The sequence below is a fragment of the Paraburkholderia sp. J11-2 genome, from assembly GCF_905220185.1.
Lineage (GTDB): Bacteria > Pseudomonadota > Gammaproteobacteria > Burkholderiales > Burkholderiaceae > Paraburkholderia.
The window spans coordinates 115,344-165,632 of record NZ_CAJMYY010000014.1 but is presented as its reverse complement, the minus strand read 5'-3'; the positions used below and the strand labels follow the sequence as shown (position 1 = coordinate 165,632).

At 58.0% G+C, this 50,289-nt stretch carries 83 protein-coding genes, 1 tRNA gene and 1 pseudogene (2 of these 85 running past the window's edge); 34 read left to right on the top strand and 51 right to left on the bottom strand.

Going from position 1 to position 50,289, the window contains the following annotated elements:
* The 48 genes from U5A57_RS41700 to U5A57_RS20730 all read right to left on the bottom strand — a co-directional run.
* A protein-coding gene (locus U5A57_RS41700) for a phage baseplate plug protein (RefSeq protein WP_415774649.1) crosses the window boundary here: on the bottom strand, positions 1–180 show its 5' portion. The gene continues 99 nt to the left of window position 1, outside the view; only the first 180 of its 279 coding nucleotides appear in the window; its start codon is at positions 178–180; the stop codon falls past the left edge of the window.
* Complete coding sequence (locus U5A57_RS20960; protein ID WP_321913584.1) at positions 177–917, bottom strand: hypothetical protein; 741 nt, start codon at positions 915–917, stop codon at positions 177–179. Before U5A57_RS20960 ends, U5A57_RS41700 begins: the two co-directional genes overlap by 4 nt.
* Position 918: 1 nt before the next feature.
* Positions 919–2,514, bottom strand: a complete 1,596-nt coding sequence (locus tag U5A57_RS20955) for a lytic transglycosylase domain-containing protein (protein ID WP_321913583.1) — start codon at positions 2,512–2,514, stop codon at positions 919–921.
* A gap of 106 nt (positions 2,515–2,620) precedes the next feature.
* Entirely contained in the window at positions 2,621–3,283 is a 663-nt protein-coding gene (locus U5A57_RS20950) for a hypothetical protein (protein WP_321913582.1), read from the bottom strand.
* 90 nt (positions 3,284–3,373) lie between these two features.
* The gene (locus U5A57_RS20945; RefSeq protein WP_321913581.1) at positions 3,374–3,817 is read right to left on the bottom strand and encodes a hypothetical protein; all 444 of its coding nucleotides are present in this window, start codon (positions 3,815–3,817) and stop codon (positions 3,374–3,376) included.
* Between the two features lie 13 nt (positions 3,818–3,830).
* A complete protein-coding gene (locus U5A57_RS20940) occupies positions 3,831–5,156 on the bottom strand; it encodes a hypothetical protein (protein ID WP_321913580.1) in 1,326 nt (441 codons plus the stop codon).
* A gap of 68 nt (positions 5,157–5,224) precedes the next feature.
* Positions 5,225–5,596 (bottom strand): hypothetical protein, encoded by a 372-nt coding sequence (locus U5A57_RS20935; RefSeq protein ID WP_321913579.1) that lies wholly within the window; start codon positions 5,594–5,596, stop codon positions 5,225–5,227.
* Between the two features lie 66 nt (positions 5,597–5,662).
* Positions 5,663–6,610: a hypothetical protein gene (locus U5A57_RS20930; RefSeq protein WP_321913578.1), complete on the bottom strand. Its 948-nt coding sequence runs from the start codon at positions 6,608–6,610 to the stop codon at positions 5,663–5,665.
* 1 nt (position 6,611) lies between these two features.
* Positions 6,612–7,202 (bottom strand): hypothetical protein, encoded by a 591-nt coding sequence (locus tag U5A57_RS20925; RefSeq protein WP_321913577.1) that lies wholly within the window; start codon positions 7,200–7,202, stop codon positions 6,612–6,614.
* Positions 7,203–7,210: 8 nt separating this feature from the next.
* On the bottom strand, positions 7,211–7,702 hold the full coding sequence (locus tag U5A57_RS20920; protein WP_321913576.1) for a hypothetical protein: 492 nt from the start codon (positions 7,700–7,702) through the stop codon (positions 7,211–7,213).
* Positions 7,699–8,208 carry a hypothetical protein gene (locus U5A57_RS20915; protein ID WP_321913575.1) on the bottom strand — a complete coding sequence of 170 codons (510 nt, stop codon included), beginning with the start codon at positions 8,206–8,208 and terminating at the stop codon, positions 7,699–7,701. Before U5A57_RS20915 ends, U5A57_RS20920 begins: the two co-directional genes overlap by 4 nt.
* A gap of 95 nt (positions 8,209–8,303) precedes the next feature.
* Positions 8,304–9,323, bottom strand: coding sequence for a DUF2184 domain-containing protein (locus U5A57_RS20910; RefSeq protein ID WP_321913574.1), 1,020 nt, complete (start codon positions 9,321–9,323; stop codon positions 8,304–8,306).
* 9 nt (positions 9,324–9,332) lie between these two features.
* Positions 9,333–10,214 (bottom strand): hypothetical protein, encoded by an 882-nt coding sequence (locus U5A57_RS20905; RefSeq protein WP_321913573.1) that lies wholly within the window; start codon positions 10,212–10,214, stop codon positions 9,333–9,335.
* 64 nt (positions 10,215–10,278) lie between these two features.
* Positions 10,279–12,174, bottom strand: a complete 1,896-nt coding sequence (locus U5A57_RS20900) for an NUDIX domain-containing protein (protein ID WP_321913572.1) — start codon at positions 12,172–12,174, stop codon at positions 10,279–10,281.
* A 1-nt stretch (position 12,175) separates the two neighbouring features.
* Positions 12,176–13,009 carry a hypothetical protein gene (locus U5A57_RS20895; protein ID WP_321913571.1) on the bottom strand — a complete coding sequence of 278 codons (834 nt, stop codon included), beginning with the start codon at positions 13,007–13,009 and terminating at the stop codon, positions 12,176–12,178.
* The gene (locus U5A57_RS20890; protein WP_321913570.1) at positions 13,009–14,415 is read right to left on the bottom strand and encodes an anti-CBASS protein Acb1 family protein; all 1,407 of its coding nucleotides are present in this window, start codon (positions 14,413–14,415) and stop codon (positions 13,009–13,011) included. Before U5A57_RS20890 ends, U5A57_RS20895 begins: the two co-directional genes overlap by 1 nt.
* 12 nt (positions 14,416–14,427) lie before the next feature.
* A complete protein-coding gene (locus U5A57_RS20885; RefSeq protein WP_321913569.1) occupies positions 14,428–15,972 on the bottom strand; it encodes a terminase large subunit domain-containing protein in 1,545 nt (514 codons plus the stop codon).
* Positions 15,908–16,405, bottom strand: coding sequence for a DUF2280 domain-containing protein (locus tag U5A57_RS20880; RefSeq protein WP_321913568.1), 498 nt, complete (start codon positions 16,403–16,405; stop codon positions 15,908–15,910). Before U5A57_RS20880 ends, U5A57_RS20885 begins: the two co-directional genes overlap by 65 nt.
* 31 nt (positions 16,406–16,436) lie before the next feature.
* On the bottom strand, positions 16,437–17,081 hold the full coding sequence (locus U5A57_RS20875; RefSeq protein ID WP_321913567.1) for a putative metallopeptidase: 645 nt from the start codon (positions 17,079–17,081) through the stop codon (positions 16,437–16,439).
* Between the two features lie 425 nt (positions 17,082–17,506).
* Positions 17,507–17,578, bottom strand: a tRNA-Tyr gene (locus tag U5A57_RS20870).
* 628 nt (positions 17,579–18,206) lie between these two features.
* Complete coding sequence (locus tag U5A57_RS20865) at positions 18,207–18,506, bottom strand: hypothetical protein (protein WP_321913566.1); 300 nt, start codon at positions 18,504–18,506, stop codon at positions 18,207–18,209.
* Complete coding sequence (locus U5A57_RS20860) at positions 18,503–19,192, bottom strand: GIY-YIG nuclease family protein (RefSeq protein ID WP_321913660.1); 690 nt, start codon at positions 19,190–19,192, stop codon at positions 18,503–18,505. The genes U5A57_RS20865 and U5A57_RS20860 overlap by 4 nt, the downstream gene beginning before the upstream one ends.
* A 40-nt stretch (positions 19,193–19,232) precedes the next feature.
* Complete coding sequence (locus tag U5A57_RS20855) at positions 19,233–20,420, bottom strand: hypothetical protein (RefSeq protein WP_321913565.1); 1,188 nt, start codon at positions 20,418–20,420, stop codon at positions 19,233–19,235.
* Between the two features lie 228 nt (positions 20,421–20,648).
* The gene (locus U5A57_RS20850) at positions 20,649–20,774 is read right to left on the bottom strand and encodes a hypothetical protein (RefSeq protein WP_321913564.1); all 126 of its coding nucleotides are present in this window, start codon (positions 20,772–20,774) and stop codon (positions 20,649–20,651) included.
* Positions 20,775–20,777: 3 nt separating this feature from the next.
* The gene (locus U5A57_RS20845) at positions 20,778–20,999 is read right to left on the bottom strand and encodes a hypothetical protein (protein WP_321913563.1); all 222 of its coding nucleotides are present in this window, start codon (positions 20,997–20,999) and stop codon (positions 20,778–20,780) included.
* A 200-nt stretch (positions 21,000–21,199) separates the two neighbouring features.
* On the bottom strand, positions 21,200–21,382 hold the full coding sequence (locus tag U5A57_RS20840) for a hypothetical protein (protein WP_321913562.1): 183 nt from the start codon (positions 21,380–21,382) through the stop codon (positions 21,200–21,202).
* The gene (locus U5A57_RS20835) at positions 21,379–21,792 is read right to left on the bottom strand and encodes an HNH endonuclease signature motif containing protein (RefSeq protein WP_321913561.1); all 414 of its coding nucleotides are present in this window, start codon (positions 21,790–21,792) and stop codon (positions 21,379–21,381) included. The genes U5A57_RS20840 and U5A57_RS20835 overlap by 4 nt, the downstream gene beginning before the upstream one ends.
* Entirely contained in the window at positions 21,789–22,193 is a 405-nt protein-coding gene (locus U5A57_RS20830; protein WP_321913560.1) for a hypothetical protein, read from the bottom strand. Before U5A57_RS20830 ends, U5A57_RS20835 begins: the two co-directional genes overlap by 4 nt.
* A gap of 88 nt (positions 22,194–22,281) precedes the next feature.
* On the bottom strand, positions 22,282–22,554 hold the full coding sequence (locus tag U5A57_RS20825) for a hypothetical protein (protein WP_321913559.1): 273 nt from the start codon (positions 22,552–22,554) through the stop codon (positions 22,282–22,284).
* Complete coding sequence (locus U5A57_RS20820; protein WP_321913558.1) at positions 22,551–23,009, bottom strand: hypothetical protein; 459 nt, start codon at positions 23,007–23,009, stop codon at positions 22,551–22,553. Before U5A57_RS20820 ends, U5A57_RS20825 begins: the two co-directional genes overlap by 4 nt.
* Positions 23,010–23,100: 91 nt before the next feature.
* A complete protein-coding gene (locus tag U5A57_RS20815; RefSeq protein WP_321913557.1) occupies positions 23,101–23,286 on the bottom strand; it encodes a hypothetical protein in 186 nt (61 codons plus the stop codon).
* Positions 23,283–23,714: a hypothetical protein gene (locus U5A57_RS20810; RefSeq protein WP_321913659.1), complete on the bottom strand. Its 432-nt coding sequence runs from the start codon at positions 23,712–23,714 to the stop codon at positions 23,283–23,285. Before U5A57_RS20810 ends, U5A57_RS20815 begins: the two co-directional genes overlap by 4 nt.
* A gap of 398 nt (positions 23,715–24,112) precedes the next feature.
* Positions 24,113–24,544 carry a recombination protein NinB gene (locus U5A57_RS20805; RefSeq protein ID WP_321913556.1) on the bottom strand — a complete coding sequence of 144 codons (432 nt, stop codon included), beginning with the start codon at positions 24,542–24,544 and terminating at the stop codon, positions 24,113–24,115.
* Entirely contained in the window at positions 24,541–24,735 is a 195-nt protein-coding gene (locus tag U5A57_RS20800) for a hypothetical protein (protein ID WP_321913555.1), read from the bottom strand. Before U5A57_RS20800 ends, U5A57_RS20805 begins: the two co-directional genes overlap by 4 nt.
* Complete coding sequence (locus U5A57_RS20795; RefSeq protein ID WP_321913554.1) at positions 24,732–24,920, bottom strand: hypothetical protein; 189 nt, start codon at positions 24,918–24,920, stop codon at positions 24,732–24,734. Before U5A57_RS20795 ends, U5A57_RS20800 begins: the two co-directional genes overlap by 4 nt.
* Positions 24,921–25,087: 167 nt before the next feature.
* On the bottom strand, positions 25,088–25,327 hold the full coding sequence (locus U5A57_RS20790) for a hypothetical protein (RefSeq protein ID WP_321913553.1): 240 nt from the start codon (positions 25,325–25,327) through the stop codon (positions 25,088–25,090).
* On the bottom strand, positions 25,324–25,614 hold the full coding sequence (locus tag U5A57_RS20785) for a hypothetical protein (protein WP_321913552.1): 291 nt from the start codon (positions 25,612–25,614) through the stop codon (positions 25,324–25,326). The genes U5A57_RS20790 and U5A57_RS20785 overlap by 4 nt, the downstream gene beginning before the upstream one ends.
* The gene (locus U5A57_RS20780) at positions 25,611–25,859 is read right to left on the bottom strand and encodes a hypothetical protein (protein ID WP_321913551.1); all 249 of its coding nucleotides are present in this window, start codon (positions 25,857–25,859) and stop codon (positions 25,611–25,613) included. Before U5A57_RS20780 ends, U5A57_RS20785 begins: the two co-directional genes overlap by 4 nt.
* Entirely contained in the window at positions 25,856–26,155 is a 300-nt protein-coding gene (locus U5A57_RS20775; RefSeq protein WP_321913550.1) for a winged helix-turn-helix domain-containing protein, read from the bottom strand. The genes U5A57_RS20780 and U5A57_RS20775 overlap by 4 nt, the downstream gene beginning before the upstream one ends.
* The gene (locus U5A57_RS20770) at positions 26,152–26,757 is read right to left on the bottom strand and encodes a hypothetical protein (RefSeq protein WP_321913549.1); all 606 of its coding nucleotides are present in this window, start codon (positions 26,755–26,757) and stop codon (positions 26,152–26,154) included. The genes U5A57_RS20775 and U5A57_RS20770 overlap by 4 nt, the downstream gene beginning before the upstream one ends.
* Positions 26,758–27,228, bottom strand: a complete 471-nt coding sequence (locus tag U5A57_RS20765; protein ID WP_321913548.1) for a hypothetical protein — start codon at positions 27,226–27,228, stop codon at positions 26,758–26,760.
* A gap of 283 nt (positions 27,229–27,511) precedes the next feature.
* The gene (locus U5A57_RS20760) at positions 27,512–28,231 is read right to left on the bottom strand and encodes a DNA-methyltransferase (protein WP_321913547.1); all 720 of its coding nucleotides are present in this window, start codon (positions 28,229–28,231) and stop codon (positions 27,512–27,514) included.
* A 15-nt stretch (positions 28,232–28,246) separates the two neighbouring features.
* On the bottom strand, positions 28,247–29,656 hold the full coding sequence (dnaB, locus tag U5A57_RS20755; RefSeq protein ID WP_321913546.1) for a replicative DNA helicase: 1,410 nt from the start codon (positions 29,654–29,656) through the stop codon (positions 28,247–28,249).
* A complete protein-coding gene (locus U5A57_RS20750; RefSeq protein ID WP_321913545.1) occupies positions 29,653–30,525 on the bottom strand; it encodes a hypothetical protein in 873 nt (290 codons plus the stop codon). The genes dnaB and U5A57_RS20750 overlap by 4 nt, the downstream gene beginning before the upstream one ends.
* 14 nt (positions 30,526–30,539) lie before the next feature.
* Complete coding sequence (locus U5A57_RS20745; protein ID WP_321913544.1) at positions 30,540–30,911, bottom strand: GIY-YIG nuclease family protein; 372 nt, start codon at positions 30,909–30,911, stop codon at positions 30,540–30,542.
* The gene (locus U5A57_RS20740; protein WP_321913543.1) at positions 30,912–31,085 is read right to left on the bottom strand and encodes a hypothetical protein; all 174 of its coding nucleotides are present in this window, start codon (positions 31,083–31,085) and stop codon (positions 30,912–30,914) included.
* On the bottom strand, positions 31,082–31,441 hold the full coding sequence (locus U5A57_RS20735) for an XRE family transcriptional regulator (RefSeq protein ID WP_321913542.1): 360 nt from the start codon (positions 31,439–31,441) through the stop codon (positions 31,082–31,084). Before U5A57_RS20735 ends, U5A57_RS20740 begins: the two co-directional genes overlap by 4 nt.
* Before the next feature lie 108 nt (positions 31,442–31,549).
* On the bottom strand, positions 31,550–31,882 hold the full coding sequence (locus U5A57_RS20730; protein ID WP_321913541.1) for a transcriptional regulator: 333 nt from the start codon (positions 31,880–31,882) through the stop codon (positions 31,550–31,552).
* Between the two features lie 107 nt (positions 31,883–31,989).
* Here U5A57_RS20730 and U5A57_RS20725 point away from each other — a divergent pair, with 107 nt between their 5' ends.
* The 34 genes and pseudogenes from U5A57_RS20725 to U5A57_RS20560 form a co-directional block, all read left to right on the top strand.
* Positions 31,990–32,916: a S24 family peptidase gene (locus U5A57_RS20725; protein ID WP_321913540.1), complete on the top strand. Its 927-nt coding sequence runs from the start codon at positions 31,990–31,992 to the stop codon at positions 32,914–32,916.
* A 72-nt stretch (positions 32,917–32,988) separates the two neighbouring features.
* Entirely contained in the window at positions 32,989–33,183 is a 195-nt protein-coding gene (locus tag U5A57_RS20720; protein WP_321913539.1) for a hypothetical protein, read from the top strand.
* Between the two features lie 14 nt (positions 33,184–33,197).
* Complete coding sequence (locus U5A57_RS20715; RefSeq protein WP_321913538.1) at positions 33,198–33,617, top strand: hypothetical protein; 420 nt, start codon at positions 33,198–33,200, stop codon at positions 33,615–33,617.
* Between the two features lie 223 nt (positions 33,618–33,840).
* The gene (locus U5A57_RS20710; RefSeq protein ID WP_321913537.1) at positions 33,841–34,239 is read left to right on the top strand and encodes a hypothetical protein; all 399 of its coding nucleotides are present in this window, start codon (positions 33,841–33,843) and stop codon (positions 34,237–34,239) included.
* 818 nt (positions 34,240–35,057) lie between these two features.
* The gene (locus U5A57_RS20705) at positions 35,058–35,213 is read left to right on the top strand and encodes a hypothetical protein (RefSeq protein WP_321913536.1); all 156 of its coding nucleotides are present in this window, start codon (positions 35,058–35,060) and stop codon (positions 35,211–35,213) included.
* A 35-nt stretch (positions 35,214–35,248) separates the two neighbouring features.
* Positions 35,249–35,452 (top strand): crAss001_48 related protein, encoded by a 204-nt coding sequence (locus tag U5A57_RS20700; RefSeq protein WP_321913535.1) that lies wholly within the window; start codon positions 35,249–35,251, stop codon positions 35,450–35,452.
* A gap of 38 nt (positions 35,453–35,490) precedes the next feature.
* Positions 35,491–35,676, top strand: coding sequence for a hypothetical protein (locus U5A57_RS20695; RefSeq protein ID WP_321913534.1), 186 nt, complete (start codon positions 35,491–35,493; stop codon positions 35,674–35,676).
* A gap of 147 nt (positions 35,677–35,823) precedes the next feature.
* A complete protein-coding gene (locus U5A57_RS20690) occupies positions 35,824–36,027 on the top strand; it encodes a hypothetical protein (protein ID WP_321913533.1) in 204 nt (67 codons plus the stop codon).
* A 191-nt stretch (positions 36,028–36,218) separates the two neighbouring features.
* Positions 36,219–36,560: a hypothetical protein gene (locus U5A57_RS20685; protein ID WP_321913532.1), complete on the top strand. Its 342-nt coding sequence runs from the start codon at positions 36,219–36,221 to the stop codon at positions 36,558–36,560.
* A gap of 4 nt (positions 36,561–36,564) precedes the next feature.
* Positions 36,565–36,726: a hypothetical protein gene (locus U5A57_RS20680; RefSeq protein ID WP_321913531.1), complete on the top strand. Its 162-nt coding sequence runs from the start codon at positions 36,565–36,567 to the stop codon at positions 36,724–36,726.
* Positions 36,723–37,034, top strand: coding sequence for a hypothetical protein (locus tag U5A57_RS20675; protein ID WP_321913530.1), 312 nt, complete (start codon positions 36,723–36,725; stop codon positions 37,032–37,034). The genes U5A57_RS20680 and U5A57_RS20675 overlap by 4 nt, the downstream gene beginning before the upstream one ends.
* Positions 37,027–37,323: a hypothetical protein gene (locus U5A57_RS20670; RefSeq protein WP_321913529.1), complete on the top strand. Its 297-nt coding sequence runs from the start codon at positions 37,027–37,029 to the stop codon at positions 37,321–37,323. The genes U5A57_RS20675 and U5A57_RS20670 overlap by 8 nt, the downstream gene beginning before the upstream one ends.
* Positions 37,324–37,881: 558 nt before the next feature.
* On the top strand, positions 37,882–38,127 hold the full coding sequence (locus tag U5A57_RS20665) for a hypothetical protein (protein WP_321913528.1): 246 nt from the start codon (positions 37,882–37,884) through the stop codon (positions 38,125–38,127).
* 493 nt (positions 38,128–38,620) lie between these two features.
* Positions 38,621–38,863: a hypothetical protein gene (locus U5A57_RS20660; protein ID WP_321913527.1), complete on the top strand. Its 243-nt coding sequence runs from the start codon at positions 38,621–38,623 to the stop codon at positions 38,861–38,863.
* Positions 38,860–39,039, top strand: a complete 180-nt coding sequence (locus tag U5A57_RS20655) for a hypothetical protein (RefSeq protein WP_321913526.1) — start codon at positions 38,860–38,862, stop codon at positions 39,037–39,039. The genes U5A57_RS20660 and U5A57_RS20655 overlap by 4 nt, the downstream gene beginning before the upstream one ends.
* 1 nt (position 39,040) lies before the next feature.
* Complete coding sequence (locus U5A57_RS20650; RefSeq protein WP_321913525.1) at positions 39,041–39,226, top strand: hypothetical protein; 186 nt, start codon at positions 39,041–39,043, stop codon at positions 39,224–39,226.
* Positions 39,223–39,546: a hypothetical protein gene (locus U5A57_RS20645; RefSeq protein WP_321913524.1), complete on the top strand. Its 324-nt coding sequence runs from the start codon at positions 39,223–39,225 to the stop codon at positions 39,544–39,546. Before U5A57_RS20650 ends, U5A57_RS20645 begins: the two co-directional genes overlap by 4 nt.
* 158 nt (positions 39,547–39,704) lie before the next feature.
* Positions 39,705–40,115, top strand: a complete 411-nt coding sequence (locus U5A57_RS20640) for a hypothetical protein (RefSeq protein WP_321913523.1) — start codon at positions 39,705–39,707, stop codon at positions 40,113–40,115.
* Between the two features lie 159 nt (positions 40,116–40,274).
* On the top strand, positions 40,275–41,207 hold the full coding sequence (locus U5A57_RS20635; protein ID WP_321913522.1) for an ATP-binding protein: 933 nt from the start codon (positions 40,275–40,277) through the stop codon (positions 41,205–41,207).
* A 7-nt stretch (positions 41,208–41,214) separates the two neighbouring features.
* Positions 41,215–41,730 (top strand): siphovirus Gp157 family protein, encoded by a 516-nt coding sequence (locus tag U5A57_RS20630; RefSeq protein ID WP_321913521.1) that lies wholly within the window; start codon positions 41,215–41,217, stop codon positions 41,728–41,730.
* An 85-nt stretch (positions 41,731–41,815) separates the two neighbouring features.
* Complete coding sequence (locus U5A57_RS20625) at positions 41,816–42,139, top strand: hypothetical protein (protein ID WP_321913520.1); 324 nt, start codon at positions 41,816–41,818, stop codon at positions 42,137–42,139.
* A gap of 2 nt (positions 42,140–42,141) precedes the next feature.
* Positions 42,142–42,675, top strand: coding sequence for a hypothetical protein (locus U5A57_RS20620; protein WP_321913519.1), 534 nt, complete (start codon positions 42,142–42,144; stop codon positions 42,673–42,675).
* Positions 42,676–42,779: 104 nt separating this feature from the next.
* Positions 42,780–43,403 (top strand): hypothetical protein, encoded by a 624-nt coding sequence (locus tag U5A57_RS20615; protein ID WP_321913518.1) that lies wholly within the window; start codon positions 42,780–42,782, stop codon positions 43,401–43,403.
* Positions 43,404–43,414: 11 nt separating this feature from the next.
* Complete coding sequence (locus U5A57_RS20610; protein ID WP_321913517.1) at positions 43,415–44,008, top strand: hypothetical protein; 594 nt, start codon at positions 43,415–43,417, stop codon at positions 44,006–44,008.
* Entirely contained in the window at positions 44,005–44,244 is a 240-nt protein-coding gene (locus U5A57_RS20605; protein ID WP_321913516.1) for a hypothetical protein, read from the top strand. Before U5A57_RS20610 ends, U5A57_RS20605 begins: the two co-directional genes overlap by 4 nt.
* Positions 44,241–44,534 (top strand): hypothetical protein, encoded by a 294-nt coding sequence (locus U5A57_RS20600; RefSeq protein ID WP_321913515.1) that lies wholly within the window; start codon positions 44,241–44,243, stop codon positions 44,532–44,534. The genes U5A57_RS20605 and U5A57_RS20600 overlap by 4 nt, the downstream gene beginning before the upstream one ends.
* Positions 44,534–44,689: a hypothetical protein gene (locus U5A57_RS20595; RefSeq protein WP_321913514.1), complete on the top strand. Its 156-nt coding sequence runs from the start codon at positions 44,534–44,536 to the stop codon at positions 44,687–44,689. Before U5A57_RS20600 ends, U5A57_RS20595 begins: the two co-directional genes overlap by 1 nt.
* Positions 44,686–44,925 (top strand): hypothetical protein, encoded by a 240-nt coding sequence (locus U5A57_RS20590; RefSeq protein WP_321913513.1) that lies wholly within the window; start codon positions 44,686–44,688, stop codon positions 44,923–44,925. Before U5A57_RS20595 ends, U5A57_RS20590 begins: the two co-directional genes overlap by 4 nt.
* Entirely contained in the window at positions 44,922–45,068 is a 147-nt protein-coding gene (locus U5A57_RS20585; protein ID WP_321913512.1) for a hypothetical protein, read from the top strand. Before U5A57_RS20590 ends, U5A57_RS20585 begins: the two co-directional genes overlap by 4 nt.
* A gap of 109 nt (positions 45,069–45,177) precedes the next feature.
* Positions 45,178–45,681 carry a DUF1643 domain-containing protein gene (locus U5A57_RS20580; RefSeq protein WP_321913511.1) on the top strand — a complete coding sequence of 168 codons (504 nt, stop codon included), beginning with the start codon at positions 45,178–45,180 and terminating at the stop codon, positions 45,679–45,681.
* Between the two features lie 40 nt (positions 45,682–45,721).
* A complete protein-coding gene (locus U5A57_RS20575) occupies positions 45,722–46,030 on the top strand; it encodes a hypothetical protein (protein WP_321913510.1) in 309 nt (102 codons plus the stop codon).
* Positions 46,027–46,266, top strand: coding sequence for a DUF4224 domain-containing protein (locus U5A57_RS20570; protein ID WP_321913509.1), 240 nt, complete (start codon positions 46,027–46,029; stop codon positions 46,264–46,266). Before U5A57_RS20575 ends, U5A57_RS20570 begins: the two co-directional genes overlap by 4 nt.
* Position 46,267: 1 nt before the next feature.
* Positions 46,268–47,338, top strand: coding sequence for a tyrosine-type recombinase/integrase (locus U5A57_RS20565; RefSeq protein WP_321913508.1), 1,071 nt, complete (start codon positions 46,268–46,270; stop codon positions 47,336–47,338).
* 117 nt (positions 47,339–47,455) lie between these two features.
* Positions 47,456–47,617: pseudogene (locus U5A57_RS20560) on the top strand (alkene reductase); the annotation flags it as partial.
* A 79-nt stretch (positions 47,618–47,696) separates the two neighbouring features.
* On the opposite strand, the gene U5A57_RS20555 reads toward U5A57_RS20560, so the two are convergent.
* The 3 genes in view from U5A57_RS20555 to U5A57_RS20545 are tightly spaced (at most 9 nt apart) and all read right to left on the bottom strand, a layout consistent with a single transcriptional unit that may run on beyond the window.
* A complete protein-coding gene (locus U5A57_RS20555; protein ID WP_321913507.1) occupies positions 47,697–48,860 on the bottom strand; it encodes an aromatic ring-hydroxylating dioxygenase subunit alpha in 1,164 nt (387 codons plus the stop codon).
* A 9-nt stretch (positions 48,861–48,869) separates the two neighbouring features.
* A complete protein-coding gene (locus U5A57_RS20550; protein ID WP_321913506.1) occupies positions 48,870–49,643 on the bottom strand; it encodes a siderophore ferric iron reductase in 774 nt (257 codons plus the stop codon).
* Positions 49,644–49,645: 2 nt separating this feature from the next.
* A protein-coding gene (locus U5A57_RS20545; RefSeq protein WP_415774648.1) for an IucA/IucC family protein crosses the window boundary here: on the bottom strand, positions 49,646–50,289 show its 3' portion. The gene runs 1,249 nt beyond the window's last position; 644 of the gene's 1,893 nt are visible here — the last part of the coding sequence; the start codon falls outside the window, past its right edge — the gene reads right to left on this strand; the stop codon is at positions 49,646–49,648.

The following is a 50,289-nucleotide window of genomic DNA, read 5'->3' as shown; positions in this document are numbered from 1 at the left end:
TCCGATCAACGCACCCATCCAGACCGTGTTCCCCGACTGATCTTGCAGCGATGCGTACCATCGTTGCCCCGACAGGTTCCATGTCGCGATTAGTTGATAGCTCGTGGAGTCTAGAGTGACCGAGACGGAGAAGGGAGGCGAGGCGCTATTGTTCGGCTGAAATGCGATGAGGGTAGTCATAGAGCTGGCGCCGAGAGATACTGATTCACTACGCCGCTAAGCTGGCCGATACCTTGGACCGCATTCTGGGCGGCCGATCCAACAGCGACTTGCGCGTTCGACCAAATCGAAGTACCTGCGGTGGTCGGCTCAGTTACCTGTGCGCCACTTGTTAGCTTGCTCATCAGCGATGAATATGCCGCCGATGCCTGCTGTTGGGTTATCAGAGGCTGCGTGAACGACCACTGATATTCGATCTGTTGCTGCTTCGTTCCACCCCCAGTTACATCCGTGATGTCAAGCAGCAGACAGTTGGTATAGATATATGCGGGAGTGGCGATGGTGTACGTGCCACCGGCGGCGTTGTGCGCCACCAGAGAACTCTGCAACGAAGTGAAGATCGCGGTCTTCGTCAAATACCCGGCTGTATCCTTAACCGGCGCGATCATCCTCAGCGAAATCGCCAGAGGATTCTGGATAGTCGCATTTGCAGCAACGGTCTGGTTTGCGAAGGGGTACTGAGCGACTTGCTGGCTTACCAGCGTAGAACCGGGGACTGGCACGAATCTGGCGAAGAAATCGTCTGTGCTAAGGGAGCCACTAGATGCCGCACCCTGCACAAACGATGCAATCTGCCCGGTCAACGCGATGATGGGCAGCATCCCACCGAGAGTGTTCGATGCGATGCCGCCCACCAAGATGATAGGCGACACTTGGAACGCCAAGTCATACGCGGTGGCGGCTGCAGGTGTCGTCATATCAATAAGGCGAGGCGTTCATGGAGACCGCTACGCGGCTCGGAGTCGAGTTGGTGATGTTGATATTGACGTTCTGACCTTTCTTCGCCATAAGCTGCAACGCCTTGGCGATATAGTCCTGCGTCTCTCGCGGCGCGTACTGCTCCCACTGATCGCCATGCTTCGAGATGTCTTTATCAAGATTACCCATGCCCCAGTTGTAGGCGGCAAGAGCCTTCCGGACGTCTCCGCTATATCTACGCAACAGGAAAGTGTCGTACCGTTGCGCGGCACCCATGGAATCCTGGAGATTGTTCACATCTCCGTGACCCCATTCCTTCCAGGTATCGGGCATGAACTGCATCGGGCCCATGGCGCCCTTAGGCGAAAGAAGCTTCTTTCCGCGCGAAGACTCGATTGAATATTGCGCATCGAGAATCGAGGAAAGCGAGTCAGTCGGCGTATTCAGATGCGAGTTAGTGAGCGCCGCCCACTTGTCGCGCATCCAGTATCCGGCGGTCGCCAGTCCACCGACAACACCACCTTGTTTCGCTTGATCTCGTGATACAGGCGACCCCTCGATGGCATCAAGAACTTTCTTCGCCTCGGGCCCGGCGACCTTCAGGAGATTAATCGCGGCCGCGGCGGCTGCGTCGCCCATGGTCTTAAGTTCAGGGGCGGCCGTTGCGAGCTGACTATTGAACTCATTGAGAACTTTCGCCCAGTCGGACTGAAGAGCCGCCTTTACGTCCGAAGCCTGGTCGGCTACGCCTTGGTTGATCTCGTTTGCCTTGGCATCTGCAAGTGTCTTGGCTTGGGCTGAGACGAACTTGGAATCCTCGTAACTCGCGCCAGTACGAAGTTGTTGTTGCGAGAGAATGTCAGTGAAGCCATATGCTTGCGCCATCGTGGCGGCTGGCAAACCCGCCTTCTGCCACTCTCGATACTTCCCACTAGCAGCCCGAGCGAAGTCGTAGGTCAGTTGCTCGGCGTCTTCATTTTGAATCTGCTGAGGCGTGAGCCCCGCGGCCATGAAGGCTCGCCATTTACTGACATCTGATTGCGCGTTCGCGACGTTGCTGAGATCCGAAGTGCCAAGACCGAAGCGCTCGAAATTAGCGTTGAATGCCTGAGTCTGCCCGATACGAAGGCCAAGGCCACGGGCCTGAAGATTCTGATTCGCGACAGCGTTAGTCGATGCGAGAATTGCGCCGGGGATCGCCATCGCGGTGCCGCCCAGCGCACCGACTTTCAACAGGATGCTGCTCATTTTGGAGAAGTCTTTGTGCATCTCCTTCGAAAACTTGGCCATGCGACCCATCTGGATCGCGCCATCCTTCGTTTTCGTGTTCAGCTTATCCTGAGCACCGATCGCATCCCGAATAGCCTTGGAAATCATCCCGGCCTGTGCCGCAGCGACGGCTAGATGCTTCTGGGATTCATCCGTATGCTTGGCAAAAATCCCCAGCGGATCAGCAGCATCTTCGATCTTTCCGGTCACCTTATCCCAACCGGCAGGCATCTCTTCGAGTTTCTTTTGGTACTTGTTGAACAGATCAAGAAATTCTCTGAACTGTCCGTCTTGTACCTCGACCTGGACAATGCTCTTGGCAGTCATCGCTTAAGGGCTTCGAGAAGATATCGTTGGCGATACTGATGCGCCGTGCGATAGGGTGAATCAAATCGCTCAAAGACCGCGCCGAATCCTTCTCCAGCGACGTAGCTTAGGACGGAATCAAGGATCGTGGGTTTGGTGTAGGTTGTGCTGGTGTCGAGCTCGGCAAGGAAGCGGCGAACTCCGTAGCGCTCAAGGATGAAATCGATGCATCCAGCAGGAAAGCGTAAGCTTGAGCCGTCACTTCCCGATCCGCCTTGCGGGCCATCACATAGTGACAGGAGAAAAAAGTTATGGAAGAGGCCACCTCCTCCCAATCTTCTGCATCCATCTTCCCGGTCGAGATAGCCATATCGACGGGAAGCAAGTCCCAGCCATTCGCGCCAGGCGCCAGAATCATCGTAAGACGCTTCATTTCAGCTAGAAGCGCTGGAGTATCATCGTCGCGCACATTGCCTTGTGCGTCGATCGATCCTCGAGACAGGGCATCCTTCTTTCCCTCGTCCTTCAGCGTCAGATATGCAACGCGCGGGGCTGTTGCCCTCAGATAATGGGCGCCCTTGCTGGACAGTGCTGACTTAGTGGACGCCAGAACCCGGAAATGTGAATCGAAAACTTCTTTGGAGATTGGCGTGTGATAGGCCCAAACCTTGACGACATCTTCTGTAGCCGTCTCGGTAACATCCTTGCCGTCGACCTTTTTCGTGACGCTCTTCGTGACTGTCTCCGTCACGATAGGTAGCACGAGTGCGCGTTGTTCGTTGATTTGCATGCTGACTCCTTAAGTCAGATCCTTGGAAGGAGCCGCGGCAGCCGGTAAGGGGCCGGCGTTCGGTTGCAAGCCTAGCCGCGGCATAAGGGATTACGTCGGATTCCAGAGGCTCGAGTTCACATTGAACGTCCCGCGGAGAGTCAGGCCCACAACCGGATCAGTCCCATCGTAGGCGCCGGGGTTCATCATCCGGACGGCAGTGTCATTGAGCGTGATCGCCGGGAACGACGATGTGTCGCTATAGATGGTCACGTCACCAAGAATGGTGCCGCTTTGAACCTGTGATAGCCACGAAGACGCGAGGGCCTGAGAGCGCAACAGCCCCACCGTAATCGTCGCCATCACATACGGCTCTGGCGAGTTGACAACGCCCGTTGCCGTCTCGATCTGAGTAGTGAAATCGCCCTCAAACTCGATGCGACAAAAGCTCTTGCCCATGTATTGCGGCGTAATGTTGAGCGCTGTAAAAGCTGCGATGACGACATGGCACCGTACACGGTTCAACGGGCCAGCTACGAGATAAGGATTAGACATGTTTTAATTCTCCTTATCCCACAAACTGGGTAGCGTCGAGCTGGAATGTGAGCGTCAGGAAGGCGTTTTGACCAACCACCGTCGCCGAGAACCCGTTGTAAATCCCGTTGTTGTAGTCGCTCGGGTTTTGGGTCGTGTATGTAGAAAACGGGACCGCAGTCACGACTGCACTGAGAGCGCAACCGAACTTCACTGCGTTATTGGCGACGTTTTGCGCTACCGCCAGTAGGGTATTGATGCCCTGCTGGTTATATAGCAGCGGCGGATTGCTGTTCGACCCATTGATAACTGCATTCGCCAATGCCTGCTTGACCTGAATACGGAACCAGTCGATGCCGTACCACCAAGCAGACTGTTCGCCGTCCATCGTGGTGCCCTTGAACAGGCTCGCGGTGGAGACGCCACCCTCAGCACCCGTCAGAATCAGGTTGCCGTAGTCCGTCAGAACGGTATTGATATTCGTCTGGTTACCAATCTGCGACCAGGGCGTGACGCCAAATCCGTACCGATACGACATCGGCGCCAGAGGATTCGCCGAACCGGGGTTATTCACAAGCCATTGATAGAACGGCTGCGATGCCTGATGCTCCGTGCTTGCCGCAGTCGGGCTGGGCACCGTCGCAAATACGGCCTTATTGGTCTCGTACGTCGGCAGATTCGATACCGTCGTCGTGACGAAGAAGTACGTCTGGCCGCTCGGGCTTTCGTAATTCGCCGTCATCGTATTGAGCGCGGCGGACGAGGAGAAATCCCACGAACCCGGCAGCAGATACGCGTAGAAAATCTGCGGGCTGCTGTTCCCGGTGATCCACGTCTGCAGGGCAGTAATCGCAGCAGCAGCGGTCGTCTGAGCGCCAAGCTCAAGCACGTAACAACCTACCGAATTGCCCTGCGCGAAGAACGTCGTAGCGGCATTGCTCAGGAAGCCGGAATTCGCCGGCATGTAGGTGCCGGGCGTGGTTTCCGTGCCGGGATTCGTCGTGAGCGCAAATGTGAAGGTGTTCGCGCCAGTAACGGTCGCGACATACGTGCCGTTATAGCCCGCGGGAACTGCACCGGCGATCGTCGTCGTGAATGTCTGACCGGTCGAAACGCCAATCGCGGCCGTGGTCGTCGCCGTAGCTGTACCGCTGGCCCAGGTGATGCCCGTCAGTGTTGCGGGATTGACCAGAATCGACGTAACCTGCGCCAGCGTGCCGCAATACTGGTACGTGCCCGTCGCAAGCGTGGTTCCGCCCGTCGAGACGATGGCGCCGCTCTGCTGTAGCTGTGAGACGGTCGGCGCCCGCGTTACGGTCGTATTTACCGTAACGATGGTTGGCGTAATTGTGGTAGCCACAGAGAGCGTGCTCCAGAAATGACAAAGCCCCGCTCAGTGGCGGGGCTGGAAAGGGAAGGCGCGTCTACTTAATCGAACGAAACAGCCACAACGTTCGTGCCCGCCTGCACCACGATGCCGGCAAGACAAGGGAAATCGAGGGGAAGGATCGAGCCGGCCGCCATCTGAGCGGACGTAAATGTCGCCACAATGTTTGCCGTTGCAACGCCGCCAGTCGTGGCGACGTCATTGACGGTCAAAGCCGCGGCAGTGCCGCTGACTGCGATGATCTTGCAGATGCGGCCCGGCGAACCCTTGACGAGGAAGGTACCGGTTTGATTGAGCTTGTTATTCGAGCCATTGCCGATAAGCAGATTGCCTGCCGCATCCATCTGAAGCGGGGCACTCTTGAGCGTTGACTGATTGACTGCGACATTGGCTTGAAGCGGGGCTTGGGGCATTTATGGGCTCCAGAAATGAAAAACCCCGCCGGAGCGGGGTGGAAGTCGGTAGCTGGGAATGCCCCGCTACGTGGTGACAGAAGAGAAACCTGCTTCGAGAATCAGGCGCCGGGCGATCGCGTCTGCGGTCGACTGGAAATACCAGGCATCGATTTCGATCGTCTTTTTCATCGCGATGACGCCGAGTTCGGTCTGCGTGCGCTTCTCGTCTCGGATCGCTGGGGAATTTCCAAATCCGAAGTTGTCGGTATTGAGCGAATACTCGATGAGCGCATGGAAGTACTGGATTGCCTGTTGACTGGTGAATCCATACAGCGTGAGTCGCACGCGATCTTTTGCCAGCTGAGTGCTCGGCATCGGCTGCAAAGCTGTCAACGGGCTGGGGTTGCCGGGCCACACATCGATTGGAAACGATGGCACTTCGGTGAGTGATGGCTCAATATGGACCGCCACATAGGGCGGAACAACATTAGCCGGCACGAGGTATGAGGCATACACCGGAACCGTGGTGGTTTCGAATGTCGTTTGTGCCAGCCAGATCGGTAGGCTATTCGAGACAATGGGCCCGGCAGGCAGATCAGAAGGGCTGTCGACCAGCTGTGACGCTAAAGCCGGATAGACCGCGTTGCCGACGTAGTGGTAGAGATTTGCCTGTTTGTAGAACGAACCGCGCGCACTGAATGAGAATTGCAGTCCGTCAAACGTGCCGATGAACAAATCTCCTGGCGCCGCCTCGTTGAATACGTCGATCTGCTCGAGTGCCGTGAAGATGACGCGGTCAATGTCGATCGTCTCGTCTTCATTCTGGTGACGATCAGTCGCGTAGTGCAGAGAGCCCTGGATCGTCGTTGTGGCACCAGTATTCACATAGAACACATACCCATCAGTGGGAATCGTGTTCTGACTGTACTGCGTGAAGGTGATCTGTTGATCTAGCGAAAGCGTCTTGACGCCCGCTGCCAGCGTATCTGCCAATTGTGACTGGCTATTTAGGGATTCCGCGATGCTCGGCATTTCACTTCACCCATGCCACAAAATGGGACTGGTACATGCCCGTGTCTATGAACGATGGTCGCCGCGGGTTTCCTTTCGCATATGGATGTTTCAGGCGGTGATTCACCCCATCTAGTGCAGCCAGGGTCGGCACGCTCTCAATTCCCATGTGCTCGATTGCCGCAGTCGACAGGAACTGCTTGAACATCGCCGTGATCGCCGACTCGGCCTTCTGGAACGGATTAGAAGCGAGCGGCGCACCCATCAGCATATTTTCAAGCTCGCCCGCTAGCGCGTCTTCCAGTTCATGGGCGACATCAGGCTCATGAGCAAACATGAACGCATCCATCACGCCATATTTTTCCTCGAGGATTTCGGCAACGTCGCCAGTGGTCTTCGTGCCAGAGTCGGACTTGGGCTTGATCGGCTTGTTGGCTTTCCCTTTCTTCGCCTGAGGAACCTTCTCCGTATTCTCATGGTTCGAGTAAGAGACATCGAACACACCCAGGCAGAGCGTCAGACTCTTGCTGGGCGCGAGAGTGGGGCCGCGAGGGATTGTTTCATAACTGCCGCCGGCATCCGCCGTTGGCATGTCAATGTCACGTGCAGCCACGATTTACCTCAGGAAATGCCCCAGATTGGGCCTAGGTCTTGACACATGGCCAAAAATTGTCGCCCGTAGGGATCCTTGAGAGCTTGTAGCTGCCCTAAAGTGAGGCCCTTTATGAAGTCAGGGGCAAGCAGGGATTCTGACGTGCTCTCATCGGCTGACGACTGCACGGTGCCACCGACGAAGCCGGTCAAATTCCACTGACTACGCAACGTGGCGAAAAACGTCTGTCCGGGCTGATCTGGGCACCAGTTGATCAGAAACGACGTCGCCAACAGGTAGACCGCGAAACAGTAATAGTCCTGGCCGATCGCGTACAACACCAGCAACGTCTTTTCCTCGGCGTAGCTCAGTGCCCAAGGGATGTATGGGCTATTTGAAGGAAGCGCAGACGACGGGATCTGCGCGATCGTAGACAGAAACGTGTAGAAATCCGTCGTGTTGGGCGTCGTCTGCGTCTGCCATGGGGCGAGACCGCCAGCGTTCGGAAGATAGGGCGTCATGATTTGCGCGGACGGCCGCGGCGACGAGGCTGCTGATTCTCATCGCCAACCGTAATCACTTCGTGAATCTGCGGTTCGACGCCTTTTTGCTCAACTTCCTCGAGTTCGACCTCGAAGCTGCCGATCTTGGTGTCGGTCTCTTGAGCCGTACGCTTCATCGTATCGTCCATTGCGATCGCGGCCTCCTTTCGGCGCTCCAGAGATTCTTCAACTAGCGCGTCTTCATTGCGCTCGTCCATCGAATGGAGGCGATCAAGCGGTACCGGCGTATCGAACTGATAAACGTGACGGATATAACCCTTCGTCCGATCGAGTTCGGCGAGCGGAATCAGGCCATACATCTTGTGCTGATCCACGATGCTCTCGTGATCGAGTCGACTGCCTTGCGGATAGATGCTTGCTTGGCTGAAAGGCTGAATCTTGGTGAAGACCGGCTTCCGGCTGTTCGGAACCCAGTAATGCATTTCCCAGATCTGCTTGGTCAAATTTGCGACGTAGAGTGCCATGACTTTCCCTGTTGATTTATCCCTGTACTGGAGTCCGTGGAAACACGACAGGGGGCGTGCTTGTCAGTTGCGCAACCTATCCACGGACTTGACCGTTAGAAACCGGCCGAGATCAGCGTCAAACTTTCCGGACGCGGCGACCAGCCCGAGGTCGAACGCAGTTCCGACACGACGTCGACAGCGCCCGCAGGAAGCGGTGCCGTAATTTCGGTCGGAGCAGCGCGGTCGACAAGCTGGAGCGAGCAGGCGGTAAGGCCCGGGGTGAGCTCGGCGAATGCGTTCGTATTGATACGACCTGCATTCGGCTTCTTCACTTCCGGCATGGAGATGATGATCATGTCCGTGCCGCCCGCACCCTTGCCAAGGAGCGTATCGTCAGCGCCCCACGTGATCTCGTCATCATTCCAGTCGAGAACGTCGTCCACGAGACCGCGCGTCGACTTCGAACCGGCGCCTTCGCGCTGGAATTGCGTGAGCTGCACGATGCCCTGATAGCTGATCGTCTCAAGGATTCGCTGGGTCGTCACGATCGAGAAACGCGCCGGCATGCCGATTTGCATCGTGCGAACCTTGATCTGTCCGAGTTGCTGGAGCAGGAAGAAGGCCAGCGCGCCGTTGTCGTACGTGCTGATGGTCGAATTGCCGTTCGGATCGGCCGGCAGATTCAGCGACGTTGCGCCGTTCTGGTTGATCAGGCCTTCGCCGTTCGCCGGGTTTGCGCCGTACAGAAGCAGGTTCCGTTGTTGCTGGAACGTGCCTTGACGCATGGCCAAGCGGTGCGCTTCGACGGTCGAAGCGCCAACGCGGCCGAGAGCGGCTGTGTCGTGGTGATCGTACTCGGCACGCGAGCGGATCATGTACGTCGGCGTGCTGATTTCGTTGTAGACGACCGTGCAGCTCGGCACGGCGTTGGCAACGAATTGGCCCGTCTGAACCTGCGTGCGGACGTCGAGACGTTTGATGTAGACAGCCAGATCGCCGTCGCCGAGGCGAACGAGCGGGTCGCCCGTCGCGATGGTTTCGAAGGCGCCAGACGCCTGTTGATACTGCAGAAGCAATTCGGGCACGACGTAAGCCGGATTCACCCGAATCTGTGCGGGAACGAGATTCGCCATTGTTTAACCTCAGATCTGGATGAGAGCCACGTAACCCGAACGATTCCAGGTAGCCGCGCCAGTGGTTGCGTTGTATTGGACCGTCATGCCGTTACCGGCGCTGATGTCAAGGATCTTCACCGGCAGGGCGCCCGTGCCGTAGTTCAGGACGATCGTGCCCGACAGCGCGCCCGTCGCGATCGCGCCAGAAGCCGCGGTGATCTGGATGCTGAAGTGCTGGTTGTCGGTGAACGACGTAACGGTCTGCGTACCATTCACAAGCGCAGCGCCCGTGCTGGTCACGCCGCTGATGTTGATGACATCGCCTACCGCAGCGACCGGCGAAGCCGCTGCCATCACGATGGCGATCGTGTACACGCCACTCGCATAGCTCGAGGTAGCCGACGTGACAGAGTACGTAGCGGTCGATGCGTCATACGGCTGAAGCACCTGGTCGTTGAAATCCCAGGACACTTGCTGCGTGATCAGGCCGCCATCCAACGAAACGAGCGACGGATCCATCGCGACAGGAATCGCAATACCCGAGCCCATACGGAAGAACGGGATCGTCATGCCAGTAGCGCCGGCGGTCGGCACCGGGCTTTGCGGCGAGCTGGGCCACGCATAGGCGTTGTTGAAAACGGAGAAGCCGGTCAGGTTCGTGAGCGCCGTTGCGGCCGCGATCGTGCCGCCTTGCGTGCGGTCATAACCAGATGCAGGAGCGACGCTTTCCGAGATCGCCATGCCGCCCCAGATCGGAGCGGTGGCACTGGCCGACAGGGTGCCCGTCGCAAGGGAATAGCGGAGCGCAGGAGCGTCTTGATAGACGCCTTGCACATAACCTGCGCTTTGTACCGAGAACGAGCCAGCAGCATTCGTCGTCTGGTACGGATAGAAGGGGGTATTAATCATGTTTCCTTATCCAGAAATGGAAAAGGCCCGCGCTTGGCGGGCCTTCATTCGATGACGACGAGCGTTAGTGGCTCTTGGGCTGGAGGATCTTGCTCTTCAGGCGCGGCGTGCGGTGTGCATCCATCCAGGACGGACGGCTATCGAAGAATTCCGTCACCATGTGGCCGCTATCGAGACGGCGCGTGCGCGAACGCTCACCTTGCTCACCAGCAGCCGGCGAGTTGGCGGCCATAGCAGCGTCTGCGTAGATCGATTCTTCTGCAATCGCGAAAACGTCGGCTTCGAGCTTGCTGAGATCGGCGTTCTTCCATGCCGAACTATGCGACTTCATCGGAGCAGCGAGGCGCTTCTTGTAGGCGAGCACATCCTCACCATTCAGGGCGCGCGGGGCTTGCTTACCGAATGCCGAATAGACGCTGTCGGCCTTGGCTTGCGCATCAGCGAATGCGGCGTGATCAGCATCCGTGAGGGGCTTCGGCGTGAGCGATGCGGTCTGTACGAGCAGATTTTCGAGTTGTGAAACGCGCGCGAGCAGGGCGGACTTCTCTGCGTCGGCCTTGGCTTCCTCTTCCTTCGCTTCGGCCTTGAGTTTGGCAGCTTCGGCTTCCTTCTCCTTGGCGTCCTTGTCTTCTGCCGAATCTGCCTTCTTGTCACCAACGGGCATTTCATCCGCAGGCATGGCATCAGCCTTCTTGGCTTCGCACATCGAATCGACACGCTTCGAGAGCGAATCGACTGCGGACATCAGCTTGTCCCACTTCTCCGAATCGGCTTTCGCCTTTTCTTCTTCAGCGTCAGCCTTGGCTTTCGCTTCCGCGTCGGCTTTGGCTCGCGCTTCGAGTTCTTCCTTCGCCTCGGCGTCCGCCTTGGCCTTCACGTCTTCATTCATGTCAGATTCCTGAACGTTAATGGTGGATACGCCAGATGGCGGGCCGCCCTTATCCCACACGCCGACTTCGCAAATCGCGATGTGGTCGAGCAGGCACGGTTTTCCCTCGATAAGCAATGCTTGGCCACTGTCGAGGGTCGCAGTGGTGTTTTCGATGTCGGGGTTGCGGAATACGACAGAGGGTGACGTGGACAGTTGTTCCTGCGACATGAGCGTCGCAGTTGCCTCGTCATAGATTCGAGCGATGGCCCAGACTTCGTCGCCCTTGATGTAGGGCAGCATGACCGTGCCCACGATGCGCTTTTTGAACTCTTGCGAGTCGAGCGTCGCTTTCTCTGGATGATCGACAATGACCGGAAGGCCGTTACACCGCGCCAGGAACTCGTCGCTGAGATAGTTCTCAGGAGGGCGGTAGACGTATTCTTCGTCTTTCGATCGGTAGGACGTCGCCGTTCCGGTGATCCGGATATCGAACAGCCACATGTTCCGGAAGAACTGCGGCGACGAATACTCGCCAGCAACCATCGCCCGCGCGAGTTCCGTCTCGTTCATCCGCGCCTTGCGGATCGCCTTGAATGCCTCTGACTCAAGCACAAACCGGCAGCCGGGATGCAACGGTTCCGGCCACGATCCAATCGGCGACCAAAGGTATTCCGTGCTTTCGTCGCTCAGTGCGACATCGAACGGCCTGCACTCGTGGAAGAACGTCGTGAATTCGACTGTGCCATCGTCGGACTGGCCGATCTCGATCAGCTTGTGAGGTTCGTAGCCCGCCTCTTCGAATGTTTCGCGCCGCGCGGCATCTTCGGGCGTCTCGCCATCTTCGATGCCGCCGCCAGGAAACGCCCACTCTCCCGGATGATCGCCACCGTTTCCGCGGCGCAAAAACAGAACATTGCCGTCCGCGATGATCAGCGAGCCCGCTGCACGTACTTTCTCGGCATCTGCTTTGCTCTCGCCGGCCACGCTATATGCGATTGCTGCGGCCTGTTTCGGGTCTTTCCCTGCGCGAATTTCCGTTGCTATGTTCGCGCTGATTGCTTCTCGACTTGATCCTTCTTCTAATGGCATCTCATGCTCTCATGGCAGCAATTTTGGCTTTTGCATCAGCCAATGCCTCGCGCCCCCTAACGGTCAGCATGTCTTCGGGAAGATCTCTCAGGTTGTAGATCCACGTCGCATAGCAGGAGCAGTAAACCTCTTCGGCGACTTTGGTGATGTCGTCGTAGTAGCCGGCCGATCCTGGCTTGACTAGCCCCTTCTCCTTCGCCCAGCTTGATCGAAGCAGATAGATGTTTCCGGCTCGCTCTTTGTGCTCAACCCGATTGTGATAGCCGGGCGACAGGCGAATATTCCAGCGCATCGCAATCGCGCCGCCATCCGTGGCTATGATGTCGTTTAACGAAGCGACAAATTTGTGCGATTGATCGATGACACATCGCCTTTCCTCGAAAGGTAGCGACGTCAGCGCCTTGCGGATGTTGTCCTTCGTGTCCTTGACGTCGACCGCATTAGAGCCACCAGCCGGAATGCTTGAAGCCCACCCAGCCATGCGCTGCACGGCCTTGTCGACAGCCTGCTTTCGATTCAGCTTGATCAGATTGCGCGAGACCATCAGACGCCGGTCAAGCTCCGTGCGAAGCTGAGGCTTCAGACGATTGATCGTGAAGCGCTCGATCCCTTTGTGGGTTTTGAGGATCTGCCCGTCATCAATCAGCCGCTTGTAGATGCCACTAAGCGCCCTCGTTAGTTCGTCGTTGAGAACATTCTCGGGCGTTAGCGTCTCGGCCGCAGCGCGACGGATGCGATCAGTCCACATCTGCAACTCTTCGGCGCTCTGAAACCCATGCTCCTCAAAGTAGCGAACCGCCTCGGTCACTACTTGGTAGAAGGATTGGGATGCCATCAGAGTGCGTGAGTCGGCGCTTCGGGTTCGTCAGGTGGCTCGGGAGGGCGGTAGCTCTTCAGATCGTCATAGTCGAGAATGAGCGGGTTCGGGAACAGTTTCTTCGACTCGCTGACGTTATCTGCCGCCCACTGGATCAGGACCGCTTTGTTATTCGGGTCCAGTTGAGGGAGAAGCGTTTCGACGAGTCCGATCATCGCTTCGTGTTTGACCTTCTCGACCTCGACGAGCTTCGATTCCGGCTCCTCCATGAGGGAAGGCCATGTCGCTTCGAACGCGTTTTTCCATCGGTAGAACGCTTCGGTGTATTCGACGTCCTTGTATTCAGGAAGATCGGCCTGAATCGTGGCGTAGAACTCTTCCGTCCATGCCAGTCGCATGACGATGTTATCGAAGAACTGATAGAGCGGCTGGACCGTCTCCCGCTCGTGCTTGATATAGCGGATCAGGTCTTTCGCGTCTTCCGAGCCTTCGCCAAAGCCTTCGGCATACGATTCGGAATTGAGCAACTTCGCTGGCTGGGGAACTGCTGCGGCGATGTCTTCGAGAATGTTCTTACGCGCCGTCGTCAACGCCCCATCCGCATTCAGCAGATTCAGAGTTTCAATCGCTTCCTCTGGCGTGACGTTGATGACGTTGTTGGTCTGTGCTTCCTTGACAACATTGCGCTTGATGCCTTGCAGGACGGCCATCGCGCGGTCGGCGATCGACCCAGCGGGCTTCATCTTCGCGACAATCACGCCAACCTTGCGGCTGACCATGTCGTTCGCGATCATCGTCTGCACGAACGACTTCAGCGGATACAGTGCGCGCTGATAGACTGATCGGCCCGTGTAACCGAATGCCGAATTGGTGTATTCGATGTACAGCGGCGCCTCATTGAAGAACACGAGGCAACGTGACGGGTGATACGTCTGGCCCGCCGCGGTAACGACGGTCGGCTTTTGAAAGTCAGGCGCGTTCGGGTCCTGATTAAGAACAAGCGAGCCAGCCGTGTTCAGCGGATCCAGCGAATTGAAATAAAGCTCGAGCTTCGCCAGATTTTCCGGCTTGATGGGTGCGTTCGTGTCGACATCTTCTGCGCCGTAGACGATCGCAGACGCGCCATAGATCTTCGCCAGCCGCCACGTATTGGCAATGAAGATGTCAGCGCTGATCTCAGCCCACTTACGCTCGAATGCCTCGCGCACCCGTTCTTCCGGGCTGTTAGGGATCGAGATGAGCCGCTTCTGCGACATCGCGATCTTGATCGGCTGATCTACGATCTTCCCGCCCAAGGGATGGAACGCATATACCGTCTTGCATAGCTGATAGCTAGGCTCGGCGCCCGGCATGATGTCATCCGCCATCAGCAGATCGGTCAGCGCGGACGACAGGCTCGAGCCGCCGATTGTGATTTCTGCCATGAGGGATGAGATTCAAAGGCCGTCGGAATCACCGAGACCGATTGCTATACCGTAGACGCCCGTGTCATACAGGTCATCTGCTTGATTTGGAACGCCGAGCCGATAGCCGAAGAATTGGCTGAGAAAGTGGTTTTGCAGCCGCTCTTTGTACTGAACGCGCTTGTTGTATGCGGCTTCGCAGATCTTCACCATGCCGCTTTCGACGTAATCGGATACGCCAGTACCGCGGGCGTCTTTGCTCATCGAGGTGAGCTTGTTGTCAATTGCTTCAGCGGGCCATCCACTTCGAACGGCGCGCTGGAGTAGGGTGATGCCAGATCCCTTGTCCTCGACAAATGAGCCCGCGCTACCGAATCGGGCGCCCGTGATCCGGGCCAATTCGCTCAACCGATCCATCACGGTCGGGAACCATTCCGTGAGCAAGTCGCTTTCAATCTGAGTAATGTCCCAATCGAGAATCACTAGTGGATGGCCGACGTGCTTGTTGCGCGCGAAATAGGCGACAGCAGTGCCGTCGTTCTTATCTCCTGCCTTTAACGCGCTGTCCAGGATAGCGAACACGTAATCGCACTGGCGCGGCATGGCCACGGGGTTGCCGTCGACCAGCATCGATGCGACCTTGAACAGCGTGCCGTCGAGAGGCCGCGGCAACTGCTGATAAAGCGAAGTCCAGGTGCGGACGTTCTTTTGGAATTGCGACCAGTGCTTTTCTGTGAACCACTCGGGCCACAGATAATCGCCAATCTTCCGGCCAAGCGGGTCATTCTGAACCTCGCACTTGGCCTGCAGACAGACGACTTCCCAGACATTTCCATCGCGGCAAAGGATCGGCCCGGACTCGCCTTTCCAGTCTTCGGGAAGGATGCGCCCAGCCAGATCCTCTTCGTGCCAGCGCGTCTGAATGATGACGACCCAGCCACCAGGAATCAGGCGGGTTTTCAGATCGTCGTTATATGCGTCCCACGTCTTGTCGCGGATCGTCGGCGAATCGGCTTGCTCGCGACCCTTCACCGGGTCATCAATAATGATTCCGTTCGCGCGATTACCAGTGACGCCGCCGAGAATACCGGTCGCGATGTATTCGCTGCCATTGGTCAGCGAGAACTCTTGCGCCGCCGACGATTCGGTCGTCAGCTCACAGTCGAAAATTCCCTTGAATCGCTTCTGCTTGATGATCGACCGCGTGCGGCGGCCCATCTTGCGAGCAAGATCATCGCCGTAGCTGGCGAGAATGACCTTGCGGTTCTTCTCTGCACCAAGGTAGCGCGACGGAAAAACGACTGACGCATAGGTCGACTTCGCCGAGCCAGGCGGCATGAAGAACATCGCCCGCCCATGCGGCGTCTTGCTGACCCGCTCCATAGTCTCGAGAATGAGGCGGTGGTGCTGCGCCATCGTCGATTCGATGGGCTCGAAGAATTCCGTATCGGGATCTTCGCCGGCTGGCTTGCCGGGAATCTCAATGGCTTGCGCGTACGCAAGCACATCTTCTCTAGCCCTGCGGCGGATCCACAGCTCTTGCGCCGCTTGCTGCAATGTAGGCGGCGAGTTCGTCATCCGTCATTTCCTGGGCGCTCTTGGTCGGAATCAGGGGGGCGCCATCTCTGCCTGTCATCTCTCGACGGTTGGTGAACGAGCCACCCGATTCCTTGGCTGCCTGCTCGAGCAATTGGGCGGCGAGGGCGGCATTTCCACGACTTGCGGCGTTCTGATAGAGACGGTCAAGCGCTCGCAGCCGGAAGTTCTGATTGGCGATCGGAATCGAAGCCTGATCCTTGAGAAACGCCTCCCGCGTCGCGTCGAAAATCTCGCGCCACTTCTTCGAAAGACTGCGGCCGGAGAACTTGGTTGGGTCGTATGCCGCGACCTGCATGCGTTCAATCGCGATGCCGTATTCCTCTTTTACTGCGTTCGCCACCTGAGTCGGAGTGTCGAAACACGCCAACGCCTGTACGACAAACGCTTTCACGTCGTCGGTGAGCGTTGCCATGATCTAAATCTTTGTAATGGTTCTGTATTGGTTATGCCGCTCGCAGCAGGCAAGTTCCGCACGCCTGCGCGATGTTGAGTTGCCCGACTTCGGGAGCGCGCCGCGAGGCCTCAATTAGCTTGGCTGTCTCGCCCGCGCCGATGCCATACCGGCGGACGATACCGACGAACTCTTCGACGTCGTGACCGCGGATGCCAAGTTTCGGTGCCCCGTCTTTCGTGAAGGCCGGAGCGCCGAACGGATCGGTTTGCTGCGCTATGTGGTAAAGCTCATGCTCAATCAGCGCGCACCACTCGACGTCTGAGCACTCATTGGCATAGAAGGCATCGAGCGTGATGAGATAGGTCGGGACGCGCCCGAACCATTCGTGCATCTGCTGCTCTTGCCGACCCTTCTGCCATGCTCCAGAGCGGAAAGTGACTTCCTCGCACTGGCCGACTACGCGGCGCATCTGCTTGGTGTTCTCTTGTGCCGCCCACAGAAACTCTACGTCGGCGTCCTTCAGGTGGAAGTGATCCGAGTTGTAGAGGGGCGAATGCTCGCTGAGAATCGCCTGATGCACCCATTCGGCAACGCCATCGGCCGGGATGAATCGGCGAAACCAATTCTCTGCAGCAAACAGTGATTCGGGCGGGCGAGGGCGCCGCGCGAAAGCTTCCTGATTCTTCTTAGCCATTGCGGGCGAATATCACTTTGGCGCGTACTAGCGCCCGAGACTTCGTTCTCAGTTGATGCGCCAAACCGGAATAGCCGCCCCGGCGTTGTTCTGCCCGTTCGGATACGTCTTTGCCTCAGCCGGCAGGCTAGTAGCGTTCCATACGGGGATTGCGCCGCCGTTTTGCCCCTGATCACTGGGGAATGGCCCGTTACCAGTCGGAGCGCTTACGACTCGCACCGGGATTGCTCCCGCCGCCTTAGCCTGGTCATTCGGCCACGGCCCAGAACCGGGCTGCGCCACGAATACAACCGGTATCGCGCCGTTAGCTTTGCTCTGAATGTTCGGCCATGGTCCTGACGTCGGCTGGCTGACGATATAGACCGGAATTGCGCCCGCGGCGGCGTTCTGTGCGTTGGGGTAGGTCATGCCAGCCTTTGAGTTAGCGAGAGCGGCAGGATTCGAACCTGCGATACACGGCTATGCCGTAGTCCATACCGACTCGACTTATCGCTCTCTGGAGAATGGGTGAAGGCGCCACGCTCGGCCCGGCTTACCCTTGGGCGTCTATCGACGTGCGCGACCGACTCTGCTTTGCCTTCAACGGAGGGGACTGGCATGCAGGTGCGCGCCACCCTATATCCAATCCCGTACTGCGCGCTCCGTTGAAAGCCGTCCGTTGTGCCGCAGGGGTGGACGAAGCCCGTATGCTTTCGGCGTAGGCTCGTTTCGTGAGCTATACGGCGGTCCCGCGTCCGGGCGCACCTAAGTTGAGCGAGCCGATTGTACTGAGCCGGCTGGCCGCTCCCTCGCTCTCGTGGGTGGAGACTTGCGACCAGTAGGCCATCCCTTAGGACCAACCGCTGCCATCGACTTATTAATCTCCACGCATGAAAGCCCCGCAGGCAAACGCGCCGAGTACCACTCAGTCACGCGCGCCATCGGGGTTAGTAACCTATGCTTTTGGAAGCTTGTCACCCATCCGCGTATTCCATCCCGCCAGGTCGTCGATCCAGCGCACCCAGACGTAGCCTGCGCGAGCGTAGGCGTTCAATAGGTTGCCGAGCAAACAGTACGCGTTCATCTGAGCACCTTTCTGCGCATCTCGAACTTTCGGGGAATGTTTGCGCACGTTAATGCGCGGATTTAGCAGGTGATAATGATGCCGTCAGCCTGCTGTCCATGAGAATGCGTCCAATATTGCTTCAGGATCTCTTCCATGCTCTTGCCGGCGATCGGGTCGGGGGCTCCCGGAACCGGTCCGGTTTGCCACTTGCGAGGATCGAGCGTGATCTTCTGCTCAACATCCACAGCCGGCGTCACCTTCTTGAACACGAGGTCAAGGTGTTCCTTGATCGACTTCCATTGTGCCGGGTTTGGCGTTTGGCCTTGCGTCAGTTCGACGAAACCGTTTAGCCAGTAGCAAAAGTCGCGTTCGTTCATCATGAGGCCAGCAGGTCTTTCCTGCGTCCTTTGTGATTGCCAGCCGTCAGCGCCTCTTCAAGAGGCATGCCGGAGCGCTTTAGGCGATTCCTTAGAGTCCCGGTATTGATGCCGTACTCTTTGGCCCAATCGTTGATGTGCTGCGTCTTGCCAAATGCAGTGAGCGGAAGTGTGCCGTTTCGACGAGTCTGCGCGTCGCGTAGGCGGGCGCTCCATTCCGCGGTGCGCGGCAACCCTTTTATTTTTGAGACGCGCTTAGCGATCGTCTCAGCCGATTGAACCTTGCCCGTCAATGTTTCGGAAATGCGCCGCCGCTGCTCATCAGTTTTCGGCCTGCCTTTGTGAGCTGCGCTTATCTTGAGCTTGGACGCCTCGCTGTACTTAACGCCGAGGTTGCTTCCAGCCGCCGGGGATTTGTTGTATCCGAGCCGGAAGTCTGCGGATTGGTGGGCGTCTATGTGCCGCTGCTCTTCTGAAACAAGCGATTCCGGGGCAACATCATTCGCCAGAATTTCAAAGATGAAATTGGCTTCTCCGTGCAGCAGCCAAGCACGCTGAAGATGTTCGTTCGTGTGCCGATTAGAGCGAAGTTCCCACAGGTGACGAGATTTACGCTTTTCGAAATTGACGGCTTGGCCGATATAGACTTTGCCGTCTACCAGATTCCGAATTCTGTAAATCGTTCCCATTTTCAAGGCGTCGAATCGTTTCGAATGCCTAATTATACGCCTATGCCGCCCACTTAACCCATGCCGACTCGGCCTTCTTCACCGGGTCATCGACATTTACCGGCATACTGAAGGTCAAGCCCTGAACCGGATGCGTGATCCACAGTGCTTGGCGTGGCCGCTCGAATCCGTAGCTATTCGTGTACGCGTATTCGCAGTAGCCTTTCAGCGAGCCATTCACAATGACGCGCTCCAACTGGATCAGTTGGTGGTAGTGGCCGCAAATGAGCGTGTCGTAAGGCTGACCGATCTGGCTTTGACGCCCACGGCGGCGATGATCGCCACGGATGATCGGGCCCAGCGCGCCGATAATGCCATCGCCACCATTCCCGAGCTTATCGCCGTGCGTGAGCAGGTAGCGATGGCCATAGACCGAATAGACCGTATCCGGGCCGTTCGGGATCTGGAATGTGACCCGCTTGTCGTTTTCGAACCGCTTCGCCAGCAGGCAATACACCAGCCAGTCGAAATTCGTGAAGTTGCGGCCCTTGTGACGCGTCTTGTGCGTGATGCGCCCGTGATTGCCAGAGCAGCACGGCACGAACACGCGGCCAAATTCGTTCGCCAGCGTCTCGATACACCAGCAGAGCACGCCAAACAGTTCAATGACTGTCGGCATGATCTCAATTTCGTTCGTGGCGGTCAGTTCTTCGTGCAGATCGCCACTCACCATGTCGCCAGCCAGGGCGAACACGATGCCCGGATAGCTCGCGTTGACCATGTGATTCTTCAGCAGGTCAACCGCTACCTCGATCATGCGCCGCGCACGCTTGCGGGCGATCTGGAGGTTGTATTCATTCAGGCCGCCTACCTGGCTAGGGTCAACCACCTCTCCAAAATGCCAATCACTGGCAAGCAGGGTGGGGACACCGGGCGACGACTTCGATACGCGGTCAGCCAGCAGCCATTTCGGGGCCGTGGGTTCCGACTGCGCCAGCTTGAAGATCCGCTGCTTGACGAATTGCTCGTCCAGCGTTTCCTTCTTCGAAGCGGCCAACTGGGCCCGAAGCGCCTTCACTTCGGTTTCCAGCTCTGCGGCGCGATATTCAGGCGATAGCGACTCATTCGCGGCTTTGACGCCCTTCAAGCGGCCCCGGAGGGTGCTTTCAGGGATGCCGAGCGCACGCGCGGCAGGCTTAATGCCACCATGCTTCCGCACGGCTTTTAGCAAGTCGTCGGATTCAGTCATGGATGCCCTTTAAGAGTTGAGCGGCGGGGCAAATTCCCCGCAAAAGTCCGTAGGCGCGATCTCAGGCCATTGCACAGCGCTTGCGCCAGATTGGTAGTCGAACACGAATACAGGCGGGTAGCGATGGCAATACAACCCTTCGCCGCGCTTCATGTAGACGTGTTTGCACTCTTTGCAAATATGCTCAGGCTCGCCCGTTACGACCTTGATCGTTTTCCGGGTAGCCATTCAGATCACCATCCGCCGCAGTGCATCGAGCCTCGCGATCAGCGAAGCCAGCAACGCCGGATCCAAGCCGCGCATGCACTGAATGTCGCTTTCGATGCTGTCTATCAGTTGGTGCGCTTCGGACATGGCTTACTCGGAATTCTTTCCGGCATCGCCGGTAAGACCCACATTGCGCGGGATGCCCTGACCGGACGCCAGAACAGGCTCAGGGGCGAAGTTGAATAGGGCTTCTATAGCCTTCCGCGCAGCCCAGCCCTTGCGGACAGTCAGAATCCGGCGTCTCGGCGCAATCGCCTCGGATTCTTCGGCTCGCTTCTTTGCGTTGGCTTCGCGGGCTTGGCGTTGCTCCATGACGCTCTCTGGGTTCCCATATGCGTAGGACTCTAGAGCTTCAGGGAATTTCATGGCAGCCAAAAAGAAAAAGCCCGCAAGGCTTTCACCTGGCGGGCTATGGATTCTGTGGGCGCATTTCGGGCTCCACAAGTCAAGAGGCTACACGAGATATCTTGGGTTTACAAGGGGTCGCAGAAAATATTTTTAGGCGCGGCGCTCTAACCTTCATTCGGGACATCGATGCCGAATCGCTTTGCCTCACGCATCACCCAAGGCTCCCGCCAACCTTGGGCTACCTTGCGGGCGATCTCGTCGCGCTGCTCAGCTTCGGATTGCCAGCCATAACCCTTCCTGGGATATTCGCCTTGGGCGCGAAGTGCATCGTAATAGCAATCAGTCATGCCGCCTCCTGTTGTGCCGCAACACGTTCAAAGTAAAAGACAATGGCCGCGCCCGTTTCCTCGATAAGCCCGAAGCGCTTTGCATGTCGATAGGTCGGATAATTGTTCACCAACACCTCGACTGATCGAGCGAGTTTTTGCCTCCAGGACTCAAGCGACATCATGCTTTTGTCGATATTGCATGGCGGACACGAGGGCATCATATTTTCCAGCGTGTCGCGTTCGGGGAAATGTGGATCGCCGCTGACAAGCTTATATCGACCATTCGGCATTTCCTTGGGGATTACAGCGCGGACAACTGCCTCTCGATGGTCAGCGTGCCAACGGTTCGGAAGCGGTTCTCCGCAGTACGCGCACCGGCCGCCAAACATCTGCCGCAATTGCTCGCGCTGCGCTTTCGTTAGCTTCACACCGCCTCCACAACAATCTTGATCAACCCGCGCGCAACGAACTTGGGTAGAAGCGCGTCCTTTGCCGACTCATAGAGATAGTGCGCTTCAGCCGGTGCAAATCTCGGGCTGCGGAATATGTCTGCACCCAAACGCTTATTCCGCAGAACGGTTTGCAATACGGCTCGCTCTTTCCAGTGCAGCGCATCAACGCAGACCTCGACCTGCTCCGAGTTTCGCTTCCAAATCTTGACGTCGGTGATTTCGGCTCGCTCGCGTGCATCGAGGCTCGCGGTCGGGATTTCATACTCGCGGCATGTCGGAGAGCAGCGCGGCATTCCGAGCTGGGGCGAGAAGCAATCCTGATACCGATGCCAGGCGATCAGTAGATCTTCCATCTGCTGCAATTCGTCTTGCGTCATCTCAGCCCCACATATTTAGGACGCCATAATTATACCAATGATTTCAACATCTTGCAGGCGACTCCCTTCGCGCTACAACATGTTGCGTTCACTCCTCGCCAGTCACTCCCATGAATCGGTATTGCACGCCGCGATCCTCCTGCTTCGGCTCACCATTGCCGTACAGATCCCAAAGATTCTCGTTCAACACCTTCTCGAACTCTGGGCCTAGCGGTTGCATCGGCTTACCCGTCTTCCGCTTCCTCCCCGCCATAGTCGGCGCTGGCGCACGGCGTTTCGCTGCAAGCGCGATCACCTCAAGAAAGATCCATAGCGCCATGACGCCGAGGACAAAGCCGATGAGTAGGGATGGGAGGCTCATGACGCTTTCCTTTGGATCTCTTCGGCCAATTCCGCATAGCCATTCAGTTCATACCCGATCTTCATCGGCATAACGGAAAGGTCGATTGGCTTGTACCAACCGTCCATCTGGATCGTGCAGGCTCGACGCCCTAGCGGCTTGGCTTCGACTTCGATCAGCTTCGCGCCTAGTCCGTCAGCGATGTACTGCATCACCTCGCGGTAGTTGCGCTTCAAGGCATCCTCCGACCACGGCGCGGCGATCAGGTCAAGGTCACGCTCTTGCGAGCCATGCACGCCGATTGCATAGCCGATTTCCTTCGCAAGCTCGCGGATGCGGTCAATCGGCGGTATCTCGGGGTATTCCCAATGCGCGGACGGGATGATCGTCGCGGCTCCGCACTTCCAGCATGCATCGCCCTTGCGCTGCGAATTGCACCGCGGGCAATGGCGCCTATTTTCCAAATCAATCTGCATTCGTCACTCCCCAAATTAGGACGCCCAGCACGATAAATAGCGCAAGGCAGGGTAGCCAGTGCGGACCTAGAAATTCGGCTGGGGACATGGTTTATTCTTCCTCGTAACGCCGCCAAAACGTGACGGTCAGCGAGTCATACCCATAGTCGCGCTTCAGCGTGTCCTCGATAAAATCGACTCGCGCCGAACTATGGATTGCTTCTGTAGTGCTGAAATCGCACCGCCCAGTAATGTCCTGCGCTCCCTTGCTTGCCCGGTAGCTGATGAAGTACTTCACGCTGCCTCCAATTCCGTTAGGCCCATCTTTCTCGCGCGGCGCGGCTCCCAACGCGAAAGCGCGTCTGCGAATGTCGAGTACTTCACTTCGTACGATGCCTTCCCTTGGTCTAACCATCGGTGGCAGTCGAAACACCCCGGCACGGAGAACCGGTGCTGCGCTTTCATCGCTCCGGCCTTCCCATGCTCCGCAAAGTTGCTATGGCACGGCACCACAGTCGGATCAGCCCAATCCGTCCAAGGGCAGCAGGCGTTCAGGTAGCACGGCTCCCCGCGGCACGCCGCCAGATACTTCGCCCCATCTGCCACAGTCGCCTTCTTTACTGACCGGCGAATTGCGGTCTTGCGATCTGCGAGAGGTGAGGACTTACGGGAGAAGCCGCTAGACTTCAGCGGCGTCCGTCTCGGTCTGAAACCTGAGCGCTTCACGGAAGCCATCCCATCTTGCTTGCGATGGCAAGCAGGATAAAAATGGCCCACGCTGCATGGACGAAATACTTTGGGGCGTACCGAACCCAGCAGATCATCGCCAAAATACCGAAATACATTCCGTTGCTCACTCACCCCTCCATTGCGCGATATACATGCAGGTCAGCGTGATAATCGCCACGCCAACCGCCCAGGTAGTCGACATGCGCGGGCCAACGATGCACATGGTCAAGATCGAAAAGTATTGGCTCCATTTCATCGAAGCACCCACCCAGCAACGAACGCGACAACCGGCATTAACGCAGCCGCAACTAGAGCAGCGCCACGCGTGCGCTTTTCGAGCCATGCAGGCCACGCGAAGAGTAGGGCGATAAGGATGATGGTGACGATTGCGGTTTTCATGCCGCACCTCTGATTTCGTCGTAACCTTGCGGCCCCGGATCGGACCATTCGACCTCGTTCTCCGCACCCCAAGCCAGCATGTATTCGATCAGGCTGTTCATCCGCTTGATGGACATACGCGCCGACGATTCGCGGATATTGACGAACTCGCCTTCGAGCCCCGCGAGGATTTCGCCGCCTTCCTTGGTGGCGATCGAATGCGCCGAGATGAAAATCACCTTCCACTGTTCAGCCGTGCGCCTCTTGCCGTGAAACGTGCATTGCGCCGCGACATCGGAAAACATTGCGTGCAACTTGGCGTTTTGGTCCAGTGAGCGGGTTGCCGGCTTGATCTCGACAACGAAGCCATCCGGGGCGCGTGCGACGGTGCTAATCGCGTTACGGCGCGCGGACTCGTGAACCAGCTTGAATACTCGGCGGTCGCTCATACCAGACTCCAGTTAGCCCAATCGTTCCATGCCTGGCGCGGCGTTTTACCGAAGCCCGGATAGCCGCCACCGTTCGAGCACACCCAGCAAGGGACAATGCCGCCGGTCGAGTAGTAGATTCGCGGCTTAACGACCGTGCGCTTGACCGGGAACAAGCCGAGGATCTTTGCGGTGTAGGTGAATGTGCTCACCGTGCTGCCCCCTTACTCGAAGCCCAGTATTCAGCCGTAGCGCTCTCGATCAGCGTGCCGACAATGGTCTCAAGCTCGTACACCAGCATCAGCGAGGCGTCAGTCTTGAACCCCTTGGCGGATGCCTCCTGAATGCGCGATTGGAGGCGCCCGATTGTCGTTACCAGTTCAGCCGTTGTTTGCATTCAGTCCTCGCCAAGTTACCTGTTGATCCCACAGCGCCCATGCACCGGGCCCGTCTCGCCAAAGCCTTCCATCCCACCAAAGCCGCCACTCGTAAGCCCATCCGCAATCGAACCACTGGGTCTCGTACCAGCCGATGTGAACCGGCTTGATGTGCGGCGGGAAGAGGTCAGTCATTTCCACTTGGCACCTCTTGCGTCAGATACAGCCCTAGGTCTTCTGCGTTCTCGGTCATACGGTCGAGTGCCGATTGGCTATCGCGGTATTGCAAGGCGCGGCGCTGCGCATCCTGCAGAATCCGCGTGAACTTGTCGTGCCCGCAGAAGATGTCGTTCGAGCGCATGATCTCGAGCATTTCCTTGTGGCTCATCCCCATGACTAGCTGGGTGGGTTCGGGTAGCGTTTTCATGCCAGCTCCTTTAGGTCTTCGGTTACCTCTTCGTCGATGGGTAGGCCGGAAACGGGTTTGAGCCATACGTCGGGTATGACGACGGCGAACACTGGATCACCATATCGAACACTAATAGGCGTACCTTTGGCCTCGCAGAGCCACGCTGGCCCGGAACCTGTGCACCACGTATAGCCATTGAATTCCGGTGATTCGCCGAGGAATTTGACAACCTCGACAATCTTTCCGAGGTTGCGCCCCGTCTCGGAATGCACGATTACTGCAAGGTCATTGAGTTCGCAGTTCATTTCGGCTCCTTGGCAAGTCCGCGCCACTTGGTGAGTGCGGGCAAATCCGTGGGATATTCGCGGGATTCGAACGCGTGCGCCGGAACGTCTGATGCGCGGTAGCAGAAGCGCTTTCCGTTCCAATACGCGTACCATTGGAATCTTTCGAGAAGGAAAAGGCTGTAATCCCCTTCGTCAGCCACCTCGTAGACGCCTTCACGCGTCGGTTTGACGCCCTTCGGGAACCACTCAGTGAATATGCTCACGCCGCTCTCCTAGATTGAATTCCATTCGCCACCATCGAATGCATCACGCCAACCAACATGGCCGTCGATTCGTTGATCTTTCCGACAGTGGGCGCGTCGCCATTGCCCGGGATGTAACGCGGCGGCTGGCAAACTTGCGACTCGATGCGGCCCGCAGCCTTGAGCGGCCCGATATAACCTTCGACCGTGCTATCGGAGAGCTTCAGGCCGGTTGCAATCTGTCGCTTCGTCGAGCCGGGGTTACGCTCAACAAACTCGGCGATCCGCAGAGCAGTTGCGTTCAGTGCGAGAGTCATGCGGCCTCCCTCGTTTGGCCCCAGACTTCCACGTCCATCGGCTGCGCAAATACGCGGCCTTGCGTTCCGGTCGGCGCTTGGACAAGGCCCGCAGCAACCGCGAAGGGGTTCATGGACTTCGGACGATCACCGGACACCATGCGCTTTGCGTTGTCTCGCAGTCGCTGCACGCGCGATTGTTCCGTGGTGGTCCGCGGAGTGGGGCGCACTGCGTTCTCGCCGGGGCCGAATTTGAAGACGGGCACGAACCCGCCACCTTGCGGGCGACGCAGCCAGTCAATGACGTGGTATTCCGTGCCGGCCAATTCTGGCTTGAAATGACGCGCGAGGACTGACTTCGAAAGCCGGGTACGTGCGTGAAGTTCAGGGATGCTTCCCGGACCTTTCTTCTCCAGTTCGCACAGGACCGCAGCCTTGGCGAATGCAACGCCGCGCCTATCGGGATGAGGGCGGCGACCGAGGCCGAGATAACTAGCGCGGTCAAGCAACGCCAGGTAGCTGCGCCCTTCGAACAGATAGAGGCTTTCCTTCAGGTTTCCCTTTTCCGCCCAAATGGCGGAGAGGTCCGCGTCCTCTTGTTTGGACCAACGTGGTGCGCCCATTTAAGCTGCCTCCGCAGGTGTATTCCAAAAGTGCTTGTCAGCGATCTCGCCGGCAGCGTGAACTTCGCCCAGCGTGCAAAGCTGGATCTGATGGCTCCACAGTTCAATGGCGCGTCGCACAGCCTCAAGGCCCAAGCCATCGAAGCGAAACTTGCCCGTTTTCTTGAAACGCTTGACCATGCGATTCATGGCGTCTTGAGCAACGAGCAGATAAGGCTTAGCCTCTTCGCCGGTTCCGCGCTCCGTCGCCAGGACCCACGATTGATTCAGGACATGTGCGATCTCGTTGTAATGCGACACGCTTCCATGCCCCTTGGAGATGCACTCGACTGCGGCCAGCACGACGATCTCCATATCGTCCACATCGTCTTCAGTGATTTCCTGGCGGCCGATCTGCGCGCCCATCAGCTTGTTAATCGCGGCGAAGCGATGGATGGGGTTTTTGTTGCGGTCGTAGTGCGGGCGTTTCATGCTGTCTCTCCCATCAAAATTGCGATTGCCTGCTCGGCGGTTTCGATTACGTATGCTTCACCGCGCCAATTGCCAAACCAGATTGCTTCGTCGTCGGTGAGTTTGCGTTTGCTCGGCGGCTGGTTCGGGTCTTTCACCTCGAAACAGACTGTTCTGCCGGCGCGCGATACGAGAAGGTCGGGGCACCCAGAGCCAACCGCGTGAAGGTGTTGAACGGCACATCCGATCTTTCGGAGTGCAGCCACGATCTCGGGCTGGTTCGAATCAATGCGAGCAGCGCGCCTCACAGTTCAAACCCCATCTGTTCCGCCTTCGGCGCTTCGGGCTCGAATAGCGATTCCTGGCGCTGGGCGTCTTCGATGCGGCGCACCGCGATTTCGAAGTACTTCGGTTCGCGCTCTATGCCGATGAATTTGCGACCGAGACGGACAGCGGCGACGCCCGTGGTTCCTGAGCCCATAAACGGGTCAAGAATCGTTTCGGGCATCCCGGCTTGCTCGATGCACCATTGCATGACGGCGATCGGCTTCTGGGTCGGATGGACGCGTTGCTGGCCCTTTTCCTCGCCAGCGCGGATCATTCCGTTCCAAAGGTGACGGAAGATGCGGACGGCCTTCGGGAGGTTCGTCCATGCCAGCTCGCAATCTGCAAAGTCTCCAGTGTTCTGCTTGTCCCAGATTAGCCAGCACGACGCTGCAGGCATCGGGTAGTAATTCCCGCCGAACACGACGGCATGCTTTCCAGCCGCAATGACGGCCTGCAGAAGGTCATGGTCAATCGGGTCTTTGTCCCAGTTAAAGACGCCGTAGTCGGTCACGGCTGCAGCGTTCTGGCGCGAACCAACCTTCTTGCTGTTCTCGCCAATCCCATACGGCGGATCAGTAATCACCGCATCCACGCGCGGCAGCGTCGGCAGGATGTCGCGGCAATCACCCAGATATAGCACCGCATCCCCGATCGCAACCTTAGTACTGCTACGCACAATTTCTGCCATCTCGCTCATGGTGTGAGTCCTCGGTTACTCGAAACCGCGTTTGTTGGCTTTCGGCTTCTCTTCGATCTCGCCGAACTTCGTGCCTGGCATCAGGTCCGTGAACATCGTCCGGTCCTCGATGTAGACCGCGCCCACGGTTCCAGTCGGGCCGTTGCGCTGCTTGGCGATCTGAATCTCGCCGATGCCACGATCCTTCGTGTCCGGGTTATAGACTTGGTCGCGGTACAGGAAGAGAACGATGTCGGCGTCCTGCTCGATTTCGCCTGAGTCGCGAAGGTCCGAGAGCATCGGGCGCTTGTTGGCGCGCTCCTCGAGCTTCCGGTTGAGCTGGGCCAGCACGACAACAGGAACCTCCAGTTGTTTCGCCAGCGCCTTCAGCCCGCGGCTATTAGCACCCACGCGCTCATTGCGCGTGTTGCCATCGCCATCAGCCATCAGGCCCAAGTAATCGATGACGATCATCCCAAGACCGTGCTGGCGCTTCGCCTTGCGGGCGCGGCTGCGGATTTCCGTAAGGGAAATCCCAGACTGCTCGTCCACAAGGATCTGCAGTTCGGAGACTTCCTCGACGCCGCGGGCAAAGTGGGCCCATTCCGGTGCCTTCCCCTCGGTGGGCATTTTCTTGCCGTCGAGGATCTTGTCGAGCGGCAGGCCGGAGGCGCGGGAGAGAGCGCGGTTGCACAGTTCCGCGCCAGGCATCTCGAGCGAGAAGAACATCGAAGGCGCCCCGATAGCGGCAGCCGCCTCAGCAATCCCGAGGGAGATAGCCGTCTTTCCCATGGCAGGCCGGCCAGCAACGATGATGAGTTGACCCGGGCGAACGCCGCCGCCGAGCTTCGCGTCAAGATCACGTAGGCCGGTCGAAAGCGCCTTCAGTTTGATTTCGCGCCCGTTCTGCTCATCGTCCATGCGCTCCACGATCGGCATCAGGTACGAACCGATGAACTGCGCATCCTTGCTCGTCGTGACAGCCAACGGCTCGAACTTGGCTTGCGCCTCGTTCAGGATCTGCTCAACCGTGCGGCCTTCGCGGTTGAATGCCATGGCCGAAATTTCGTCCGCAGCGGTGATGATTCCGCGAAGTTTCCAGCGATCAACGACGATGTCAGCCCAGCGAGCTATCCCAGCCGCGCCAGGAGCGTTCTGGACGAGCCCGTTGAGGTACGCCAACCCTCCGACATGGTCAGCCTCGTTCGTCGCCTTCAGGGCGTCAAAAACCGTGATCATGTCGGCGCGACGGTTGCTCACAATCAGCTTCTGAACCGCGCCGAAGATCAGGCGGTGATCCCAGCGATAGAAATGCTCGCTGCGCAGATGGCCGATGCGGTCGAGCGCATCGTTGTCCGTCATCAGCGCGCCAAGGATCGATTGCTCAGTTTCGACCGAAGCCGGCACTTCGCGGGTCTGGTCGAGGAATTGGTCGGGTGCGTTCATGTCAGGTCTTTCCCGTGATGTCGTTTCGCTTGCTCGCCTTGCGTCGTCAGGCCGCATGTGCCGTCAGACCGCATGTACCAAATCTTGAACCAGCAACCGCGCACCGATTTCCGGTAGACCGATCGCCAGTCCGTGTATCGCTTCGCGTCAGGGCCCGTGTACCGCTCCTTGAATTCCAGCCAGTGAAGGCGAAGGAATTCGATGGGGATTCCGGTCTCGTCGGCGTACTTGAAAACCGAGTCGCCTTCAGGGATGGGCAGTTCGCCTTTCGCCTTGCAGTCGTCAAGGAACGTTTGCAGTGCGATGGCGTTCCGTTTCTTCCCCTTGGCTGGGACGGTTTCAGGAAGCCCCCCAACGGGGGGTATGGGGGGTTTATATAAACCGGTACTGGTACTGGTGTCGTCCATCCCCTGGTTGTCCTTAACTTGTCCATCATTTGTCCCGTGGGACAACACCGGGACACCCTTGGGAGTCTCCGGGATTTCAGAATCCTTCCGTTGTCTGTACGCCGCCTTCCGGTTGCGTTCCTTGTCTCGGGCTGCGAGCATCTCAACGACGCGCTTGGCAATCGTGTCGTGATACAGGCGACCATCTACAGCCTTCCACCATCCACGCAGCAGATTCACTTTCTGCTTCGCGAATACGGCAGGCTTCATGCCGATACGAACAGAGATGAGTGCGTCATCATCTGGCAGCGATCCGCACGGCGTTTGACGCCATGCCGAAGCCCAGAGCATCAGAAGCCAGGGGCGGAACTCTGCGGGCGTGAGCGCCCACGTATCCGACTGGTCGATCTGCTCCAGATCCAGTTCGAACCGCCATCCTTTAGCGCGCGTATCGGCTGGATACGGGGCCTCGCGTTCTGCCATTAAAATTCCCCGGACTATTGCTCGAATCCGCCGATCACTTTCTGCTCTGCGTGCTCTTCATCCCAGAAGGCAACTGCGGCATGGTGCTCGCAGAGGGCAATCGCGTAATCTCGGTTCATCACTGCGTGATAGATGCGCGAGAACGGCCCCCAGAAGAACTCACGGCGCTCATTGACCCGCTGCGAAGCCAGCTCGGCGTGAATGCGCTTTTCATGAGTCTCGACATTCTCAAACTCTGCATAGCAGATGACAGTAAGAGGCAGGGGTGCTGCGGTCGATTTCGTCAGCTCGTCTGCGCGGCCCATCGGGCTCTTTGTCGTATAGCCGACCTTGAACATGCCGGGGCAGGCAGAACTTTCCATGATGTAAACAAATCCGTAGCTCATTCAATTCCCCTTCTGTTCGTTCCGCACTGCCTCTTCGTACTTCTGCAACTTCTTGATGGCATCCCACGCATGCCAACTAAGCGCTTCATCGCGCGATTTCGTCATTCGATGCAGCAACTCGAACACTTCGCCGATCAGCGGGTGGACGTGAATAGGGGGATGTGAGGCGTTCATGCGATCTTCCTTTGCTCGAGAACCTCTTCCATGATCGTCAGGCCGGCCGTGTATGCCTTCCATTGCGTAATCACCTTGTTGCCCACTGCACCCTCAAAGGCATCGATTTTGTCAGCAGGAAGGCTGCGGTACTTGCCACCCTTCTTGTTGATCGGCGACATCTCCAGATATTCCGAGACGTGCGACGCGTAGAGTTCGGCGCGCTCCGCGAGAGTGCGCTGCGTCATGCCCTTCGAACGACGAGCGACCCAAGACAGACGAACGGCGTCGCGGTAGTCCTTGCAAAGTGCGATGTACTTTTGCGGGAGGAAGCCGGGGCCGTATAAGCAGCCCATCAGCGCCAGTTCGTCTTCCACTTCGCCCTCCGTTAGAGAAAAACAATCGTGATACCGATTGAAATACCAGATGAATTGGAACTAATTTAATGGCGTCACTTAGGACGCCAAAAAATGAAAAACGTGAACTTAAGCCGCTTTAGCCAGCTTCTCTTTTCCGCTGGAACCGCCCACAGCCCCGCCGGGGTTGTTTTGGGTGTCGTCAGATGCCGCCGATCGTTTGGCGATGTCTCCGTTAGAATCGAGTTCCGGCCAGATCGACTTCCAGTCGTTGGGGCGCAGCATCTGCCGAGTCACGAGGCCATTGGTTGCCTGCTCAATGGCGGCGCAGTGTTCGATTGGTACGCGCCGAGTTTCCAGCATCCACTGATGGACGGCACCCTTGGTGACGCCGAGGATGTCGGCGAGCGCTTTGTAGCTGCCAACATGCTGAGCGGCAATTTCGATCGGGTGTTTGTCCATTTCGGTGTCTGGTCATGAGTGAGCTTCCAGACAAGTATAGATTTACTAGACCAAGAAGTAAAGAAAAACTAGACCCGCTGCGTTTAGATTTCCTATACCCTCCGCGCATGGAAATCAAACTATGGATCCGCGCCGCCCGAAAGAAGGCCGCTCTAACACAGGAGCAGCTCGGGGAAAGGCTCGGTGTGAGCAAAGGAAACGTGTCTGCTTGGGAAAATGGCAGGCACGAGCCCAGCTATGCTCAGATCCAAGAGATGGCTGCGTTGGCAAACCTGCCGTTGCCGGATACGACTGGCGAAGGGAACCCTTCGCCCGCAACAGGCAAGCCGATTCGTGCGCGACTCGAAGAGATGCTGCAAGAGAACGGCTTGGACGCACATGCATTCGCCGTGCGACTGAAGATGCCGGCTGAACGCGTGGACGCGTGGCTTCGAGATGGAGCGGCAAGCGTCGAAGATGCGGTTTGCATCCAGAACGAGTTTGGTTACAGCGTGGCCTGGATTCTGGCAGGCATAGGGGAGAAAAAAGCCCTCGCGCCGCATTCCGAAGAACAAAGCCCGGAGCCCGGGGAAGATCCACGAGCCCTCGCGGCGTATAGCCACGACTACCGCCCCAAGCCGGTCGGTAAGTGGCGGGGACTAGCAGTGGTGGGCATGGCTCAACTTGGTGATAACGGATACTGGGCGGACATTGAATATGCTGTTGGGCATGGTGACGGCTATGTGGACTGGCCGACTACAGACCCTGATGCCTACGCATTACAGTGCGAAGGCGAATCGATGCTGCCCCGAATTCGACCTGGCGAGTATGTGATTGTCGAGCCCAATCACCCGGTTCAGCCTGGTGATGAAGTCATGGTGAAATCCGTCGATGGTCGCGTGATGGTCAAGGAATTCCTGTACCGGGCCAGCGGGCGTTTGCATCTGGCGTCCGTCAATGCATCGCACGGCCGGATCTCGATCCCTGATGAGGAAGTTGAAAAGATGCACTATGTTGGCGGCATCGCAAAGCCATCGAAGTGGCGGCCGGACTAGGGTTAGCCAGGCACTAACGTCTTGACCAATTTGGTATACTTTGGGCAAGTCAAGCATTTTTTGGGGGATGTCATGAGTCACCTCAGCCAAGCAATCGATGTGCTACCGGTCGAATCGGAAATTCTGACGCCATCCGAGTTTCTGAAGCTTATGACGACCAAGCCGTCGATGATCAAGGAATCTAAGGTTGTACCTGGCCGGCTCGGAACGAAAGACTTTGGGTCATTCCGCGTCACCTATACCCGGCCCATCTATAAGACCTTGTGAGAAAAAGGAACCAGATGGCGGGAGGCAACAATAATCAAACGGGCCGGGATGTAGCTCTCAAACCCGAGACCTTCGAGAAGTTCATTGAGCTACAGACGCGTGAGCAGGGGCTGCGTCAGCAGGAACTGACGATCCGCGCAAAAGAGCTGGAGCACCAGGCGAAGCATGCCGGCGAAATGCTCGCGGCCCAAGAGCGCGATCTCGAGAAGGATCGTGGTCATAGCCGAAGTATGACCAAGATGAAATTCATCTTCGCTGGCGCCGTCATCATACTGGTTCTTGTTTTTACCTATCTGGCCCTGAAAATGAACAAGGATGCCTTCGTAATGGAGGCGTTAAAGCTCGCATTTGCGTTCTTCGCGGGCGGTGCGGGCGGATATGGTGCCGCCAAGGTTTCCGCGCCCAAGCCAAAGTCAGAGTCTTCAGATAGCTAGTCCACGGCGCAACCCGTCTTAAGTCTGCCGCAGTAACCTGCGACAGCCGCCCGAATCCCGGGCGTAGTAACTCCCCTCCAAAGGCCCGCCGAGCGCGGGCTTTTTCACGCCTTCCCGTTGTTACAAATTCGATGTCTAGTTTTTCTTGACTCCTAGAGTCTAGATTTCCTATACTTCAGTCATACCGAAGCACGCAGCAAACACACAACGAGTGGAGATGAACATGCAAACCGCAATCTGCAAGATCACCTTCCACGATGGCTCCTGGGTGAAGGCTGAACTTCCGACCGACGCTTCGCAAGCGCACTACGCCTACAACGTCTTCGGCATGTTCGCCTCGATCGAAGCTCTGCCGACAGACGACGCCGCGATGATCGCTCGCAAGCCGCTTTCGAAGTGCGTGAGCGTGGATGAGTGGAAGTCGCAGCCGTTCTACCGGGAAATGCAGGATCGCGGCGCGCGTTTGAGCTTGGTGCGCAGCCAGCCCTACGAAGCTCCGACGCCCGAAAACGTCGAGGCCGCAACGATCTGCGTCGATTGCCACGGCTGCGGGTATGAGGACCCTTGGGCACCGGACGGAAAGCTCCGCGTTTGTTCGACGTGCAGCGGGAAGGGTAAGTAACAGGTCGAAACCGCCTCGGCGGTCTGCGGGTTAGGCCCGCACTGAAGAGACCAGTAAGTCTAAGCGCAACGGCGCTACCCGGAAAGTCTCCGGGCGTTCTTTAAACCTGACGCAAGCGATACCAGCCGGCGAGAGCCGGGGACTCCGATAGCCCAATGGGTAATAGGAGCGTGGCGCAACCCTCTACCCACGGAATGAAGATCAGAGGCTATCCGTATGCAACCTGGGTGCCAGAGCGCCTATAGAATTGCATGCGGATTGAAGAGCGGACGTGAGCGCGGAGCCATCTTCGGATGGGAGTTGCCCGCAACGAGCCGCCTGGTTGTTCAATGAATGGCGTTGGAGCGGCGTGGATGCGACACGCGCACAGAGAGGAAGTAGGACCGCAAACGGCTCTGTGGCACATGCACAAGCAGCGGGCGAAATAGTGGTTGTCAGCCGACTAGACGAGCGGCCACAGCGCCATTCACTGAGCAACTGTACCGAAAGTGCACCCAGGTAGGCAGACAGCAAACTCTGCCGGTGTGTGCGACTCGCTGGTGGACGAGTGATAAAGACGTCACTGCCGAGCCTTTGTTTTTGGGGGTAGCTGCCCTTCGGCGCTTCATGATAGGCCCACGGACGGTATGCCGTAGCGAAGCATACGCCGGACTACGTAACCGGCACCCAGCACCCTCAAGCCCACACGTTCAGCACGAAGACTGGGCCCCTTCGCCGATCACGACATCGCTCCGAAAATCTCTGCCATATGAGAACTGAGCGTTGGGACTTGAGGTTGTTAACTCCCTTATTCGTAGTACTCCTTATTGGAGACTGACATGAAAGACAGAACCTGGACTATCCGTCACGAAGTCGATGGACTGATTGACGTGTCCGCAGTTGACGCCTCCACGAAGGATGAGGCGATCGAGAAGCTGAGCGCCTATTGCGAGCGTGTCGGTTTGCGGGTTGGGCGAATCCTTCTGGTTTATTAACCCATTCTCTCGATTAACCCTCTTTAGGATAGGCCATGACATACGCGCCTCACCAACAACGAGTGGTCGACGAGAAGGCCGAACTTGACGCGAAGATCGGAAAGCTCGCGGCGTTCGTCCATCCCTCTAACGCGATCTTTCAGGACCTCCCCAATGCAGAAGCCGGGCGTCTCGTCTACCAGCTTTCGATCATGAACGAATACTCGGAAGTTCTGGGGCAGAGAATCGCTAACTTTTAGCCGCCTAACCCATCCGCACTAGCGGACAGGAGACCGACATGGAATGCCTCGCAACAAGCATGTACCTACGGTATCTGCGGTTCAAGCAATACTGCATGGCCGAAGGCGATCCCGCGCCTAGTTACGACTTCAAGGATTGGCTGGAATGCTCCTTGGGCGCGCAGGACCATCGCTATCGCTACGAGAACGGGATGCTGGAGTGCCAAAAGGCCGAGTCGGCCTGATAGGGGACAACGATGCAAGTCCACACAGTCATCCGCCCACATCAAGCGGCGGCATGGATCTACTCGGAATATGCGCTGTGCAGCGGCCGCTGGCGCTATCTCCGCACTGTTGATATGAGCCGCTTGTGTTTTCAGTGAGGTGATGACATGGACTGGAATCAAAACATGACGATTGTGAGCGGCACGATCTATTGCGGTGACCGCTGGCTTGGAACGCTGTCGTCTCACTCCGCGGCGATGGCTGGGCTGCGCCTCATGCGAGGAGATCGAGATCTGGTTTGCTCGGATTGCTCGCCGTTGACCGAGACCGACCTCGACCTTCTCGAAGCCATCGACGCGGACGAACCATGACAACCGAAGCCTGGCGCCGCCGCCCTCTGGAAGTGAAGGTCTTAGATCGCTGCGACGAGTGCGAGACGTTGCAGCCCGATGTCAAGAAACGCGTGAACTATTGGCCCTCATTCACTACCGTTTGCTGCGGCAATTGCTACAGCAAACGGCTTGCTGAGTACGAGGGTCTTAGCTACGGATAGGGAATACCCATGTTGAAGCCATTCAATGCTGAGTCGGCCCAGTTGGGCGACAAGGTGATTGCGAAACGATTCCAGCGCTCAATCGAACAGGCGCGCTACCTAGCCAAGCTGGAAGACGGGCGCCACGTTGTCGAGTTTCAGGCGGTGGGCGGGACTAGCTTCGTTGAGGTTGTGAACGAAGATGCTCTGTTCGCAGTTCCACGGAAACGCACCGTGTACGTGAACCTCTACAGGCGCGGTGCTCATCACGAGTGCGCCTATCACGACACTGAAGATTACGCCATTCAGATGACGAGCGGCGCCGAAGATTGGCTGATTGCTCGCGCCGTGCCCGTCGAAATCGAGGAGTAGCGCCATGAACTTCGCAGAAAAGGTCGTAACCGGATTTGGCATCTGGTTCATCGTGGTGATGTTCGCGTGGGCGTTTATCCACGGCGCGACGGCTGATCACATACCGGATCGGATGAAGCGGGCGAGAACGCTTTCGTGGAAGGATTTTCCAAAGGAGGAAGTATGAAAGTAATCGTTGAGTTGGGCGTCGACTATGGCCGCAGCGGCACTCTGAGCGGCATTTTCGTGTGCGAGAAGGCGGACCTCGAAAAGCTGTACGGCAAAGAGGTCTATTTCGGCGAAGTGCTAGGCAAGCACTCCGAGGTATCCCTCGAAATGGACGCCGAGTGTTTCGAGATCCGCACCGAGGATCAAGACTTCATCGCCAAGTTCATCGAGATCATGGGCGACGGCACGATCAGCGGTTACAACCCGTTCGATTACTACGACGCTGACGAAGAGTCGGACGAAGACGAGGACGAGGACGATGACTGACATGACCCAACAACTAAAAGTATGGTGGATTCCGCAGATCCCCGGCAAATCGTTCGAAGTGCCGGTTGAGAGCGTGGATGAGGCCAAGAAGATCCTGACCGTACTGGCCGATTACGACATTTTCCAGTACGAGAACCGCATCAAGGGCGATTACTGCAATGCGGGTGGTCTAGTTCAACAGGAAGAGGTCGGCCCTGATGGCGAGACCGACTGGTTCGATTGGTGCGACGAAGAAGGCCGCAGCATCGATGACGTGCTGCGCGACGAACGCGAAACCGTCACAGAGTAACGAGCAACGCCGGCAGCAGTCCCCATCGCGAGAGATCGAACTGATGCATCGCGGCAAGGACGAGAGCGAACCTTCCCCGTCTCGGCAGCGGGGCATTGAGTGACCTTGAGGGCGAATCCCGACCCGCCGAACGTTCGGGGCAATGACCGAGGGCCGAGCCATGAAGTAATGGACGCAATTTAAATCAGGCTGAGTTTCGCCCGTTGAGAGCGGCACGACAGACCGCATGGGTTCGCACTTGCCCGATGGTTGAGGAGTACCCACCCTCGCTAACCAGATGACGGCGCCAAGGAACATGCAGCCGCAACACACTGCCGGAACTGGCAATCCGGGTGGAGCTTCCATAGCGAGCCGCCGGCCCTGCGATACGGGCGCCCTGACGGAACGAGCATAGCGCAGTGGTGATGCGCAGCAAGATCGCAACCGGACTCTGCAAGTGCCGGTGATAGGTGGTATGAGCGGCGTATGCCGTACAAGCGCGGGATCAGTGCCACCCCGCAAGCCGGGATCACCTCCGGCCTCGTTCCGTCAGGGCTACACACTATTTAGGAGTCCAACGTGACTGAACACATAGAACTAGCCGCCGTCATCCACTGCGAGGGCGGCCTAGAACTGGACAACGCCGATTTGGTCCTCGCCTTCGACGAACACTTCGACGGCACGATAACCCTTCGCGCCAAGAACATCGTATTCCGCGCCAAGGATGAGGTGCTAATTCGCGCGATTCAGGAGGCCATCAAACAGCGCGCCAAGGCTGCGAAGGATGAGGCTGCAATGTTGGGTCTTGAAGTGCAATCGATCTAGGGAATTTGAATATGCGGATCATCAACATTAATGCAGATCTAATAACGCGTTTCTGGGAAAAGGTAGATAGATCTGCCGGAGAGGATGCCTGCTGGCCTTGGATAGGAGCAGTTGACCGAGACGGCTACGGAAGGTTAGTGGCAAGGCGCAACTCCGAGATTCGTGCAAATCGAGTTTCATACGAATTGAACATTGGCCCGTTAGGGGAGTTGCTTTGTTTGCATCGTTGCGACAACCCGAGGTGCGTGAATCCAAAGCATCTATTCAAAGGGGCCAATAAGGACAATGCAGCCGATCGACATGCAAAAGGCAGGGACGGATCTGCCCGGGGCGATCGAAACGCCGGAGCAAAAATAACGCAATCGCAAGCAGAAGAGATCCGTAAGTCTTATAGACCACGCGAAATAACACAAAAGATGCTTGCTGAGCGGTTCGGAATTTCGACTACGCAAGTGTACAAAATTCTTTCTGGTCAGAGTTGGAGGTAGCGGCCATGAGCGAAATCGATGAGCGCGCTGATGCCCTCTACGACAGCGCATATATCGCCGGTATGAAAGCTGGCTGGAATTTCGCGGTCGATAACGATAGCGCGGGGATGCAAGCGGCTATCGCGGCCCGAGATGGATATCTGAAGGTGCTGGCCCAACCCCGCTTCCCGCAAACGTACTGCAGCCAGTGCGGTCGCGAGCTGGGACCGGGCAATGAGGGCGTGAGCAGTTGCGGAGACCACAAGTGAACGAATTCACCCCTGACGACATGAGCTTTGCCTGCGACCTTGTTCTAGGCCTATGCGTCTTTCTTGGATTGCTGGTAGGCGGCGCTTGCCTGGCGTTCTTTATCGAATTTGGCGATTCGGCAATCGACGCGGCGCTCTCGGTCGTGCGGCCGGTCTTTCAGCTTATTGGAGGTTGACATGAAAGGACTTCACGATTGCCGCCACATGACGGCAGAACTCGACCCAGCAGAGCAACGCGCAGCAGCCGAGAAGTTGGCGCGACTCCGGATGATCGAATTGCTGGGCGACAAGTACGTACTTAGCCGAGCCAATAGCCCGGAGAAGGGGCGATACAACGAACGGACGGGGGCAAAACTTCCATGAGCCTCGACGTCTATCTGACCGATGGCGAGGGTGCAGAAATCTACTCCGCGAACATCACGCACAACCTTGGCGCGATGGCTCGCGAAGCTGGCATCTACATGCATCTCTGGCGTCCCGACGAAATCAGCGTCACGAAGGCCAGCCAGTTGATCGAAGCGCTCCAGATTGGGCTTGCGGACATGGTTCGCCGCCCAAGCCACTACGAGCAGTTCAACGCCCCGAACGGCTGGGGTAAGTACGAAAACTTCGTGCCGTGGATCGCAAAGTATCTGGAGGCATGCATTGCCAACCCGGATGCGATTGTCGGCGTGTGGAGATGACAGACCATGAGACACCCCACCCAGCCGCCGAACCACAGCAGGCTTCTCTGGACCGTTGCAGCAGTGTTCATAGCTTTCGCTGCACTGGTAGCTATCCAGTGGGACCGATCCGAAGACGCGCAAATTAGATGGCAACTCGCCACGACAAGGAGTCAATGATGAGCGTCGAATCCTGGAAGCACAAAGACATCTGGACGCGCCGAGGAAAGATGTTCGCCATCGAGATCAGCCGGCACTACGGGACGGAGGATGAATACGAGGGACCGCATCGCTGGGCCGTCTATGCATACATCTACCCAAGTCATCCGCACTTCAGCAAGTTCGATGGGCCGAATCTCTGGCAGGACGCAACGCAGGTTCTGCCATTCCACCGTGGATGCTCCTATCTGGACTATCCAGTGCATGACGGCAAGGTGACTTGCGTGAAGATCGGCGCGGACTATCACCATCTGCACGACATCGGCTTTACTCACTGCGCCACCGCTGATGATGCGTATCGAGTTTTCAGCGATGCCGATGAGTTGTTTGATCGGCTGACGGCGATGGCGGAAACGGAGGTCATCTCATGAGCCCCGATGACGGGCCCGATTATTCGATGGCCCAGCTAGAGCAAGAAAGAGAGCAGCAGCAAGCATTAGACAGTCTGGAATGGTGGGAAATCCGCCAGATCAATCAATCGTACGGGACGCAACAAGGGATAACCACTGCGCCCGACTTGGAGAGCAATCATGGCATTCACGAAGGCAGTACGGAAGAAGTCGAAACTTCGCTTGGGAATTACCGGCCCTTCGGGTTCTGGGAAGACCCTTGGAGCGCTCCTCATCGCTAAGGGGCTGGGCGGCAAGATTGCCCTGATTGATACAGAGAAAGGTTCCGCCAATCTATATGCCGACAATCCGAAGTACGGCTTCGATTTCGACTCGCAAGACCTCGACCCGCCCTACACGCCGGAACACTTCATCAAGGCGATGAAAGAGGCTGAGGAGGGCGGATACGACACGCTGATTATCGATAGCGTGACGCACGAATGGTCGGGCGTAGGCGGCTGCCTTGAGCTTGTCGACCAGATCGCCCAGGCGAAATTCAAGGGAAACACCTGGTCGGCGTGGAATGTCGTGACGCCGCGGCACCGCGCGTTTATCGACTCGATTCTGCGCTCACCGCTGCACATCATCATCACCATGCGCAGCAAGACGGAAACGGCACAGGTCGAGGAAAACGGCCGCAAGAAGGTGGTCAAGCTGGGCATGAAGGCCGAGCAGCGCGACGGATTCGAATACGAGCTGACCGCGATTCTCGACATTCAGCACGACTCCAACTATGCGTTGCCGTCCAAGGATCGCACCGGGCTTTTCGCTGGCCGCGACCCGTTCAAGATCACCGAAGCAACCGGCACGATGCTCCGCGAGTGGCTTGAGTCTGGCGCTGAGCCGATCAAGGAAGTTCTGAGCGAGGAGCAGATTGCGGACCACAAAGCAGCGATTGAAGCCGCCGCCGACATGGACGCCCTCAAGACTGCGTATGCGGCAGCGTACCGGGCGGCTACAGCCATCCACGACACAGCGGCCGAGAAGCAATTCACGGACGCGAAGGATGACCGCAAGGAAGCGCTGGAGCATCCACAGCAGCCCGCATTCGAAGATAGCGACGTACCCTACTGAGGCCATCATGACCCAATCACTTTCCCTCTACACCCTGTCATCGCAGGTTGAGCAGATCCTGTCCAGCCCGGATGCAATCGATCCCGAGACAGGCGAACTGTCCGAAGCGCTGGTCGAAGCGCTGGCACTCACGAAAGATAAGGGCGTTGGCGTTTGCGCCTACATCCTGAATCAGGAATCGCTCGTCAAGGCAATGTCGGATCACATCGAGCGCATCAATCAGCGCGCAGCAGCCATCGAGAAGCGCACAGAGAAGCTTCGCGAATACCTGGCGACGAGCATGAAGCGCTCGGGCATCAGCGAGGTTTCTGCGCATGACGGAACGTTCAGCGCCAAGTTGTACGTCGAACGTGATGCCGCCGTAGAGATTTTCGACGAGGCGCAGATTCCGGCCGAGTTCATGAAAACTCCGCCGACACCGAAGGCCAAGCCGTCGAAGACGGATATTTCGAAAGCGATCAAAGCGGGCCGCGAAGTCCCGGGAGCCAAGATCGTCAAACGGGATCGTCTGGAGATCGCCTAACCCCTTTCATGCTGGTCTCGCGCAAAACGAGGCTTTCGCGGTCGAAGTCGGCCGTTCTTTTATTCGTAGTCCAACAAAGGAAACCATGAACACCCTAAAAATCACAGCCCTGGCACTAGGCGCACTAGCTGCAATCCTGACTCTCATCGTTGGCGGCCGAGAGTTGGCGCTTCGCATGAATGCTCACTACTCGCCGCGAGAAGAGCAGGTCCGGCATGACACGTTCGAATGCTCGGCATCGCATACGGATGGGCTGGTGCGCGAGCTTCGCCAGATCCGCGATCAATACCGGGCGGCCGATCCCGCTGGGCGATCCGCACTCGCTGACACGTTCAAGCATGACGCCGATGGATTTACCTGCGGCGACTTGCCTGCTGACATCCAATCTTTCCGTAACTCTCTGGGCTAATCATGAAGCGAAACATCCTCGCAGTCTCCGCTATTTCGCTCGCCGCATTCTTCGGCCTGACGGCTGAATCGTGCGACAACGCCCCGACCACGCAGCAGATCGAGTCAGCAAAACAGGATCGTATGCAGGCCGAATCCAACGCAGCAGTAGGTATGCCATCCATCGTCAACTGGACCGAGAAGCGCCGCTATAAGGAGATCTTCGAGAAGCGCGACGATCCGAACCTTCAGACGTACACCTATCTCGTCGGCATGCACAACGAGCATACGCCGCTGTGTCGATCGGTTGGATACGGCATTCCCGAGTCCGAGCAGTTCACGAATCCGTCAACGGTGCAGGACTACGGCGGCACGAATCGCTATGCCTTCGAAGTGATTCCGCAATCCGATCCGAATGGCTTGTACAGCAGTTCGAGCGCAAACGGTACATGGATTCTGTGCCTCACGAAGGGCGGAAAGGTTGAGCCCCAACGCAGCGAGCCGAACGTGATCACGCTATCGGTTCCCTGGAGCGAGCTCAACCAAGACGGTATGTGACCGCCTAACCCCTCTCCTCAGCGCGCTCCGGCGCAGCTTTCGCGGCTGCATTTTGGCCGCTTTTTTCTTCTTGCTCGCGGTTGGCGGGCGTTTTGGGATGAGTGATGAGCGACAAACCTCTGAAGGCCTACCAGGTCGACACAGACGATGGCGACGGCGGCAGTTGCGTTGTCTTTACGACCAACTCAGCCACGGCACGCCGAGAAGGAGCATCGATTCTGGATGCCGATTGGGAGAGCGTCACGTCGTGCCGCCGAAAACCGCACTTCGATGCTTATTCGCCCGGTCCAGTGCCAGCTTCGGCTCTCATCGAAAGTGGTTGGCGGTTCGAATGCAGCCATTGCTACGCGCGGGTGACTAATGACTACACCATCGATGACGATGGCAACGAAGTTGAGCCATCTGCGTATGTAACCAGAGGTCAAAAGGTCTTTTGCCATCAAGAGTGCATCGCTCGGTATGACGCCAAAGCGCGCATGAATCTGGCTGCACAACACGCGCTCATCGAGCTAGTCGAGGGGAAGTTTCCCGGCTGCACGATCACGCGCGTACACGTCTATGGCGAGAAACTTGAACCACCCGAGAAAGGCCACGGCATTCGGTGCAGCGCGCATTTCACATTTCCCGGTGCCAAGTACGGCGCGACTTATCACTTCGGTGAAGGTGATCGCGCATGGGTATCGGATATTGATGTCCCCGCCTTCGACGCACTCTATCGCACCGCCTAACGAGACCCACCATGACCTCACTATCCCCCGAATCCGCCTACGCCATTTTCCTAGAGCGCAATCCCAACGCCACTCGCGAAGAAGCCTTCCTCACCGCATGGCAGATGTGCCTAACTCGCTCGCCCGAGGCTTCGGCAGACGAGAAGTACCAGTTGTACCGCCGCCTTTACGGGCTGAGCATAGAGAACTTGCGGATCAACGAGAAGCGCGAAGTCAATTGGATTGCGCTGGATTGCGGTGGCGTGGAGTCGTCGCTGGAGGCGGTTGGGTCGCGAGCAGCCGCCCAGAAAGGAGATCGTCGCCAGAAGGATGGCCGCATCTGGGAATGCACGGACCCAGACATTGATCGGTGGATCACAGTCGATGAGCCTTCAACGGGGATCTGCTTTTTCTGCGGTGAGCCGATCAACGGTAAGCACGAGGACGATTGCCCGCAGGCACCGCAGCCCGATGATCGCGTATCGCAGGTCGCCACCGTAGTCAAAGACCTGATCGAGACGCTGATGCTCTGGAACGGACAAGCTTCGGCAGGGCTTGACGTGAGAGGGCTTGCCGGTCTGCGTGACGAGCTTGTTGCGCTCGCCGCCCAAGGAGCCAGCCAATGACCATGCGCGAACAGTTTGAGGCGTGGCACACCGAGCACTTCATCGAGCCGACTACGCGCAGCCGGGGCGGCTCCGATTTTCGCAACGAGAAGGTGCGAGATCGGTGGGAGGCATGGCAAGCCTCGCGCACCGCGGCACTCGAAGAAGCCGCCCAATACTGCTCGAAGATCATGGGGCGAGTGTCGTCCAGCTATTACTCGGATCTGATTCGGGCGCTGGGGAGGGAGGAACGATGACTGAAGCAACGAAAGACATGATCAGCCGCCTGACGTTTTTGGCGCACCTATATCCAGGTGACAAGACTTTCGAGGAAGCACGCGACTTGATCGAACAACTCCAGCGCGACCTCGACAACGCCTTCATGATCGCCGCGTGCATCCTGCGTAAGTCTGGTGGCGCAGTGATCTTGGAGCCGAGTGATCTGGTGGACGCCAGGGGGCTATCGCTGGAGCGCATGAACATGGCAGGCGGATCCGTGAGATATCGCGCGCACAAGGACGTAGCTATGGCGCAGAGGGAGGGGTGATGACAAGCAACGACGAAACCGCCGTCAATCTGCGTCTGGTCGCGGCGATGGCTGCAAAGATGGCGCCCAAGGTCGAACGCCGAGCGTTATGGCCCGGTGAACTCGAAGAAGCCGTCGCGCAGATGCAGAAGTGGCTTGCGGAGATTGTGCGATGACCTATTTCAATCTGAAGTGCGCTGCCTGTGACAAAACGCAACTCATGGAGGGCCAAGAGCCTTCGCTGGGCGTTCACATCATGACCGCCTGCGAAGTCGCTGGTTGGGGATATGTCACTGACTATCAGCGCGTGCTTGTGGTCTGCGACGACGAATGCGGCCAAGCCATGCTAACGAAGAAAGGCACGATCAGAAAGCGACCGCCGACTAGATTCGTGAAAGAGGTGCGCCAATGAAAGACCTAGCCGAACTTAAAGCAGAACTGAAGTGGTGTATCGAACACGGGAATCGGGGTCCGCGTACCGAATCAACTTTGTTGTGGGCGCTTGAACTGATCGAGGATCTGGAGCGGGAACGGGAAGAGAGGGAGGTGCAATGAAACTTTGTTGGCACAAATATCACTGGCACCATGTCCAGTTCAACGGGTATCAATTCTTCCAGCCAGGGTGGTGCTCAAAGTGCGGGAAGGCTAAGGTGAGGTGGGTGAAATGAGCGCAATCATCAGCCCATGCGGCAAATACCGCTATCGCCTTGAGCGCGAGGTCGGAATGGACGGCCTGACGTTCGCCTACTTCGGCATCAATCCATCGACGGCGGATGCCACGGTAGACGATGCCACCGTGCGCAAGTGGATCGGCTTCACCAAAGTCAACGGCGGCCGGCGCTTCATCGTCGGCAACGTTTCGGCCTACCGCGCGACGGACGTGAGGCACTTGGCAGACGTTCTCATAACACCCGATCAATGGCGCGAGAACCTTTATCAGATCGGCCGCATTATCGTGGATGCAGACGTGCTTGTGCCGTGCTGGGGCAATCGATCCAAGGCACCGAAACACATGCGCAACGACTTCGATACGGTTCTAGCCATGCTGCAGACGAGCGGAAAGCCGGTGCGTCACTTCGGCCTGACGGCTAGCGGCGATCCAAAGCATCCACTGATGCTCGGCTATGACACGCCATTGATCGACTGGGCGAGGGCGCAGGCAGCATGATCGAGGCGGCACAACGGGTTATCGAAAGAACGAGGAACGCATGGAAGATTATCTTGATGACGACGGCTACCCGACCGACGAAGCATTGAAGCGGATCGCAGAGTGGCCGCACACCGATCTCCGAAGCATGCTGGAGTTCGTGCGAGAGCTATGGTACTACCCGACCTTCTGGGCCGAAGAAGGCGAGGACCGCTTGAGCATATCGACGGGCGGATGGTCTGGCAACGAAAGCTTGATTGAAGCCATGCAGAAAAACCGCTTGTTCTGGTTTATGTGCTGGCATCAATCCACGCGCGGCGGACATTATCGGTTCGACCTGTCTCGCGCGAAGGAATTGGAGAAGGTATGAGCGATACGTTTTTGACGGCAGAAGAAGTCGGCGAGCTTACCGGCGTCCGCATGGGGCGCGGGGGCAAGACGCGCGAACAGCTTCAGGTCGAATGGCTGCGGACGTCCGGAATCCCGTTCTGGACAAATGCTCGCGGGCGACCGATCATCGCTCGAGTGGCGATTGAAGGCAAGACCGCATCAGCAGAGCAGCCGCGGAAGAAGTGGCAACCAAAGGTCATGATGTTAGGAGGCTGACATGGGGCGCCGACCGACGAGGAATCCGAACCTGCCCTCCGGTATGCGCGCTCGCCACCGGAAGGACACGACGTACTACTACTACGACCATGGCGGGAAGCCGCGGCGCGAGGAACCTCTTGGGACAGATTTCGTTTTGGCCGTCAAGAAGTGGGCGGAGATTGAAGGGGCGAATGCTCCCAAGCAGGCGAGGCCTACGTTCAAGGATGCCGCCGACATCTACATGCGAGAAGTTCTCCCGGGCAAGGCACCGCGCACGCAAGAAGGCAATCTGAGAGAGATTGTGTTCTTGAAGGAGTTTTTCGACGTCGACTCGCAACTCGATGAGATCGATCCTGAGCACATCAAGCAATATATGAAGTGGCGCCACCGGAAGGCCCTTGCCTGGTATGCGGAGAAGAAGCGGAAGCCGCCGCCCAAGGCAGGGCATGTGCGCGCCAACCGGGAGCTTGCGCTCTTCAGTCACATCTTCAACCACGCTCGCGAAATCGGCCTGACGAAGGCTGCCAACCCTTGCGCTGGCATCAAGAAGAACGAAGAGGAAGGCCGGGATGTGTATGTCGAGGACGACATCTATTCGAGGGTGTACGAATGCGCCGACGAGCCGACGCGCGACGCCATGGACCTCGCCTATCTCGCCGGCCAGCGCCCGCAAGACACGCTCAACTATGACGAACGCGACATCCGGGGCGGGTTCCTCTTCATCGATCAAGGCAAGACCGGGACGAAGTTGCGCATGGAAGTGACGGGCGAACTCAAGAGCGTTATCGATCGGATCCGCGCGCGCAAGAGTGGTTACAAGGTCGTGAGCACTGCACTAGTGGTCAACGAGAAGGGCGGCCGGATTACGCAAAACGCGCTCCAGAAACGATTTGAAGCGGCGCGCGTCAGAGCGGACGTCCCGTTCGATGCATTCCAGTTCCGCGACCTACGTGCGAAGGCGGCAACCGACAAGACGGACAACACTGGCGACATCCGCCAGGCGCAAAAGCAGCTAGGCCATACATCGGTCACCATGACAGAGCACTACGTGAGAAAACGCCGTGGCGACAAGGTCGGGCCAACCCGGTAAATCAGTTCCGCAAAATATTCACTTGTTTCGACGTGTAGTGATTTTATGGCACTAAAGTTTACATGTTTGCGGAACGTATTTAGGCGTAGTTCTTTGATTTATTGTGATATTCTTTTGGATCTGGAGTCCTACGGCCAGATGGTGCTGGCGAATCCGGATTTCGTGACCCGCCTGCAGCGCAACGCGGCGATGAACGCGGCGGATCGCAACGGCTTCTTCGGGGGCGCAGCGCAAGGCTATACGGATTATCCGAGCTTGAGCGAAACGGCTGACGCCTGACGCGGCGAGCAAGGCGGGGGCCAGCGAGTCATTGGCCGTGCCGGCGCGCAACCGCCTCCCTTGTGCGGTCTCGAATGGCTCACGCGAGCGGTCCCGCGAGGGCGCGCCGGTACCACGCATGGAAATGCCGCATGCCGTCCTCAAGCGGCGACTGATACGGCCCGGCGTCGCTGATGCCGCGCCGATTCAGCCGCAGACGTCCTGCGTCCATGCGCTCGGCGATCTCGTCGTCCTCGATCATCGTTTCCAGATACGCGGCGCGCTGCGCCTCGATGAATTCGCGCTCGAAGGCCGCGATCTCCTCGGGGTAGTAAAACTCCACCACGTTGAGCGTTTCCTGCGGGCCCTTCGGATAGAGCGTCGAGACCACGAGCACGTGCGGGTAAAGCTCGATCATCTGAGTGGGGAAATACGCGAGCCAGATGGCGCCGAACTCGGGCGCCGCGCCGCCGCGATACTCGAGCAGCCTGTCGTGCCACGCGCGATAGATCTCGGAACCCGGCTGCGCGAGCGCGGCGTGCACGCCCACGCGCTGCATGCTGTACGTATCGGCGAAATCCCAGTCGAGCGTGTCGCAGGTCACGAAGCGCCCGAGCCCAGGGTGGAACGGCGCAACGTGATAATCCTCCAGATACACTTCGATAAAGGTCTTCCAGTTGTACCGGCAGGTATGCGTTTCGACATGATCGAGCACGTAGCCGGAGAAGTCGAACTCCGGGCGCGCAAATACGCGCGCCATGTCGCGCGCGGGCTCGCGTGGACCCTCGTAGAGCAGCCCATGACAATTTCGGAGTTCGAAGCGTTCGAGATTACGGCACGGTTTGCGCTCGAATTCGGGTGCGCCGATCAGCTCGCCGCCAGGGGCGTAGGTCCAGCGATGCAAGGGACACACGATGTTGCCGCCGCTCGCGGCCAGATTGCCTTGAGCAGGGGTGCTGACATTGCCGGCCATCCCGCCCAGCATGAGCGCCTGCCGATGGCGGCACACATTCGAAAGCAATTGCACGCCGTGCTCACCGCGCACCAGCACGCGGCCGCCTTCGTCCTGCGGCAGGTGCCGCCAGTCGCCGCGCTCGGGCACTGACTGTTCGTGGCCCACGTATAGCGCCGAATGCGCGAAGATACGCGCCATCTCGCGCTCGAACAGCCCCTCGTCGAAATAGGCGCTCGCGGGCAACTGGTCGTGCGCCTCCTCCGTGTCGGGCGGCAGCGCGAGATGCGCGAGGTCACTGATATCGTTCATCGGTCGGTTTCATCCTGTTTCGTGTTGCGCATTCAGGCGCACGATGCGTTCATGCTTGTCCAGCCGCGGACAGGTGCTGCAGAGTTCGCCGTCGCGGCGGCGGTAGTGGTAGCAGCAGGTGCGGCGCTCGAGCGCGAGTGCACGCGCGCCGTTCGTGCGCGAGAACGGGAAATAGCCTGAGTGACCCTCCAGACCGAGCGCCGCGAGCCACTGCCGCCCATGCCTATCGACTTGCGCGTCGCTCCATTCGGGCCGGGCCTTGCGTGCCGCAAGGAGCGCGGCGAGCACGACATCGGCTTGCGTGCCGCGCACCGATGCCGGGTTCAGACGGATCACCGGCATCAGTTCGTCGTGCATCTGCTCGCAGCACGAGACGATTTCGCGCGCGGCGTGAGCGATCAACGCATGCGTGTCGCCTTGCGCCGGTTCGTGATCGCGGATGTGGACCGCGCCGGTCCAGCCGTCGGCGATGGGCTGCGCAATGTCTCGCAGTGACAGCGACACGCCCGAAGCATGCACGCCGATCACGCTCAAATAGAGCGGCTGCCAGATCAGAATGCCCCAGCAGCGCGACGACCAGTAAGGGCGGCCCGCCTCGGGGTAGGTGCCCGACCAGTAGTCAAGCATCGCTTCGAGGGCGGTGCGATTGGACTCGATGCCGCCCGACGCCGGGCGCGTATGCACGATCGCCTCTGCAGGGTGCGTTGCCACCACGCCCTGCAACCCCGGCACGAGCCGCGCGGCGCGATGCAGCATGTCGTCGAGCGCGCGGTTCGCCACCATGTTTACGCCGCGACCGCTTCGGCGCTCATGCCGTTGAGCTGTGCGGCGCTTTGCAGCGCGCCACGCCTGCCCGCGAGCGGATTGCGCAGATTGCCCGCCATCTTCAGGTTGCCCGCGGGATCGGCGAGATTGACCATCTGCAGGTTGTTGCCCAGTTGCAGACGGTTCAGGCACGAGTGGAGGAACTCGGGCGCGAAGAGGTCGTATTCGGCGTATTTCCCTGCCAGTTGCGGGTGCGCTTCCTGATAGCGCGCGACGCAGCGCGCCACCGTGTCCCAGAACACATCTTCCGTGCAGCAACCGTGCTCGACGAGTACCTGGTTCATATAGCGGAAAAAGCCGTCGAACACGTCGATGAAGATCGCGAGCAGCTTGACGCGTTCGGGCACGTCCACGGCGAGGCGCTTGACGTTTTCCGGCAGCTGCGCGTCCTTGTTGAGGATGGCCGACTCTTCGGCGATGTCCTTCATGATCGCGCGCACGGGCACATGGTTTTCGAGCACGAGGATGAGATTTTCGCCGTGCGGCATGAACACGAGATCGTGCGCGTAGAAGCAGTGAACGAGCGGCGCGAGATACGCCTCCATATATCGCTCGAGCCACGCCTGCGCCGAGAGCCCCGAAGCCTCGATCAGCGCGGGCAGCA

What these genes read in the sequence shown, in the direction of transcription:
- U5A57_RS20845 (WP_321913563.1), bottom strand. Translation starts at nt 20,999, where the DNA reads ATGGAGCAACGCCAAGCCCGCGAAGCCAACGCAAAGAAGCGAGCCGAA.
- dnaB (WP_321913546.1), bottom strand. Translation starts at nt 29,656, where the DNA reads ATGAACGCACCCGACCAATTCCTCGACCAGACCCGCGAAGTGCCGGCT.
- U5A57_RS20905 (WP_321913573.1), bottom strand. Translation starts at nt 10,214, where the DNA reads ATGATTAATACCCCCTTCTATCCGTACCAGACGACGAATGCTGCTGGC.
- U5A57_RS20805 (WP_321913556.1), bottom strand. Translation starts at nt 24,544, where the DNA reads ATGAGCGACCGCCGAGTATTCAAGCTGGTTCACGAGTCCGCGCGCCGT.
- U5A57_RS20760 (WP_321913547.1), bottom strand. Translation starts at nt 28,231, where the DNA reads ATGAGCGAGATGGCAGAAATTGTGCGTAGCAGTACTAAGGTTGCGATC.
- U5A57_RS20855 (WP_321913565.1), bottom strand. Translation starts at nt 20,420, where the DNA reads ATGACTGAATCCGACGACTTGCTAAAAGCCGTGCGGAAGCATGGTGGC.
- U5A57_RS20640 (WP_321913523.1), top strand. Translation starts at nt 39,705, where the DNA reads ATGAGCGTCGAATCCTGGAAGCACAAAGACATCTGGACGCGCCGAGGA.
- U5A57_RS20860 (WP_321913660.1), bottom strand. Translation starts at nt 19,192, where the DNA reads ATGGGAACGATTTACAGAATTCGGAATCTGGTAGACGGCAAAGTCTAT.
- U5A57_RS20910 (WP_321913574.1), bottom strand. Translation starts at nt 9,323, where the DNA reads ATGGCGAATCTCGTTCCCGCACAGATTCGGGTGAATCCGGCTTACGTC.
- U5A57_RS20580 (WP_321913511.1), top strand. Translation starts at nt 45,178, where the DNA reads ATGAGCGCAATCATCAGCCCATGCGGCAAATACCGCTATCGCCTTGAG.
- U5A57_RS20685 (WP_321913532.1), top strand. Translation starts at nt 36,219, where the DNA reads ATGTTGAAGCCATTCAATGCTGAGTCGGCCCAGTTGGGCGACAAGGTG.
- U5A57_RS20650 (WP_321913525.1), top strand. Translation starts at nt 39,041, where the DNA reads ATGAAAGGACTTCACGATTGCCGCCACATGACGGCAGAACTCGACCCA.
- U5A57_RS20820 (WP_321913558.1), bottom strand. Translation starts at nt 23,009, where the DNA reads ATGCAGATTGATTTGGAAAATAGGCGCCATTGCCCGCGGTGCAATTCG.
- U5A57_RS20785 (WP_321913552.1), bottom strand. Translation starts at nt 25,614, where the DNA reads ATGAACTGCGAACTCAATGACCTTGCAGTAATCGTGCATTCCGAGACG.
- U5A57_RS20590 (WP_321913513.1), top strand. Translation starts at nt 44,686, where the DNA reads ATGACCTATTTCAATCTGAAGTGCGCTGCCTGTGACAAAACGCAACTC.
- U5A57_RS20730 (WP_321913541.1), bottom strand. Translation starts at nt 31,882, where the DNA reads ATGGACAAACACCCGATCGAAATTGCCGCTCAGCATGTTGGCAGCTAC.
- U5A57_RS20645 (WP_321913524.1), top strand. Translation starts at nt 39,223, where the DNA reads ATGAGCCTCGACGTCTATCTGACCGATGGCGAGGGTGCAGAAATCTAC.
- U5A57_RS20550 (WP_321913506.1), bottom strand. Translation starts at nt 49,643, where the DNA reads ATGGTGGCGAACCGCGCGCTCGACGACATGCTGCATCGCGCCGCGCGG.
- U5A57_RS20740 (WP_321913543.1), bottom strand. Translation starts at nt 31,085, where the DNA reads ATGAACGCCTCACATCCCCCTATTCACGTCCACCCGCTGATCGGCGAA.
- U5A57_RS20775 (WP_321913550.1), bottom strand. Translation starts at nt 26,155, where the DNA reads ATGACTCTCGCACTGAACGCAACTGCTCTGCGGATCGCCGAGTTTGTT.
- U5A57_RS20625 (WP_321913520.1), top strand. Translation starts at nt 41,816, where the DNA reads ATGAACACCCTAAAAATCACAGCCCTGGCACTAGGCGCACTAGCTGCA.
- U5A57_RS20840 (WP_321913562.1), bottom strand. Translation starts at nt 21,382, where the DNA reads ATGACTGATTGCTATTACGATGCACTTCGCGCCCAAGGCGAATATCCC.
- U5A57_RS20875 (WP_321913567.1), bottom strand. Translation starts at nt 17,081, where the DNA reads ATGGCTAAGAAGAATCAGGAAGCTTTCGCGCGGCGCCCTCGCCCGCCC.
- U5A57_RS20605 (WP_321913516.1), top strand. Translation starts at nt 44,005, where the DNA reads ATGACCATGCGCGAACAGTTTGAGGCGTGGCACACCGAGCACTTCATC.
- U5A57_RS20635 (WP_321913522.1), top strand. Translation starts at nt 40,275, where the DNA reads ATGGCATTCACGAAGGCAGTACGGAAGAAGTCGAAACTTCGCTTGGGA.
- U5A57_RS20660 (WP_321913527.1), top strand. Translation starts at nt 38,621, where the DNA reads ATGAGCGAAATCGATGAGCGCGCTGATGCCCTCTACGACAGCGCATAT.
- U5A57_RS20675 (WP_321913530.1), top strand. Translation starts at nt 36,723, where the DNA reads ATGAAAGTAATCGTTGAGTTGGGCGTCGACTATGGCCGCAGCGGCACT.
- U5A57_RS20920 (WP_321913576.1), bottom strand. Translation starts at nt 7,702, where the DNA reads ATGACGCCCTATCTTCCGAACGCTGGCGGTCTCGCCCCATGGCAGACG.
- U5A57_RS20945 (WP_321913581.1), bottom strand. Translation starts at nt 3,817, where the DNA reads ATGTCTAATCCTTATCTCGTAGCTGGCCCGTTGAACCGTGTACGGTGC.
- U5A57_RS20795 (WP_321913554.1), bottom strand. Translation starts at nt 24,920, where the DNA reads ATGCAAACAACGGCTGAACTGGTAACGACAATCGGGCGCCTCCAATCG.
- U5A57_RS20615 (WP_321913518.1), top strand. Translation starts at nt 42,780, where the DNA reads ATGAGCGACAAACCTCTGAAGGCCTACCAGGTCGACACAGACGATGGC.
- U5A57_RS20880 (WP_321913568.1), bottom strand. Translation starts at nt 16,405, where the DNA reads ATGGCAACGCTCACCGACGACGTGAAAGCGTTTGTCGTACAGGCGTTG.
- U5A57_RS20610 (WP_321913517.1), top strand. Translation starts at nt 43,415, where the DNA reads ATGACCTCACTATCCCCCGAATCCGCCTACGCCATTTTCCTAGAGCGC.
- U5A57_RS20595 (WP_321913514.1), top strand. Translation starts at nt 44,534, where the DNA reads ATGACAAGCAACGACGAAACCGCCGTCAATCTGCGTCTGGTCGCGGCG.
- U5A57_RS20830 (WP_321913560.1), bottom strand. Translation starts at nt 22,193, where the DNA reads ATGACGCAAGACGAATTGCAGCAGATGGAAGATCTACTGATCGCCTGG.
- U5A57_RS20915 (WP_321913575.1), bottom strand. Translation starts at nt 8,208, where the DNA reads ATGGCACTCTACGTCGCAAATTTGACCAAGCAGATCTGGGAAATGCAT.
- U5A57_RS20695 (WP_321913534.1), top strand. Translation starts at nt 35,491, where the DNA reads ATGGAATGCCTCGCAACAAGCATGTACCTACGGTATCTGCGGTTCAAG.
- U5A57_RS20565 (WP_321913508.1), top strand. Translation starts at nt 46,268, where the DNA reads ATGGGGCGCCGACCGACGAGGAATCCGAACCTGCCCTCCGGTATGCGC.
- U5A57_RS20585 (WP_321913512.1), top strand. Translation starts at nt 44,922, where the DNA reads ATGAAAGACCTAGCCGAACTTAAAGCAGAACTGAAGTGGTGTATCGAA.
- U5A57_RS20895 (WP_321913571.1), bottom strand. Translation starts at nt 13,009, where the DNA reads ATGGCATCCCAATCCTTCTACCAAGTAGTGACCGAGGCGGTTCGCTAC.
- U5A57_RS20770 (WP_321913549.1), bottom strand. Translation starts at nt 26,757, where the DNA reads ATGGGCGCACCACGTTGGTCCAAACAAGAGGACGCGGACCTCTCCGCC.
- U5A57_RS20620 (WP_321913519.1), top strand. Translation starts at nt 42,142, where the DNA reads ATGAAGCGAAACATCCTCGCAGTCTCCGCTATTTCGCTCGCCGCATTC.
- U5A57_RS20710 (WP_321913537.1), top strand. Translation starts at nt 33,841, where the DNA reads ATGCAAACCGCAATCTGCAAGATCACCTTCCACGATGGCTCCTGGGTG.
- U5A57_RS20570 (WP_321913509.1), top strand. Translation starts at nt 46,027, where the DNA reads ATGAGCGATACGTTTTTGACGGCAGAAGAAGTCGGCGAGCTTACCGGC.
- U5A57_RS20725 (WP_321913540.1), top strand. Translation starts at nt 31,990, where the DNA reads ATGGAAATCAAACTATGGATCCGCGCCGCCCGAAAGAAGGCCGCTCTA.
- U5A57_RS20600 (WP_321913515.1), top strand. Translation starts at nt 44,241, where the DNA reads ATGACTGAAGCAACGAAAGACATGATCAGCCGCCTGACGTTTTTGGCG.
- U5A57_RS20790 (WP_321913553.1), bottom strand. Translation starts at nt 25,327, where the DNA reads ATGAAAACGCTACCCGAACCCACCCAGCTAGTCATGGGGATGAGCCAC.
- U5A57_RS20955 (WP_321913583.1), bottom strand. Translation starts at nt 2,514, where the DNA reads ATGACTGCCAAGAGCATTGTCCAGGTCGAGGTACAAGACGGACAGTTC.
- U5A57_RS20745 (WP_321913544.1), bottom strand. Translation starts at nt 30,911, where the DNA reads ATGAGCTACGGATTTGTTTACATCATGGAAAGTTCTGCCTGCCCCGGC.
- U5A57_RS20960 (WP_321913584.1), bottom strand. Translation starts at nt 917, where the DNA reads ATGACGACACCTGCAGCCGCCACCGCGTATGACTTGGCGTTCCAAGTG.
- U5A57_RS20950 (WP_321913582.1), bottom strand. Translation starts at nt 3,283, where the DNA reads ATGCAAATCAACGAACAACGCGCACTCGTGCTACCTATCGTGACGGAG.
- U5A57_RS20715 (WP_321913538.1), top strand. Translation starts at nt 33,198, where the DNA reads ATGGCGGGAGGCAACAATAATCAAACGGGCCGGGATGTAGCTCTCAAA.
- U5A57_RS20575 (WP_321913510.1), top strand. Translation starts at nt 45,722, where the DNA reads ATGGAAGATTATCTTGATGACGACGGCTACCCGACCGACGAAGCATTG.
- U5A57_RS20865 (WP_321913566.1), bottom strand. Translation starts at nt 18,506, where the DNA reads ATGATGAACGAACGCGACTTTTGCTACTGGCTAAACGGTTTCGTCGAA.
- U5A57_RS20690 (WP_321913533.1), top strand. Translation starts at nt 35,824, where the DNA reads ATGGACTGGAATCAAAACATGACGATTGTGAGCGGCACGATCTATTGC.
- U5A57_RS20630 (WP_321913521.1), top strand. Translation starts at nt 41,215, where the DNA reads ATGACCCAATCACTTTCCCTCTACACCCTGTCATCGCAGGTTGAGCAG.
- U5A57_RS20700 (WP_321913535.1), top strand. Translation starts at nt 35,249, where the DNA reads ATGACATACGCGCCTCACCAACAACGAGTGGTCGACGAGAAGGCCGAA.
- U5A57_RS20705 (WP_321913536.1), top strand. Translation starts at nt 35,058, where the DNA reads ATGAAAGACAGAACCTGGACTATCCGTCACGAAGTCGATGGACTGATT.
- U5A57_RS20890 (WP_321913570.1), bottom strand. Translation starts at nt 14,415, where the DNA reads ATGGCAGAAATCACAATCGGCGGCTCGAGCCTGTCGTCCGCGCTGACC.
- U5A57_RS20850 (WP_321913564.1), bottom strand. Translation starts at nt 20,774, where the DNA reads ATGTCCGAAGCGCACCAACTGATAGACAGCATCGAAAGCGACATTCAG.
- U5A57_RS20825 (WP_321913559.1), bottom strand. Translation starts at nt 22,554, where the DNA reads ATGAGCCTCCCATCCCTACTCATCGGCTTTGTCCTCGGCGTCATGGCG.
- U5A57_RS20680 (WP_321913531.1), top strand. Translation starts at nt 36,565, where the DNA reads ATGAACTTCGCAGAAAAGGTCGTAACCGGATTTGGCATCTGGTTCATC.
- U5A57_RS20765 (WP_321913548.1), bottom strand. Translation starts at nt 27,228, where the DNA reads ATGAAACGCCCGCACTACGACCGCAACAAAAACCCCATCCATCGCTTC.
- U5A57_RS20720 (WP_321913539.1), top strand. Translation starts at nt 32,989, where the DNA reads ATGAGTCACCTCAGCCAAGCAATCGATGTGCTACCGGTCGAATCGGAA.
- U5A57_RS20930 (WP_321913578.1), bottom strand. Translation starts at nt 6,610, where the DNA reads ATGCCGAGCATCGCGGAATCCCTAAATAGCCAGTCACAATTGGCAGAT.
- U5A57_RS20670 (WP_321913529.1), top strand. Translation starts at nt 37,027, where the DNA reads ATGACTGACATGACCCAACAACTAAAAGTATGGTGGATTCCGCAGATC.
- U5A57_RS20555 (WP_321913507.1), bottom strand. Translation starts at nt 48,860, where the DNA reads ATGAACGATATCAGTGACCTCGCGCATCTCGCGCTGCCGCCCGACACG.
- U5A57_RS20900 (WP_321913572.1), bottom strand. Translation starts at nt 12,174, where the DNA reads ATGCCATTAGAAGAAGGATCAAGTCGAGAAGCAATCAGCGCGAACATA.
- U5A57_RS20885 (WP_321913569.1), bottom strand. Translation starts at nt 15,972, where the DNA reads ATGACGAACTCGCCGCCTACATTGCAGCAAGCGGCGCAAGAGCTGTGG.
- U5A57_RS20750 (WP_321913545.1), bottom strand. Translation starts at nt 30,525, where the DNA reads ATGGCAGAACGCGAGGCCCCGTATCCAGCCGATACGCGCGCTAAAGGA.
- U5A57_RS20935 (WP_321913579.1), bottom strand. Translation starts at nt 5,596, where the DNA reads ATGCCCCAAGCCCCGCTTCAAGCCAATGTCGCAGTCAATCAGTCAACG.